Source organism: Streptomyces sp. NBC_00876 (assembly GCF_045207435.1).
GTDB lineage: Bacteria > Actinomycetota > Actinomycetes > Streptomycetales > Streptomycetaceae > Streptomyces.
Genome location: NZ_CP108800.1, coordinates 3850323 through 3907993, shown reverse-complemented (window position 1 = coordinate 3907993; position 57671 = coordinate 3850323). Strand labels below are relative to the sequence as shown.

52 protein-coding genes (1 of these 52 only partly in view) are annotated in these 57671 nt (G+C 70.8%); 40 read left to right on the top strand and 12 right to left on the bottom strand.

All coding sequences use genetic code 11. The annotated features are described in order from the left end of the window. Nucleotides 1-70: 70 nt before the first annotated feature. The 15 genes from OG782_RS17100 to OG782_RS17030 all read left to right on the top strand — a co-directional run bounded on the left by OG782_RS17100 (nucleotide 71) and on the right by OG782_RS17030 (nucleotide 16272). Nucleotides 71-1669 (top strand): polyamine aminopropyltransferase, encoded by a 1599-nt coding sequence (locus OG782_RS17100; RefSeq protein ID WP_406451853.1) that lies wholly within the window; start codon nucleotides 71-73, stop codon nucleotides 1667-1669. Nucleotides 1670-1759: 90 nt separating this feature from the next. Continuing rightward, nucleotides 1760-2824, top strand: a complete 1065-nt coding sequence (locus OG782_RS17095) for an SRPBCC domain-containing protein (RefSeq protein WP_406451851.1) — start codon at nucleotides 1760-1762, stop codon at nucleotides 2822-2824. A 21-nt stretch (nucleotides 2825-2845) separates the two neighbouring features. Further along, nucleotides 2846-3640, top strand: a complete 795-nt coding sequence (locus tag OG782_RS17090; protein WP_406451849.1) for an aldose 1-epimerase — start codon at nucleotides 2846-2848, stop codon at nucleotides 3638-3640. A gap of 95 nt (nucleotides 3641-3735) precedes the next feature. After that, a complete protein-coding gene (gene pyrE, locus OG782_RS17085; RefSeq protein WP_406451847.1) occupies nucleotides 3736-4275 on the top strand; it encodes an orotate phosphoribosyltransferase in 540 nt (179 codons plus the stop codon). A 201-nt stretch (nucleotides 4276-4476) separates the two neighbouring features. Further along, on the top strand, nucleotides 4477-5499 hold the full coding sequence (gene fbaA / locus OG782_RS17080; RefSeq protein WP_406451845.1) for a class II fructose-bisphosphate aldolase: 1023 nt from the start codon (nucleotides 4477-4479) through the stop codon (nucleotides 5497-5499). Nucleotides 5500-5574: 75 nt separating this feature from the next. Beyond that, the gene (locus OG782_RS17075; RefSeq protein ID WP_406451843.1) at nucleotides 5575-6762 is read left to right on the top strand and encodes a MalY/PatB family protein; all 1188 of its coding nucleotides are present in this window, start codon (nucleotides 5575-5577) and stop codon (nucleotides 6760-6762) included. A 116-nt stretch (nucleotides 6763-6878) separates the two neighbouring features. Then, nucleotides 6879-8402, top strand: a complete 1524-nt coding sequence (locus OG782_RS17070) for an MFS transporter (RefSeq protein WP_406451841.1) — start codon at nucleotides 6879-6881, stop codon at nucleotides 8400-8402. Between the two features lie 93 nt (nucleotides 8403-8495). After that, nucleotides 8496-8909 (top strand): DUF3151 domain-containing protein, encoded by a 414-nt coding sequence (locus tag OG782_RS17065; protein WP_406451839.1) that lies wholly within the window; start codon nucleotides 8496-8498, stop codon nucleotides 8907-8909. 156 nt (nucleotides 8910-9065) lie between these two features. After that, complete coding sequence (locus tag OG782_RS17060; protein ID WP_406451837.1) at nucleotides 9066-9914, top strand: tryptophan 2,3-dioxygenase family protein; 849 nt, start codon at nucleotides 9066-9068, stop codon at nucleotides 9912-9914. Next, nucleotides 9907-11103, top strand: coding sequence for a kynureninase (kynU, locus tag OG782_RS17055; protein ID WP_406451835.1), 1197 nt, complete (start codon nucleotides 9907-9909; stop codon nucleotides 11101-11103). The genes OG782_RS17060 and kynU overlap by 8 nt, the downstream gene beginning before the upstream one ends. 115 nt (nucleotides 11104-11218) lie before the next feature. Next, a complete protein-coding gene (locus tag OG782_RS17050; protein ID WP_406451833.1) occupies nucleotides 11219-11872 on the top strand; it encodes an SUKH-4 family immunity protein in 654 nt (217 codons plus the stop codon). Nucleotides 11873-11971: 99 nt separating this feature from the next. Continuing rightward, entirely contained in the window at nucleotides 11972-12847 is an 876-nt protein-coding gene (locus OG782_RS17045) for an alpha/beta hydrolase family protein (RefSeq protein WP_406451831.1), read from the top strand. A gap of 169 nt (nucleotides 12848-13016) precedes the next feature. Continuing rightward, nucleotides 13017-14267, top strand: coding sequence for a sensor histidine kinase (locus tag OG782_RS17040; protein WP_406459121.1), 1251 nt, complete (start codon nucleotides 13017-13019; stop codon nucleotides 14265-14267). Next, nucleotides 14264-14944 (top strand): response regulator, encoded by a 681-nt coding sequence (locus tag OG782_RS17035; RefSeq protein ID WP_406451829.1) that lies wholly within the window; start codon nucleotides 14264-14266, stop codon nucleotides 14942-14944. The genes OG782_RS17040 and OG782_RS17035 overlap by 4 nt, the downstream gene beginning before the upstream one ends. Before the next feature lie 92 nt (nucleotides 14945-15036). Continuing rightward, entirely contained in the window at nucleotides 15037-16272 is a 1236-nt protein-coding gene (locus OG782_RS17030; RefSeq protein ID WP_406451827.1) for a cytochrome P450, read from the top strand. A 47-nt stretch (nucleotides 16273-16319) separates the two neighbouring features. Here the strand turns inward: OG782_RS17030 and OG782_RS17025 are convergent, their stop codons facing one another. Continuing rightward, the gene (locus tag OG782_RS17025; RefSeq protein ID WP_406451825.1) at nucleotides 16320-17948 is read right to left on the bottom strand and encodes an ABC transporter permease; all 1629 of its coding nucleotides are present in this window, start codon (nucleotides 17946-17948) and stop codon (nucleotides 16320-16322) included. Further along, on the bottom strand, nucleotides 17945-18859 hold the full coding sequence (locus tag OG782_RS17020; protein ID WP_406451823.1) for an ATP-binding cassette domain-containing protein: 915 nt from the start codon (nucleotides 18857-18859) through the stop codon (nucleotides 17945-17947). The genes OG782_RS17025 and OG782_RS17020 overlap by 4 nt, the downstream gene beginning before the upstream one ends. 112 nt (nucleotides 18860-18971) lie before the next feature. On the opposite strand from OG782_RS17020, the gene OG782_RS17015 reads away from it, so the two are divergent. Beyond that, nucleotides 18972-19532, top strand: a complete 561-nt coding sequence (locus tag OG782_RS17015; protein ID WP_406451821.1) for a GbsR/MarR family transcriptional regulator — start codon at nucleotides 18972-18974, stop codon at nucleotides 19530-19532. Between the two features lie 63 nt (nucleotides 19533-19595). Here OG782_RS17015 and OG782_RS17010 read toward each other — a convergent pair whose 3' ends face one another. Next, complete coding sequence (locus OG782_RS17010; RefSeq protein ID WP_406451819.1) at nucleotides 19596-20453, bottom strand: diacylglycerol kinase; 858 nt, start codon at nucleotides 20451-20453, stop codon at nucleotides 19596-19598. 186 nt (nucleotides 20454-20639) lie between these two features. On the opposite strand from OG782_RS17010, the gene OG782_RS17005 reads away from it, so the two are divergent. From OG782_RS17005 to OG782_RS16955, 11 genes are all read left to right on the top strand, one after another. Then, complete coding sequence (locus tag OG782_RS17005; RefSeq protein ID WP_406451817.1) at nucleotides 20640-21923, top strand: adenylosuccinate synthase; 1284 nt, start codon at nucleotides 20640-20642, stop codon at nucleotides 21921-21923. A 107-nt stretch (nucleotides 21924-22030) separates the two neighbouring features. Beyond that, nucleotides 22031-23299 (top strand): ATP/GTP-binding protein, encoded by a 1269-nt coding sequence (locus tag OG782_RS17000; RefSeq protein WP_406451815.1) that lies wholly within the window; start codon nucleotides 22031-22033, stop codon nucleotides 23297-23299. A 77-nt stretch (nucleotides 23300-23376) separates the two neighbouring features. Continuing rightward, nucleotides 23377-24039, top strand: coding sequence for an RloB family protein (locus OG782_RS16995; RefSeq protein WP_406451813.1), 663 nt, complete (start codon nucleotides 23377-23379; stop codon nucleotides 24037-24039). A 107-nt stretch (nucleotides 24040-24146) separates the two neighbouring features. Next, nucleotides 24147-26885 (top strand): N-6 DNA methylase, encoded by a 2739-nt coding sequence (locus OG782_RS16990; RefSeq protein ID WP_406451811.1) that lies wholly within the window; start codon nucleotides 24147-24149, stop codon nucleotides 26883-26885. Continuing rightward, nucleotides 26875-28134, top strand: coding sequence for a restriction endonuclease subunit S (locus OG782_RS16985; protein WP_406451809.1), 1260 nt, complete (start codon nucleotides 26875-26877; stop codon nucleotides 28132-28134). The genes OG782_RS16990 and OG782_RS16985 overlap by 11 nt, the downstream gene beginning before the upstream one ends. Before the next feature lie 13 nt (nucleotides 28135-28147). Further along, nucleotides 28148-29002, top strand: a complete 855-nt coding sequence (locus OG782_RS16980; protein WP_406451807.1) for a Scr1 family TA system antitoxin-like transcriptional regulator — start codon at nucleotides 28148-28150, stop codon at nucleotides 29000-29002. A 4-nt stretch (nucleotides 29003-29006) separates the two neighbouring features. Continuing rightward, the gene (locus OG782_RS16975) at nucleotides 29007-29204 is read left to right on the top strand and encodes a DUF397 domain-containing protein (RefSeq protein WP_406459120.1); all 198 of its coding nucleotides are present in this window, start codon (nucleotides 29007-29009) and stop codon (nucleotides 29202-29204) included. Between the two features lie 206 nt (nucleotides 29205-29410). After that, nucleotides 29411-29743: a hypothetical protein gene (locus OG782_RS16970; RefSeq protein WP_406451805.1), complete on the top strand. Its 333-nt coding sequence runs from the start codon at nucleotides 29411-29413 to the stop codon at nucleotides 29741-29743. Continuing rightward, on the top strand, nucleotides 29743-30012 hold the full coding sequence (locus OG782_RS16965; RefSeq protein WP_406451803.1) for a hypothetical protein: 270 nt from the start codon (nucleotides 29743-29745) through the stop codon (nucleotides 30010-30012). The genes OG782_RS16970 and OG782_RS16965 overlap by 1 nt, the downstream gene beginning before the upstream one ends. Nucleotides 30013-30156: 144 nt before the next feature. Then, nucleotides 30157-33849 carry a type I restriction endonuclease subunit R gene (locus OG782_RS16960; protein WP_406451801.1) on the top strand — a complete coding sequence of 1231 codons (3693 nt, stop codon included), beginning with the start codon at nucleotides 30157-30159 and terminating at the stop codon, nucleotides 33847-33849. A 4-nt stretch (nucleotides 33850-33853) separates the two neighbouring features. Next, on the top strand, nucleotides 33854-34651 hold the full coding sequence (locus OG782_RS16955) for a M48 family metallopeptidase (RefSeq protein WP_406451799.1): 798 nt from the start codon (nucleotides 33854-33856) through the stop codon (nucleotides 34649-34651). 67 nt (nucleotides 34652-34718) lie between these two features. Here the strand turns inward: OG782_RS16955 and OG782_RS16950 are convergent, their stop codons facing one another. Continuing rightward, nucleotides 34719-36209 (bottom strand): substrate-binding domain-containing protein, encoded by a 1491-nt coding sequence (locus OG782_RS16950; protein ID WP_406451797.1) that lies wholly within the window; start codon nucleotides 36207-36209, stop codon nucleotides 34719-34721. Nucleotides 36210-36448: 239 nt separating this feature from the next. On the opposite strand from OG782_RS16950, the gene OG782_RS16945 reads away from it, so the two are divergent. Continuing rightward, nucleotides 36449-37282, top strand: a complete 834-nt coding sequence (locus OG782_RS16945; protein ID WP_406451795.1) for a glycoside hydrolase family 19 protein — start codon at nucleotides 36449-36451, stop codon at nucleotides 37280-37282. A gap of 356 nt (nucleotides 37283-37638) precedes the next feature. Beyond that, a complete protein-coding gene (locus tag OG782_RS16940) occupies nucleotides 37639-38529 on the top strand; it encodes a glycoside hydrolase family 19 protein (RefSeq protein WP_406451793.1) in 891 nt (296 codons plus the stop codon). Nucleotides 38530-38618: 89 nt separating this feature from the next. On the opposite strand, the gene OG782_RS16935 is transcribed toward OG782_RS16940, so the two are convergent. Next, nucleotides 38619-40151 (bottom strand): helix-turn-helix domain-containing protein, encoded by a 1533-nt coding sequence (locus OG782_RS16935; protein ID WP_406459119.1) that lies wholly within the window; start codon nucleotides 40149-40151, stop codon nucleotides 38619-38621. A 390-nt stretch (nucleotides 40152-40541) separates the two neighbouring features. On the opposite strand from OG782_RS16935, the gene dnaN reads away from it, so the two are divergent. Beyond that, the gene (dnaN, locus tag OG782_RS16930; RefSeq protein WP_406451791.1) at nucleotides 40542-41696 is read left to right on the top strand and encodes a DNA polymerase III subunit beta; all 1155 of its coding nucleotides are present in this window, start codon (nucleotides 40542-40544) and stop codon (nucleotides 41694-41696) included. A 60-nt stretch (nucleotides 41697-41756) separates the two neighbouring features. Here the strand turns inward: dnaN and OG782_RS16925 are convergent, their stop codons facing one another. The 5 genes from OG782_RS16925 to OG782_RS16905 form a co-directional block, all read right to left on the bottom strand. Continuing rightward, the gene (locus OG782_RS16925; RefSeq protein ID WP_406451789.1) at nucleotides 41757-42107 is read right to left on the bottom strand and encodes a hypothetical protein; all 351 of its coding nucleotides are present in this window, start codon (nucleotides 42105-42107) and stop codon (nucleotides 41757-41759) included. After that, the gene (locus tag OG782_RS16920) at nucleotides 42104-42442 is read right to left on the bottom strand and encodes a hypothetical protein (RefSeq protein WP_406451787.1); all 339 of its coding nucleotides are present in this window, start codon (nucleotides 42440-42442) and stop codon (nucleotides 42104-42106) included. Before OG782_RS16920 ends, OG782_RS16925 begins: the two co-directional genes overlap by 4 nt. Nucleotides 42443-42491: 49 nt before the next feature. Further along, nucleotides 42492-44714 carry a protein kinase domain-containing protein gene (locus OG782_RS16915; protein ID WP_406451785.1) on the bottom strand — a complete coding sequence of 741 codons (2223 nt, stop codon included), beginning with the start codon at nucleotides 44712-44714 and terminating at the stop codon, nucleotides 42492-42494. Between the two features lie 132 nt (nucleotides 44715-44846). Next, on the bottom strand, nucleotides 44847-45344 hold the full coding sequence (locus OG782_RS16910) for a MarR family winged helix-turn-helix transcriptional regulator (RefSeq protein WP_406451783.1): 498 nt from the start codon (nucleotides 45342-45344) through the stop codon (nucleotides 44847-44849). Next, nucleotides 45341-45934 carry a DJ-1/PfpI family protein gene (locus OG782_RS16905; protein ID WP_406451781.1) on the bottom strand — a complete coding sequence of 198 codons (594 nt, stop codon included), beginning with the start codon at nucleotides 45932-45934 and terminating at the stop codon, nucleotides 45341-45343. The genes OG782_RS16910 and OG782_RS16905 overlap by 4 nt, the downstream gene beginning before the upstream one ends. Before the next feature lie 169 nt (nucleotides 45935-46103). Here OG782_RS16905 and OG782_RS16900 point away from each other — a divergent pair, with 169 nt between their 5' ends. The 3 genes from OG782_RS16900 (at nucleotide 46104) to OG782_RS16890 (ending at nucleotide 49300) form a co-directional block, all read left to right on the top strand. Next, a complete protein-coding gene (locus OG782_RS16900; protein ID WP_406451779.1) occupies nucleotides 46104-47465 on the top strand; it encodes an aspartate aminotransferase family protein in 1362 nt (453 codons plus the stop codon). Nucleotides 47466-47674: 209 nt separating this feature from the next. Next, nucleotides 47675-48439 carry a GntR family transcriptional regulator gene (locus OG782_RS16895; protein WP_406451777.1) on the top strand — a complete coding sequence of 255 codons (765 nt, stop codon included), beginning with the start codon at nucleotides 47675-47677 and terminating at the stop codon, nucleotides 48437-48439. Nucleotides 48440-48649: 210 nt separating this feature from the next. Then, nucleotides 48650-49300 carry a hypothetical protein gene (locus OG782_RS16890; RefSeq protein ID WP_406451775.1) on the top strand — a complete coding sequence of 217 codons (651 nt, stop codon included), beginning with the start codon at nucleotides 48650-48652 and terminating at the stop codon, nucleotides 49298-49300. 53 nt (nucleotides 49301-49353) lie between these two features. Here the strand turns inward: OG782_RS16890 and OG782_RS16885 are convergent, their stop codons facing one another. Beyond that, nucleotides 49354-50148 carry an SLATT domain-containing protein gene (locus OG782_RS16885; RefSeq protein ID WP_406451773.1) on the bottom strand — a complete coding sequence of 265 codons (795 nt, stop codon included), beginning with the start codon at nucleotides 50146-50148 and terminating at the stop codon, nucleotides 49354-49356. Nucleotides 50149-50542: 394 nt separating this feature from the next. Between OG782_RS16885 and OG782_RS16880 the strand changes: the two genes are divergently transcribed. The 7 genes from OG782_RS16880 (at nucleotide 50543) to OG782_RS16850 (ending at nucleotide 57248) form a co-directional block, all read left to right on the top strand. Next, nucleotides 50543-50878: a YbaB/EbfC family nucleoid-associated protein gene (locus tag OG782_RS16880; protein ID WP_406459117.1), complete on the top strand. Its 336-nt coding sequence runs from the start codon at nucleotides 50543-50545 to the stop codon at nucleotides 50876-50878. Nucleotides 50879-50978: 100 nt separating this feature from the next. Further along, the gene (gene recR, locus OG782_RS16875; protein WP_266780167.1) at nucleotides 50979-51578 is read left to right on the top strand and encodes a recombination mediator RecR; all 600 of its coding nucleotides are present in this window, start codon (nucleotides 50979-50981) and stop codon (nucleotides 51576-51578) included. Between the two features lie 107 nt (nucleotides 51579-51685). Further along, nucleotides 51686-52345 (top strand): DUF5063 domain-containing protein, encoded by a 660-nt coding sequence (locus OG782_RS16870; protein WP_406451771.1) that lies wholly within the window; start codon nucleotides 51686-51688, stop codon nucleotides 52343-52345. Between the two features lie 271 nt (nucleotides 52346-52616). After that, the gene (locus OG782_RS16865) at nucleotides 52617-53888 is read left to right on the top strand and encodes an aspartate kinase (protein WP_406451769.1); all 1272 of its coding nucleotides are present in this window, start codon (nucleotides 52617-52619) and stop codon (nucleotides 53886-53888) included. After that, on the top strand, nucleotides 53885-54949 hold the full coding sequence (locus OG782_RS16860; RefSeq protein ID WP_406451767.1) for an aspartate-semialdehyde dehydrogenase: 1065 nt from the start codon (nucleotides 53885-53887) through the stop codon (nucleotides 54947-54949). The genes OG782_RS16865 and OG782_RS16860 overlap by 4 nt, the downstream gene beginning before the upstream one ends. Nucleotides 54950-55308: 359 nt before the next feature. Then, nucleotides 55309-55884 (top strand): SigE family RNA polymerase sigma factor, encoded by a 576-nt coding sequence (locus OG782_RS16855; RefSeq protein ID WP_406459115.1) that lies wholly within the window; start codon nucleotides 55309-55311, stop codon nucleotides 55882-55884. Between the two features lie 230 nt (nucleotides 55885-56114). Continuing rightward, nucleotides 56115-57248 carry a hypothetical protein gene (locus OG782_RS16850; protein ID WP_406451765.1) on the top strand — a complete coding sequence of 378 codons (1134 nt, stop codon included), beginning with the start codon at nucleotides 56115-56117 and terminating at the stop codon, nucleotides 57246-57248. A gap of 130 nt (nucleotides 57249-57378) precedes the next feature. Here the strand turns inward: OG782_RS16850 and OG782_RS16845 are convergent, their stop codons facing one another. After that, on the bottom strand, nucleotides 57379-57671 hold the 3' portion of the coding sequence (locus OG782_RS16845; protein ID WP_406451763.1) for a DUF1990 family protein. 412 nt of this gene lie beyond the right edge of the window; the window shows 293 of its 705 coding nt (coding positions 413-705); its start codon lies off the right edge, out of view; its stop codon occupies nucleotides 57379-57381.

Below are 57671 nucleotides of genomic sequence, written 5' to 3'. Positions count from 1 at the left end.
CTTGCGGGTGCTCCACTTACATCCTTGTGGGTGACAAGCGGCGACGTGTCAGTGACGTAGCGTTCGCGGCATGATCGACCAGCAGGTGTCGCTGCGAGGGGGCGCGGCGCGGCTTCCCGTGCGACCGAGGACCGGTCGGTATCTCGTGCTGGCCGCTGTCTTCGTCTGCGCCGCCTGCGGTCTGGTGTACGAGCTCGAACTGGTCGCGCTCGCCTCGTATCTGATCGGCGACTCCGTCACCCAGGCGTCCGTCGTGCTCTCCGTGATGGTGTTCGCCATGGGGATCGGCTCGCTGCTCGCGAAACGTTTACGCGGCCGCGCCGCAGTGGGCTTCGGCCTGATCGAGGCGGTGCTCGCGCTGGTCGGGGGCTTCTCCGCGCTGGTGCTCTACGCCTCGTTCGCCTGGATCGGGGAGTCGCGGTACGCGCTGGTCGGCTTCTCGCTGACGATCGGGGTCCTGATCGGTGCGGAGATCCCGCTGCTGATGACGCTGATCCAGCGGGTGGACCGGCAGGACGCGGGCGGGGCCGTCGCCGATCTCTTCGCCGCCGACTATGTGGGGGCGCTGGTCGGCGGGCTGGCGTTTCCGTTCCTGCTGCTGCCGATGTTCGGACAGCTCACCGGGGCGCTGTTCACCGGTGCGGTCAACGCGGCGGCGGGCGGGGCGCTGGTGCTGTGGGTGTTCCGGCGGGATCTGACGGCCCGTTCCCGGTGGCTGCTGATCGCCGTCAATGTGACGGTGATCGCCGTGCTGGCCACGGCCGCGGTGCTGGCCGACGACTTCGAGCGGGCGGCGAGGCGTGCGGTGTACGGGGACCAGGTGCGGGTCGCGGTGCAGACCGACGTCCAGGAGGTCGTGCTGACCGGGGCGGGGCAGAGCTCCCTGGACCTCTATCTGGACGGGCGGCTGCTGGTCAGCGCGCGCGACGAGTACCGCTACCACGAGGCGCTGGTCCATCCGGCGATGAACGGCCCGCACGCCCGGGTGCTGATCCTGGGCGGCGGCGACGGGCTGGCGGCCCGTGAGGTGCTGCGTTACCCGGATGTGCGGGGCGTGACGCTGGTGGAGCTGGACCCCGCCGTCACCCATTTGGCCCGCACCGACCACGCGCTCTCCGCGCTGAACGCGCACGCCTACCGCGATCCGCGGCTGACGGCGGTGACCGGGGACGCGTTCACCTGGCTGCGGACGGCCCATGGACGCTACGACGTGGTGATCTCCGATCTGCCGGATCCGGGGATCACGGCCGGCACGAAGCTCTATTCGGCGGAGTTCTACGGCTTGGTCGCCGAGGCTCTCGCACCGGGCGGCCGGCTGGTGGTGCACGGGGGGCCGGCGGTCAGCCGGCCCCGTACCTACTGGACGGTGGAGGCCTCGATGCGGGCGGCGGGCCTGCATACGTGCCCCTATCGGGTCAGTGGGCGCGACACGGGCTTCGCGCCGGGGCCGGACCGGGTCACCGGCCGGCCGGCGGGGAGCCACGGCTGGGGATTCGTGCTGGCCCGGGCCGGCGGGAGGCCCGCGCTGGGCCTGGACCCCGGGGCGCCGGAGCTGCGGTCCCTGACGGGGGCGGCGCTGCGGGAGGCCGGGCGGCGGGCCGAGGCGGGGCGGCTGCGGGGGCAGGAGCCGTCGACGCTGGTGCACCCGCGGTACTGGGAAGGGCAGTGAGCGGTGAGCTGCCCGGCGGGGCGGCTGCCGGTGGTGCCGGGGGGACCGAAGCGCTGACGTGATGGCCGGGGCTGAGTAGGCTCGGTTTCCATGGAGCATGAGGTGTTCGTTCCGGTTCCGGTCCCGGCCCTTCGGCGGACGTTGAGCGATCCCGTCCGGGTCGCGCGCTGTGTGCCGGGGCTTCAGCAGGACGCCGACGCGTCCGCGGGCCCGCTGTCCGGCCGGCTCAAGGTCCGGGCCGGCGGCCACACCATCACCTACCGGGGCGTGCTGCGTCTCACCCCGCTGCCGGGCGGTCCGGACGCGGACCACGCGTACGGCGTCTCGGTGACGGGCGAGGGGGTGGAGGCCCGTGGCGGCGGATCGGCGGAACTGGCTCTGACCCTCCGCCTGGCGGAGCGCGACGGGGGTACGGCGATCGCGTTCGAGGGCACGGTGAGCGGTGACGGCCGGCTCGTCGAACTGGAGCCCGCGGCCGCGCTGTCGGCGGCCCACCGCCTGCTGGACCGGTTCACTCAGCAACTGGTGACGGAGTCGCTCGCCGCGCCCGAGGGGGCGGACCGGGCCGGTCCCGTCGCCGGCGCCGATGCCGATGCCGAAGCTGACGCAGAAGCCGAAGCCGAAGCCGATGCCGATGCCGAAGCTGACGCAGAAGCCGCCGGCACCGCTGTCGCCGCGGAGGAGCTGGCTGTCGGTGAAGCGGTGGAGAAGGCCCTTGAGGAGGCCGCCGAGGAGTCGGACCAGACCGGCCCCGGGCCCTCGGCCGGCGCGGACGAGGCACCGCCCACGCACGAGGCCGCCGCGGACGAGGCGCCGGCCGGGGAGCCGCAGACCGGCTCGCCCGCCGGGGAGCCGCAGCCCGGCAAGGACTCGCTCTTCGACACCCCGGTGCCGCCACCGGCGCTGGACCCGGTGGCCGGGATCGAGTTCACCGTTCCCGATGTGCCGCCGGCCGAGGCCGCGCACGCACGGCGCACCATGATCGGGCGTAGCGCCGAGGAGGTCGACCACGCCCCGCCGCGCGGCCGGTACGCACCCGTGCCGTCGCCCGAGTCGACCGGGGCGGGGGCCACGCTCCGCTGGGTGGCTCCGGCGGCCGCTCTGGCTCTCGCCTCCGCCGTGGTGGTGGGCCGGGCGCTGCGGCGCCGGAGGTAGCCGCGCCAGTAGGGTCGTCGTGTGAGCAGCAGCGAGAAGGACGTCCGGCTGTCCGTCGGCGACACAGAGTTGACCGTGAACCCCGCCAACGGCTGCCGTATCAGCAGCCTGCGGATCGGCGGCACCGAACTGCTGCGGCAGGGGGAGCGGTACGGCTGTTTCCCGATGGTTCCGTGGTGCGGGCGCACCGAGAACGGGCAGTTCCACAACGGCGGTGTGCTGCACCGGCTGCCGCTGACCGCGCCGCCGCACGCGATCCACGGAACGGGCCGTGACACCGCCTGGCGTACCGCGCTGGAGAGCGGGACGCAGGCCTCGTTCTACTACGACCTGGCCGACCCCTGGCCGTATCCGGGCCGGGTGACGCAGACCTTCGAACTGGCCGATGACTCACTCACGTTGGCGTTCGGCGTCGAGACGTACGGGGACTCCTTCCCGGCGCAGGCGGGCTGGCACCCGTGGTTCCGGCGCAACCTCGGCGGTGAGGACGTGCGGATCGCCTTCGACGCGGACTGGCAGGAGGAGCGGGGCGAGAACCATCTGCCGACCGGCCGCCGGATCCCTCCCCTGGCCGGTCCGTGGGACGACTGCTTCGGGATGTCCGACGGGGTGGATGTCACCCTCACCTGGCCCGGAGAGCTGGAGCTGACCGTGAAGAGCCGGACCGAGTGGGTCGTGGTCTACGACGAGCAGGCCGAGGCGGTCTGTGTGGAGCCGCAGTCGGGCCCGCCGAACGGGCTGAACACCGCGCCCCGCTACGTCACCCCGATCGATCCGCTGGAGATCGCGACGACCTGGAGCTGGCGCAGGCTCTGAGCACGGCCTGAACGGCGCTCTGCGCCTGCCCTGGCGGGGCAGGCCCGTGTGCGAGCTGGCGCCGTGTGCGAGGAGGGCGCCTTATCCTCGTAGCCATGACTGACGTACGTGCTGAGCTGTTGCAGCAGATCAAGGACAAGGCCGTGGTTCACGGCAAGGTGACGCTCTCCTCCGGCATCGAGGCCGACTGGTACATCGATCTGCGCCGCATCACGCTGGACGGCAAGGCCGCTCCGATGGTCGGTCAGGTCATGCTCGACGCGACGGCGGAGCTGGACTACGACTGTGTGGGCGGTCTGACGCTGGGCGCCGACCCGGTCGCCACCTCGATGCTGCACGCCTCCGCCGCCCGGGGCCAGGAGCTGGACGCCTTCGTCGTCCGCAAGGCGCAGAAGGCCCACGGGATGCAGCGCCGGATCGAGGGCACGGACGTCAAGGGCCGCCGCTGCCTCGTCGTCGAGGACACCTCGACGACCGGTGGTTCCCCGCTGACCGCGGTCGAGGCCGTGCGTGAGGCGGGTGGCGAGGTCGTCGCCGTCGCCGTGATCGTGGAGCGGGGCGCGGCTCCGGCCATCGCCGAGGCGGGCCTCCCGTACGTCCATGTGTACTCGGTCCCGGACCTCGATCTGTCCTGACCTGCGGTTTTCTTCGAGGGCGGCCTGTTTCACGTGAAACAGGCCGCCTTTGTCGTACCCCCGCAGAGCCCGTCCGCGAATGCTGGGGGAGTACGCCGGGTGGAGCCGGGGCCAGAGTCTGGGAAGATGGGGGCGACGATGACGTCGCCCCCAGGTCAGGGACCCAGCAACGCACACCCGCACATCCCAAGGAGCGGACAGATGCCCATCGCAACCCCCGAGGTCTACGCCGAGATGCTCGACCGGGCGAAGGCAGGCAAGTTCGCCTACCCGGCCATCAACGTGACGTCGACGCAGACCCTGCACGCTGCGCTGCGCGGTTTCGCTGAGGCCGAGAGCGACGGCATCGTCCAGATCTCCACCGGTGGGGCGGAGTTCCTGGGCGGCCAGTACAACAAGGACATGGTCACGGGCGCTGTCGCCCTCGCCGAGTTCGCGCACATCGTCGCCGCTAAGTACGACATCACGGTCGCACTGCACACCGACCACTGCCCCAAGGACAAGCTGGACACGTATGTGCGTCCGCTGATCGAGGTCTCCGCGGAGCGCGTCGCCAGGGGTCTGAACCCGCTGTTCCAGTCCCACATGTGGGACGGTTCGGCCGAGACGCTGGCCGACAACCTGGCCATCGGCCAGGAGCTGCTGGCCAAGGCCGCCGCCGCCAAGATCATTCTTGAGGTCGAGATCACCCCGACCGGTGGCGAGGAGGACGGCGTCACGCACGAGATCAACGACGAGCTGTACACGACCGTCGACGACGCGCTGCGTACCGCCGAGGCGCTCGGTCTGGGCGAGAAGGGCCGCTACCTGCTGGCCGCGTCCTTCGGCAACGTGCACGGCGTCTACAAGCCGGGCAACGTCGTGCTCCGCCCCGAGCTCCTCAAGGACCTCCAGGAGGGCGTCGCCGCCAAGTACGGCCAGGTCTCCCCGTTCGACTTCGTCTTCCACGGCGGCTCCGGCTCCACTGCCGAGGAGATCGCCACCGCGCTGGAGAACGGCGTCGTGAAGATGAACCTCGACACCGACACCCAGTACGCCTTCACCCGCCCGATCGTGGACCACATGTTCCGCAACTACGACGGTGTGCTGAAGGTCGACGGCGAGGTCGGCAACAAGAAGGTCTACGACCCGCGCAGCTGGGGCAAGTCCGCCGAGGGCGGTATGGCCAAGCGCGTCACGGCGGCCTGCGCCGACCTGCGGTCCACCGGCACCAAGCTGAAGTAATTTCCGTACGGATGTCTGCGTGGGCCCGGTACCCCTTGGGGTGCCGGGCCCATGGCATACCCGTGCCCGGCACGCATGAGTGAAGGAGCAGCTGTGAGCAGCACGCCGTACGACTTCGATACCGTGATCGACCGCCGCGGTACCTGGTGCGTCCAGTGGGACGGGGTCGCGGACCGGTTCGGGGTGGACGGGCTGCTGCCGTTCACCATCTCGGACATGGACTTCGCGACGGCCCCCGAGGTGCTGGCCGCGCTGCGGGCCCGGCTCGACCACGGCGTATTCGGGTACACGGACTGGCGGCACGACGACTTCCGGTCGGCGATCGCCCACTGGTACGCGACCCGGTACGGCACCACGATCGACACCGGCCGGCTGGTGTACGGGCCTTCCGTGCTCAGCCAGTTCTCGCAGCTGCTCCAGATGTGGACGGCCGAGGGGGACGGCGTGGTCGTCCACACCCCGACGTACGACGGCTTCCGCAAGGCGATCACCGGGCTCGGACGGGAGCTGCGGGGGGTCGGGCTGGGGGACACGGCCGCGCTGGAGCGGGAGCTCGCACGGGAGGACAGCACGGTCCTGGTGGTCTGCTCACCGCACAACCCGTCGGGGCGGGTGTGGACGGAGGCGGAGCTCGCGGAGATGGCGTCGCTCGCCGCACGCCACGGGGTCGCCGTGATCAGCGACGAGATCCACGCGGACTTCGTGCACGACGGCCGCCCGCACGTGCCGTGGACACGGGTGGGCGGTGACGAGCGCTGGGCGCTCATCACCTCCGCCTCGAAGTCGTTCAACTTCCCGGCGCTGACCGGTTCGTACGGGCTCATCGGCCGCCCGGAGGACCGGACGGAGTACCTGCGCCGGATGGAGACCGCGGAGGGCCTGGCCTCGCCCGCGGTTCTCTCGCTGACCGCGCACATCGCCGCGTACCGGGACGGCGGGGCGTGGCTGGACGCGGTGCGTGAGTACGTCGCCGGGAACCTGGCACTCGTCGCGGAACGCCTGAACACGGCGTTCCCCGGCCTGGAGTGGGAGCCGCCGCAGGCCGGATACCTGGCCTGGATCGACCTGCGCCGCGCGGGCGTCGAGGATGACGAGGCACTTCAGCGCGTGCTGATCGAGCAGGAGCGCGTCGCGGTGATGCCGGGGGGCGTCTACGGGGCGGACGGGTTCGTGCGGCTGAACGTCGGGTGCGCGCGGAGCAAGGTGGAGGCGGGGCTGGCGGCGCTGATCCGGGGGGTCGAGGCGGTGCGGGGCGCCGCGTAGCGGCGGTGAGCGGTGTCGCGGTGCGGTGTCGCGGTGCGGTGGGGGGGGCGGTGCGGGCTTGAAGGGGCCGGGTGTGCCGGGTGGCCCTTCGGGGCGTTGGCGTTGATGCTGAGGCCATGGCGGAGAGATCAGCAGACCCCACCGGCCTTCGCGTCGCCTCCCCCGCCGGCCGCTGGGTCGTCCTCACGACCGTGCTCGGGTCGAGCATGGCCATGCTCGACTCCACCGTCATCAATGTCGCCCTGCCCCGCATCGGCGAGGACCTCGGCACCGACCTGGCCGCGCTCCAGTGGACCGTCAACGCCTACATGCTGACCCTCGCCGGGCTGATCCTGCTCGGGGGAGCGCTCGGTGACCGGTACGGGCGGCGCCGGGTCTTCGTCATCGGCGTCGTGTGGTTCGCCGTCGCCTCGCTGATCTGCGGCATCGCGCCCAACGCCGCCGTGCTCATCGCCGCCCGAGCCCTCCAGGGCGTCGGCGGTGCGCTGCTCACTCCCGGGTCGCTGGCCCTGATCCAGGCGAGCTTCCACCCGGACGACCGGGCGCGCGCGGTCGGGCTGTGGTCCGGGTTCGGCGGGGTCGGGGCCGCCGTCGGGCCGTTCGTGGGCGGATGGCTCGTCGACGGGCCCGGCTGGCGCTGGGTGTTCCTGCTCAACCTGCCCCTCGCCGCTGTCTGTGTGCCCATCGCCCTGCGTCACGTACCGGAGTCCCGCAACCCCTACGCGCACGGCCGCTTCGACGTGCTCGGGGCCGCCCTCGGGGCGCTCTCGCTCGCGCTGGTGACGTATGCGCTGATCGAGGCCCCGGGCCAGGGCGCCTCACCGGCCGTGATCGGGTCGGCGGTGGGCGGGGTGCTGCTCGGGGTCGCGTTCGTCGGGGTCGAGCGGCGGCGGCCGGACCCGATGCTGCCGCCGTCGGTGTTCGCGTCCCGGCAGTTCACCGCCGTCAACATCGTCACCCTCTGCGTGTACGCGGCGCTCGGCGGATACTTCTTCCTCTCCGCGATCCAGCTCCAGGTCGTGGCCGGGTACTCCGCTCTCGGCGCGGGCACCGCCCTGCTGCCCACGACCGTCCTGATGCTGCTGTTCTCGGCCTCGGCGGGCGAACTGGGACAGCGGATCGGGCCCCGCATCCCGCTCACCGCGGGCCCGCTGATCGCCGCTGCCGGAATGCTGCTGATGCTGCGCGTGGGACCGGGCTCGAACTCGCTCTCCGGGTATCTGACCGAGGTGCTGCCCGCCGTCGCCGTCCTCGGCGTCGGACTGGTCACCCTCGTGGCACCCCTCACCGCGACCGTCCTGGCCTCCGTGGACACCGGCCGGGCCGGTCTCGCCAGCGGGATCAACAACGCCGCGGCCCGCGCCGCCGGGCTGATCGCCGTGGCCGCGCTGCCGCTGCTCGCGGGGATGGGGCCGGAGGCCTACCGGGACGCCACGGAATTCGCCGCGACCTTCCGGCGGGCCATGCCCATGTGCGCCGGGCTGCTGGTGCTCGGCGCCCTGATCGCCTGGGCGACCGTACGCACCCCTGCGGCGGCCGTGCAGGACACCGCACGGCCCGAGTGCACGGTGAACTGCGGTGTCACCAGCCCCCCGCTGGAACCCGCATCCGAGGCGGCCAGGCCGGCGGACGGCACCTGAGCGCCCGCGCCGCTACAGCGTGCGCCGGGCCCGGCGCGGCCGGTGTGCGCACCGGGTGCCCCCGAGGCGCCGGTGCCAGGCACACTTGAACCCATGTCGATCCACGAGAACCTGCTCGGGGGACCCGCCCCGACCCACCTGCCCGACGACCCGGAGCCGCGCGAGCTGCTCGCCGCCGGAACCGCGCCCGCCGATGTCGCCGCGAAGTACCCGACCTCCTCGCTGGCCTGGGCGCAGCTCGCCGACGAGGCGTTCGAGGGCGGCCGGGTCGTCGAGTCCTACGCCTACGCCCGCACCGGCTACCACCGCGGCCTGGACGCGCTGCGCCGGGCCGGCTGGAAGGGCCACGGCCCCGTACCGTTCGAGCACGAGCCGAACCGCGGCTTCCTGCGCGCCCTGCACGCCCTCGCGCGCGCCGCGCAGTCGATCGGTGAGCAGGAGGAGTACGAGCGCTGCTCGTCGTTCCTCCGTGACTCCTCGCCGACCGCCGCCGAGACGCTCGGATAGCGCTCGCGCACCCCTGCGGCCCCGCGGACGATCACCGTCCGCGGGGCCTGCGCGTTCCCCGGGGCTGCCGTTTAGGATGCGAACAGGGGACCGGAGCTCCACCACCTCACGGAAGGGGCGGACCGCTACCCGGAAGCTCGTGTCGAGGAGACAGTGATGTCGACGATCCACCCCGACCCCGAAGCCACCGGTGCGCAGACCCCGCACCTCGACTTCGCGGGAACGACTCCGTACGAGGACTATGTCCAGGCGGATGTCCTGACCCATCTCCAGCACCTTCGCTCCGACGACCCGGGCGAGATGGTCTTCCTGGTCACCACCCAGGTCATGGAGCTGTGGTTCACCGTCATAGTCCATGAGTGGGAGACTGCCGCGCACGCCCTGCGCGAGGACCGGCTGACCGTGGCGCGTGACGCGCTGAAGCGGTCGGTGCGGGAGCTGGAGGCGCTGAACGCGTCCTGGACGCCGCTGGCCCAGCTCACCCCCGCCCAGTTCAACTCCTACCGGTCCGCGCTCGGCGAGGGCTCCGGATTCCAGTCGGCGATGTACCGGCGGATGGAGTTCCTGCTCGGCGACAAGTCCGCGTCGATGCTCGTGCCGCACCGGGGCGCGCCCCGTGTCCACGCCGAGCTGGAGAAGGCGCTCGCCGAGCCGGGCCTGTACGACGAGACGCTCGCCCTGCTCGCCCGGCGCGGCCACGCCGTGCCCCAGGCCGTGCTCGGCCGCGACCTCACCCGGAAGTACGAGCCGTCGCCCGAGGTCGAGGCCGTCTGGGCGGAGATCTACGCCAACCCCGACCAGCACGACGAGCTGGTCCGTCTCGGCGAGGCCCTCACCGATGTCGGCGAGCTGGTGTGGCGCTGGCGCAACGACCACCTCGTCGCCACCCGGCGGGCCATGGGCTCCAAGACCGGGACGGGCGGTTCGGCCGGGGTCGCCTGGCTGGAGAAGCGCGCCACGAAGAACGTGTTCCCCGAGCTCTGGACGGCCCGCAGCCATGTCTGATCTTCAGGAGCGCGCACAGGCGCTCGACACCGCCGACGAACTCGCGCCGCTGCGCGGTCTGTTCACCCTCGACGACACCGTCTACCTGGACGGCAACTCCCTGGGCGCGCTGCCCCGCCATGTGCCGGCCCGGATGCAGGAGGTCCTCACCCGGGAGTGGGGCGAGCTGCGCATCCGGTCCTGGGGGGAGAGCGGCTGGTGGACCGCGCCGGAGCGGATCGGTGACCGCATCGCCCCGGTCGTCGGGGCGGCCGCAGGACAGATCGTCGTCGGCGACTCCACCAGCGTCAACGTCTTCAAGGCCGTCGTCGCCGCGACCCGGCTGGCGCCGCAGGGGCGCGACGAGATCCTGGTCGACGCCTCCACGTTCCCCACCGACGGGTACATCGCCACGTCGGCGGCCCGGATGACCGGTCACCGGATCGTCCCGGTCGCCCCCGCCGACGTGCCGGGCGCGCTCGGTCCGCGTACCGCCGCCGTGCTGCTCAACCACGTCGACTACCGCTCCGGCCGGCTCCACGACCTGCCCGGCCTCACCGCCGCGGTGCACGCGGCGGGCGCGATCGCCGTCTGGGACCTGTGCCACAGCGCGGGCGCGCTGCCCGTCGGCCTGGACGGGCACGGGGTGGACCTGGCGGTGGGCTGCACGTACAAGTACCTCAACGGCGGCCCCGGTTCGCCCGCGTACCTGTACGTCGCCGAGCGCCATCAGGCGGCCTTCGACTCGCCCCTGCCGGGATGGACGTCGCACGCCGACCCGTTCGCGATGACTCCCGGATACGCCCCCGCCGAAGGCGCCGTACGGGGCCGGGTCGGGACCCCCGACATCCTGTCCATGCTGGCGCTGGAGGCCTCCCTCGACGTCTGGGACGGGGTCGCGATCGAGGCGGTGCGGGCCAAGTCCCTGGCCCTGACGGACTTCTTCCTGGAGTGCGTCGACGCGTACGCCCCCCGGGGCAGGGTCACCTCCGTCACCCCGGCCGCCCACGCGGAACGCGGCAGCCAGGTCGCGCTGCGCTGCGAGGACGCCGAACCCGTGATGGGCGCGCTCATCGCCCGCGGAGTCGTCGGGGATCTGCGCCGGCCCGATGTGCTGCGGTTCGGTTTCACACCGCTGTACGTGGGGTTCGCGGACGCGGAACGTGCGGCGCGGGTGCTTGCCGACGTGCTGAGCGCTCCGGCGGCGTAGGCTGCCGGGTCCCGTCCGGCGACCGGCTCGCCCCGGTCGCCGGACGGGTTCCGTGCCCGCCGGCGGGCGTGCAGGATGAGGTGCGACGGCCATCGACCGCGAGGGGTTGCACCACATGATCTTCGATACCGGCACCGGCGCCGACGGTGGGACCGACGGTGGCGGTGACGGCGGGAGCGGCCGCTCCGGCTATGTGCGGGCCTCGCGCGCGGTCCTCGCCGATGTGGTACGACGTTCGGAGGACCTTCGCGCACTGTGCGAAACCGGCTTTCCGCAGAGCCCCTTCCGGATGGCCCCGGCCCTCGCCGCGGACGACTGCGTGGTCGAGAGGACCAGCGTGGTGGACCTCGGCGACGAGGTGGAGATGATCGAGGAGGAGTCCGGCGTACTGCTGCTCTTCGGCGCGGTCCAGGGCTGGTACCTCTTTCTCCACCTCGGTGACGGCTCGGTGCACGCCGTCCCCGACGAGATGGCACTCTTCGACGGGGACCTCCGCCCGGTGCACACGGACCTCTCCTCACTCCGGCGCATGCTCGAACTGCTGCACCGGCGGGAGCTGGAGGTCGCCCGTGAGCCGGCCGGCGGCGACCGGCCCACGCCGTACGCCGAGCTCGATCGCTTCGCCGACGGGATCCAGCACGAGTTCGAACGTCTCGATCCGGTGGTCTTCTCCGAGGAGAGCGACAGGGAGAGTCCCTGGGTCTACTTCTTCGGTGACCTCAGGGGCGGGCTGTACGGCACGTACTACTACCGGCTCGACCGGGGATGAGGCCGCGCTGCCCGCCACCGCTGAGAGGAACGGCTCCGTACTGATACCGTCCCCGCAGGTCACGCCAGTTGACCATGGCACAGGGACGGTTGGAGCAGCATGTCGGATTCTGCCGCGCGTGATCGGGACGCCGCCGAGACCGAGTCGGCCTTCTCGCATCCGGCCGTCGCCCCCGATGTCTCGGCCGCCTACGGCAGCCACCCGGACCAGGTGATCGACTTCTACGCCCCGCGCGACGGGCGCGCCGGGGCGCCCGTCGTGGTCGTCCTGCACGGCGGTGCGTGGCGGGCTCCGTACGACCGGGTCCACCTGTCGCCGTTCGCGGACTTCCTGGCCCGGCGGGGTTTCGCCGTCGCCAATGTCGAGTACCGGCGCGGCAGCGAGATCCCGCAGCAGCGCGGCTCGGGACCGGTCGCGGGCCGCTGGCCGGAGACCTTCGACGACGTCGCGGCGGCGCTGGACGCGCTGCCTGAGCTGCTGGCCCGGGAGCTCCCCGGGGCGGACGCCCGCCGGATCGTCGTCACCGGGCACTCCGCGGGCGGGCAGCTGGCGCTGTGGGCCGCCGCCCGGCACGTACTGCCGGAGGGGTCGCCGTGGCGGCTGCCGCGCCCGCCCGCGCTGCGCGGTGTGGTGGCCCTCGCACCGATCGCGGACTTCGCCTGCGCGGTCGAACTGGACGTGTGCTCCGGTGCGATCGGGCAGCTCCTGGGGCGGGACGAGGACTTCGCCGACCGGCGCGCGCACACCGACCCGGCTCTGCTGCTGCCCACCGGCATCGCGACCGCCGTGGTGCAGGGCACCTGGGACCTCACGGTGCCCCAGGCCGTCTCCGAGGCGTTCGTCGACGCGGCGGCGAAGGAGGGCGAGACCGTGGGCCTGACACTGCTGCCGGACGTCGGGCACTTCCCGCTGATCGACCCGGCGGCCGACGCGTGCGCGGTGGTGGCGGAGGAGATCGCCCAGCTGGCCTGGTAGGGCCTGCGACGCGGCGGACCGGGGCCGTGCCCGCGGCCCGCGTAGTACTTACGGCGGACGGTCAGGGATCCGCATCACTGCGGACGACCCGGGCCGGCGCGCCGCCTACCGTGGAAGCGTGACCGAGACCAAGACCAGAAGCCCGGAAATCCAGCTCGCCGCAGGGGCGATGGGCGGCCTGCGCCAGGACCTCTTCCAGGACGCGTTCGCCTACCGCCCGCTGCCGCCGATGCGGACCGACGGGCCGCTGACCCGGCGGCTGCCGCAGTCGCTGCGGGCGCGTGCCGCGTGGGCTCCGCACGCCGTGGTGCTGGCGGCCGCGCTGCTCACCTTCATGGTGGGGTTCGCCGCCACCGGGAACGCCGGTGTCCTCGTGTCCGGGCTGCTGCCCGCCGCCTGCATCGGGATGACCCTGGTCAGGCCGGTCGGGGCGTTCTGGATGTCGATGGCCCTGACTCCGGTGACGGCGGTCGTGGGCGGTGGCGACGGGCCGTGGGGGCCGAGTGCCTTCTTCGCCCATCTGGTGGTGCTGTTCGTCGTCGCGGCCAGGACCCGTCCGCGCACCGCCGCCTGGATGTGGGGGCTCACCCTGCTGCTCGGCCTGGCCATCGAGAACATCACGGGCCTGGACTCCGGAGCGCCCACGGCGGCCATGGCCGTGGCCTCGGCGTTCGCCCTGCTCCTGGTGAGCGTGGTGCAGATCCGCCGCGAGGCGGAGCGCGAGGTCACTGTGCAGCGCAGCGTGACCGCCGTCGAGCGGGACCGGCGCACGCTGCTGGAGGAGCGCACCACCATCGCCCGCGAACTGCACGATGTGGTCGCCCACCACATGTCCGTCGTCGCGATCCAGGCCGAGGCCGCGCCGTACCGGGTGGAGAACCCGCCGCCGGAGCTGGAGCAGGCCTTCGTCACGATCCGGGAGAACGCGGTCGCCGCGCTCACCGAACTGCGCCGGGTGCTCGGCGTCGTACGGGCCGAGGACTACGAGGCGCCGGACGCCCCGCAGCCCACGCTGGCCGAGCTCGACCGGCTGCTCGCCAATGTCGGCGAGGCGGGCCTGGTGACGGAGAAGGCGGTGACCGGTGCGGTGCGGGAACTGCCGCAGGGCGTCGAGCTGTCGGCGTACCGGATCATCCAGGAAGCCCTCAGCAACAGTCTGCGGCACGCGCCGGGCGCCACCGCCAAGGTCGAGATCGGCTATGTGCTGGGCGGGCTCGGGCTGCGCGTCGTCAACGGCCCGCCGACCGGTCCGGTGAAGCCCTCGCCCGGGGCCGGGCACGGGATCACCGGGATGCGGGAGCGGGTCGCGATGCTGAACGGCGAGATGACGGCCCAGGCCGCCGCGGACGGCGGTTACGAGGTCGCCGCGTTCATCCCCGTGCAGTCGGCCCCGTCCGACGCCACCCTGGAGCAGGCATGACGACCCCCGCCGCCGCCGCGCCGATCCGGGTACTGATCGTCGACGACCAGATGATGGTCCGCGAGGGCTTCTCGGTGCTGCTCAACGCGATGCCGGGCATCGAGGTCGCCGGCGAGGCCGTGAACGGCCGCGAGGCCGTCGCCCAGGTCGCGGCCCTGCGCCCCGACGTGGTGCTGATGGACATCCGGATGCCGGAACTCAACGGCATCGAGGCGACCCGCGAGATCGTCGCCGCCGACGCGGACGCGAAGGTGCTGGTACTCACCACCTTCGACCTCGACGAGTACGTCTACCAGGCCTTGCGCGCCGGCGCGTCCGGCTTCCTCCTCAAGGACGCCTCGGCCCGGCAACTCGCGGACGGTGTACGGGTGGTGGCCTCCGGCGAGGCGCTGCTCGCCCCCACGGTCACCAGGCGGCTGATCACCGAGTTCTCCAAGCTCGCCGCAGCGCCCCGCCCGCCTGCCCTCGCCCGGATCGGCGACCTCACGGAGCGCGAGACGGAGGTGCTGGTCCTGATCGCCCAGGGTCTGTCGAACCTTGAGATCGCCTCGCACCTGGTGGTCGCCGAGTCGACCATCAAGACCCATGTGAGCCGGATCCTGGTGAAGCTGGGCCTGCGTGACCGCACGCAGGCGGCGGTATTCGCCTACGAGGCCCGGCTGGTCACACCTTCCTGAGGGGGACCGCCCGGGGCGCCGGCCCCCGGGCAGGGTCCGGGGGCAGGGGGGCAGGGCTGGCCTGCGCGCGGGTGGCCGGTTAGCGTCGCTTCATGGATCAGCCCTCGCCCTTTGCCCCCGGCCCCGCCGCCCCGTTCGATCCCTGGTCGGCGGCGTTCGTCGCCGACCCGTATCCCGCCTACGCCGAGCTGCGTGCCACCGGCCGGGTGCACTATTTCGAGCCGACCCGCCAGTGGCTCGTCCCGCACTACGCCGACGTATCGGCACTGCTGCGCGACCGGCGCCTGGGCCGGACGTATCTGCACCGGTTCACGCACGAGGAGTTCGGCCGGACGCCCCCGCCCGCCTCGCACGAGCCGTTCGAGACGCTCAACGGGCAGGGGCTGCTGGACCTGGAGGCGCCGGACCACACGCGGATCCGGCGGCTCGTCTCCAAGGCGTTCACCCCGCGCACCGTCGAACAGCTCGTCCCGACCGTCCAGCGGCTGGCCGCCGGACTCGTCGACGACTTCGTCGCGCAGGGCGGGGGCGATCTGCTCACGGCGGTCGCGGAGCCGCTGCCCGTCGCCGTGATCGCCGAGATGCTCGGCATCCCGGAGTCCGACCGCGCGCCGCTGCGGCCCTGGTCGGCGGCGATCTGCGGGATGTTCGAGCTCAACCCGTCCGAGGAGACCGCCCGCGCCGCCGTCCGGGCCTCCCTCGACTTCTCCGCGTATCTGCGGGGGCTGATCGCCGAGCGGCGCGCGAACCCGGGTACGGATCTGATCTCCGCCCTCGTCGCCGCCCATGACGAGGGCGAGCGGCTGACCGAGCAGGAGATGGTCTCCACCTGCGTCCTGCTGCTGAACGCGGGACACGAGGCGACCGTCAACACCACCGTGAACGGATGGTGGACGCTGCTGCGCCACCCCGGGCAGCTGGCCGCGCTGCGGGCCGACCACGGGCTGCTGCCGTCCGCGCTGGAGGAGCTGATGCGGTACGACACCCCGCTCCAGATGTTCGAGCGCTGGGTCCTGGACGACATCGAGATCGACGGCACGGTCATTCCGCGCGGCTCGGAGGTGGCCCTGCTCTTCGGCTCGGCGAACCGGGACCCGGCCCGCTTCACGGACCCGGACACACTGGATCTGTCCCGGCGGGACAACCCGCACATCACCTTCGGGGCGGGCATCCACTTCTGTCTCGGGGCGCCGCTGGCCCGGGTGGAACTCGCGGCCTCCTTCGGTGAGTTGCTGCGGCGGGCGCCCGGCATGCGGCTGGTCGCGGAACCGGAGTGGAACCCGGGCTATGTGATCAGGGGCGTGAAGGAACTGCGCGTCGAGCTCTGAGACGAGGGCGGGCGGCCCCGGCCGCCCGCCGCCGGCTGTCCGGCCCCTCAGTTCAGCATGTCGCGCCGCCGCAGTGCCCCCAGGCCGCCGGCCACCAGCGCCACCGCGACCGCGGTGAGAAGGGCCGCCGGACCCCACTCCATGCCCGCCGCCCCCGGCAGCTTCGGCAGATGCGTGAACGGCGAGATGTCCATCACCGGCTGCGGCAGATCCAGGGCGGGACCTATCCAGCCCAGGGCCAGACAGAGGCCGACCGGACCCCAGGCCGCCGCGGCGGCCTTCGGCAGCGCCCCGTACAGCAGGACCGTCACCCCGCCCAGCAGCCAGACCGCCGGCAGCTGCACCAGCGAGGCGCCGAGTACGGCGGGGAGTCCGTGCCCGTAGCCCAGCGCCAGGCCGAGGCCGCCGACCGTCATGATCAGGGCCGCGCCGCCGAAGGCGATGACCAGATGGCCGGCGGCCCAGCCGGTCCGGCCGACCCCGCCCGCGAGGACCGGTTCCGCGCGCCCGGCGCTCTCCTCGCCGTGCAGCCGCAGGACCGAGGAGACGATGTACAGCGCGGCCACCGTGCCGAGCACGGAGACCATCGAGGCGAGGAACGCATCGGTCAGACCGGCCTGGCCGCCCATCCGCTCGAAGATCTCCCTGGTCTTCTCGTTGTCCCCGACGAGATCGGCCGCGCCGCCCGTCAGCCCGCCGAAGACGAAGCCGACCGCGGCGAACGACACCGTCCACCCCACGAGCGCCCCGCGCTGGAGACGCACCGCGAGACCGAAAGCGGTGGAGATCCGGCCCCGGGCGGGACCGGGCCGCGTCGCCAGAAAGCTCATGCCGACATCGCGCCGTCCGGTCAGCGTGTACGCGACGACGCACTGCACGGCCGCGGCGCCGGCGATCACCAGGAGCACCCACCACCGCTCGTCGGCGTACGCCCTGACGTTCTCCGCCCAGCCGAGCGGGGAGAGCCAGGTGAGGACGGACGAACCGTCGTCGGCCGCGGAGTCGCCCGCCGCCTTCAGGACGAACGCGGCGCCGATCACCGCCGCCGTCAGCCCCTTCGCGAGCCGGGCGCTCTCGGTGAACTGCGCGGCGATCGCGGCGGTGCAGGCGAACAGCACACCGACCCCGGAGACGGCCAGCGCGAGCGCCACCGCCCCGGCCCCGCCCGCCTGTGACCCGGCCATCCCGGCCACGATCATCAGGGCCAGCGCGGCATTGGCGGTCAACGCGGCGAGCAGGGCCGCGGTGAGCGGGGCCCTGCGCCCCACCATGGCGGAGGAGAGCATCTCCTGACGGCCCGTCTCCTCTTCCTCCCTGGTGTGGCGCACGACGACGACCAGGCTCATCACCGCGGCCAGCGCGGCGCCGAAGGCGACCATGCGCCAGCTGACGAGTCCGCCCACGGAGTCGTCGAACACCGGCCCGTACATCGCCCGCACGGAACTGTTGCCGTTCATCGAGGCGGCGAGTTCGGCACGCTGGCCGGCGGCCCCGTAGAGCGAGGAGATGGACTTCCCGACGGAGGAGAACGAGCCGCCTAGCACGATCACCCAGACCGGCATGATGATCCGGTCCCGCCGCAGGGCGAGCCGCAGCAGGGGCCAGGTCCCCGCGAACTGTGCCGTTCCGGCCCGGCGCCCGGCACCGGCCGTCGCGGTCATGGTCACGGCAGTCATCGCGCCGCCACCCCCGCTTCCCGCTCCGTGTCCGCCGCGTAGTGCCGCAGGAAGAGCTCCTCCAGCGTGGGCGGCGCACTGGTCAGCGACCGGACCCCGGACGCGGAGAGCGACTTGAGGACGCCGTCCAGCTTGTCCGTGTCGACCTGGAGCGACACCTGCCGTCCCCGGATGTCGAGGTCGTGCACCCCGGGCAGCCGCGCCAGCCCGTCGGGCGCGGACACCAGCTCGGCGCTGATGTTCGTACGCGTCAGATGGCGCAGGCCGGCCAGCGAGCCGGTCTCCACCGTCCGCCCCTGCCGGATGATGCTGACCCGGTCGCAGAGCGACTCGACCTCGCTGAGGATGTGGCTGGAGAGCAGGACCGTCCGCCCGCGGTCGCGCTCCTCGGTGACGCAGCTCTGGAAGACCTCCTCCATCAGCGGGTCGAGCCCGCTGGTCGGCTCGTCGAGGATCAGCAGGTCCACATCGGAGGCGAACGCGGCGACCAGGGCCACCTTCTGCCGGTTGCCCTTCGAGTACGTCCGCCCCTTCTTGGTCGGGTCGAGCTCGAACCGGTCGACGAGGCCGGCGCGCCGGGCTTCGTCGAGGCCGCCGCGCAGCCGCCCGTACAGATCGATCACCTCACCGCCCGAGAGGTTGCGCCACAACGTGACGTCCCCGGGGACGTACGCCACCCTGCGGTGCAGTTCCACCGCGTCGCGCCACGGGTCCCGGCCGAGGAGCTGGGCGGCGCCGGAGTCGGCCCGCAGCAGGCCCAGCAGAACCCTGATGGTGGTGGACTTCCCCGACCCGTTGGGCCCGAGGAAGCCATGGACCTCACCGGACTCGACGCTCAGGTCGAGACCGTCCAACGCATGCGTCCGTCCGAACGACTTGTGCAGTCCGGCCACGGTGATTGCCTTCGTCATGATTCTGAAGGTACGCTACTTTCACAAACTTGTGAAGTTAAAGAAGTGTATAAACTCGAAGGTGTGACGGGGGCCGGTGATGGGCCGGGGAATCAGGGGAGACGATGGGCCGATGAGCAGCGAATCCGCAGAGGCAGAGAGCGCACGCGAGGTACATGCACGCGAGGCGGGGGACGGGCGCGACGCGGAGGCGGTCTCGCGGTTCGTCGAGCGGTTCGCGTCCGAGATGACCGAGGCGGGGATGCAGCGGATGGCGTCCCGTGTCTTCGCCGCCCTCCTCGCCGACGACGACGCCTCCATGACCTCGGCGGAGCTGGCCCTGGCCCTTCAGATCAGCCCGGCAGCCGTCTCCGGCGCGGTGAATTACCTCACTCAGGTCAGCATGGTCGGCCGCGAACGCGAGCCGGGTTCCCGCCGCGACCGCTACCGCCTGCACAACGAGATCTGGTACACCACGTTCGCCAGCCGCGACCAGGTGCTCACCCGCTGGGAGCGCACCCTCAAGGAGGGGGCGCGGACGCTCGGCGAGCACACGCCAGCCGGTGCCCGGATCGCCGAGACGGCCGCGTTCTTCGAGTTCCTGCAGTCGGAGCTGGAGGGTCTGATGAGCCGCTGGGAGGACCACCGCAAGACCCTCGACCTTCCGGTGGCCGAAGGGCGCCCGGAGGCCTGAGAGGGCCCGTCACGCCCCGCCGCGAAGGAACCTGTTCACGCCCCGCCGCGGAGGCGGCGGAGGCTAGCCCTCCGCCGCGGGGAGTATCAGCCCCCAGGCCCCCGCCCGCACCGTCCAGGTCCGCGTCCGGACCGGGCCGCCGACCTGTATGTCCGCGCGGTAGCGGAAGTCCGCGCCGGAGACGGTGACGGCCTTGGCCTCCGCGGTGACCCGGGCACCGTCCGGCGTCCGGACCGTCACCTCCGCGAGGCCTTCGTCGCCGCATCCCGAGGTCACCGTCACGCACTCGACCGGCCGGTCCAGATCGTTCAGCACGACACCGTCCGCCTCGACGCGCAGGCGGTGCGTACGCGCCGGGGCGGACGGTGTCGAGGGGGCGGGGCGCACCAGGGTGCGGACCAGGGAGCGGCAGGTGTCCCAGACCGCGGTGACACCCGCACGGTCCGGCTGGGTGCCCGGTGCGCTGCTCAGGGCCGGGATGCGCAGCGCGCCCAGGACGACGCCGTCGCTGTCGTCGACCAGCAGGTCCAGCCGGCGCACCACCCCGTCCAGCGCCGTGCGCGCGGCGGCGACGGCACCCGTCGGCACGCCGAGTGAATGGGCGAGTTCCAGCGCCGCCGCCGCGCCGACCGGGATCAGCGAAAGGGTGCTCGTGGCCGGTTCTCGCTCCCGGTGCAGCAGGGACACCGCGCGGCGCAGCGCCCGGTCGTCGCCGATCACCACCGGTCGCCGGCCGCCCCGGCGGGACAGGGCCCGGGCGAACTCCTCGGGACCGTCCGGGAGGCAGATCTTGGCGTGCGCACCTGCGCTGAGCACGTCCTTTGCGATGCGCACGGACTCGCCGTCCGTACGGCGGGCGACCGGATCGATCACCACCAGCAAATGGGGCGCACCGTTACCGGGGGGCTGGGCAGCCGACACCTCGGTCCTTCCTCGGGTAGCATCTTGGTGCAAGAGCCCCTTGCGCTATTGCGCCAGGGGCTTCGTCTATTCCGGGGCACCCGGTTCGACGGTTCAGGCCTTGTCGTACAACGTCGTACGGCATGTACGACGTTTACGTACGCCCCCTGACCTTGGACATGCCCCGCCCGGAAGGGGTGTACGCCTGTGCCCGCACTTGTGCTGCTCGGTGCTCAGTGGGGTGACGAGGGCAAGGGAAAGGCCACCGACCTCCTCGGTGGATCCGTGGACTATGTGGTGCGCTACCAAGGCGGCAACAATGCCGGCCACACGGTGGTCGTCGGTGACCAGAAGTACGCACTTCATCTCCTCCCCTCCGGAATCCTGTCACCGGGGTGTACCCCGGTCATCGGTAACGGTGTCGTCGTCGACCCTGCGGTCCTGCTCTCCGAGCTGAGTGGGCTGAATGACCGCGGCGTGGACACGTCCAAGCTGCTGATCAGCGGTAACGCTCATTTGATCACCCCGTACAACGTCACGGTCGACAAGGTGACGGAACGCTTCCTCGGCAAGCGCAAGATCGGCACGACCGGGCGCGGTATCGGCCCGACGTACGCCGACAAGATCAACCGGGTCGGCATCCGCGTCCAGGACCTCTACGACGAGTCGATCCTGGAGCAGAAGGTCGAGGCGGCCCTGGAGCAGAAGAACCAGCTTCTGGCCAAGGTCTTCAACCGGCGCGCCATCGAGGCCGGCAAGGTCGTCGAGGACATGCTCCAGTACGCGGAGCAGATCAAGCCCTTCGTCGCCGACACGACGCTGATCCTGAACAACGCCATCGACGAGGGCAAGGTCGTCCTCTTCGAGGGCGGTCAGGGCACGCTGCTCGACGTCGACCACGGCACGTATCCCTTCGTCACCTCGTCGAACCCGACCGCGGGCGGCGCCTGCACCGGTTCCGGTGTGGGTCCGACGAAGATCACCCGGGTCATCGGCATCCTCAAGGCCTATACGACGCGTGTCGGTGCCGGTCCGTTCCCGACGGAGCTACTCGACGAGGACGGCGAGGCGCTGCGCAGGATCGGTGGCGAGCGCGGTGTCACCACCGGCCGTGACCGCCGCTGCGGCTGGTTCGACGCCCCGATCGCGCGGTACGCGACCCGGGTCAACGGCCTGACCGACTTCTTCCTCACCAAGCTGGACGTCCTCACCGGCTGGGAGCAGATCCCGGTGTGTGTGGCGTACGAGATCGACGGCAAGCGCGTCGAGGAGCTCCCGTACAACCAGACCGACTTCCACCACGCGAAGCCGATCTACGAGATGCTGCCCGGCTGGTCCGAGGACATCACCAAGGCCAAGACCTTCGGCGACCTGCCGAAGAACGCGCAGGCGTACGTGAAGGCGCTGGAGGAGATGTCCGGCGCACCGATCTCCGCGATCGGTGTCGGCCCCGGCCGCACCGAGACCATCGAGATCAACTCGTTCCTGTAGGGAGCACCGCGGCGGCGGCCGGCAGACACCATCTGTCGGCTGCCGCCGCACACCCGCACACGCGGGCGGGATGGTGTGACTAATGTGTCCGCCATGAAGGAGCCAGGATGCTGCTGAGATTCCGGGTGGCGAACGTCCGGTCGCTGCGCGACGAGCAGGAACTGTCGTTTGTCGCGTCCGAGGGGACCGAGAGGGAGCTGGCCGCAGCTCGCGAGACGGTGCTCTCCGACGGGCAGCGCCTTCCTGTTCACACCGTGCTCGGAATCTTCGGGGCCAACGCCTCCGGCAAGTCCAACGTGATCGCCGCACTGAAGAGCATGAAGCACGCCGTCATGCGCTCCTACGCCGACTGGACCTCCTACGACGGAATCCCCCGCGACGAGTTCGCCCTCGATCCCAAGGCAGCGGCGCAGACATCCCTGTACGAGGCGGACATCGTCCTGGATGACGGTGTCCGCTGGACGTACGGATTCGAGCTGGGCGCGCGCCGGGTTGAAGCGGAATGGCTCTATGCCTACCCCAAGGGCCGTCGCCAGGTCTGGTTCGAGCGGGACGCCGACCGTGACAAGGACTTCGACTTCCCCGGCGAGCGTCTCCACGACCGCGCCCGGCTGGCGCGCACGACGCGACCGGACGCCCTCCTCCTGACGCGGGCGGCCAACGACGGTCACGAGCAGCTGACCCCGGTCTTCGACTGGTTCAAGAACAACCTCTGGGACGTCACGCCAGAGACGGAGCGCACCCAGCGCGAGGCCTACACGGCCATGAAGCTGCTACGGAGCGAAGACTTCCGGCGCCGGGCCGAGGAACTGCTGCGGGTCGCCGATCTTGGTATCGCGGGCGTGGAGGTCGAGCGTTCGTCGTCGGGCCGCCCGGTCGTCCAGTTGATCCATACGAGCGGCGGCGAACGCACGGCGCTGGACTGGGACTCGGAGTCGTGGGGAACCCGCTCCTGGTTCGCGTTGATCGGCCCGCTCCTGCTTGCTCTCGACACCGGCGCGGTCCTGCTCATCGACGAGCTGGACGCGAGCCTGCACTCGCGCTTCGCAGCAGAGGTCGTACGCCTCTTCCAGGCGCCGTGGGTGAATCCCAAGGGCGCCCAGCTGATCTTCACCGGCCACGACCCCTCCCTGCTGCGGACGCCCGGCGGCGGTCGGCTCCTGGAGCCGGGGCAGCTGTGGCTCACGGAGAAGGACGGGAACGGGGCCACGGAGCTGTCGTCGGTCGCCGACTGGGAGCCGACGGACGAGGAGGACCTCATGGCGTCGTATCTCGCCGGGTCCTTCGGCGCGGTGCCGAAGGTTTCCGAGGGGCAGATCGGGCGACGGCTGGTGCGGACGGACGACTTGGCACGGATGGAGGCGGAAGAGGGCTGATGGCGAGGCCAAGGGGAGGGGACAGCGTTTCCCGCAAGAAGGGAGGCGGGAAGGGGCGTACGAACCGCGCTCGCCAGGTGTACATCTTCACCGAGGGCGAGGTCACCGAGCCCGAGTACATCGACATCATCCTGAAGCACGGCACACCGGCCACTCCTGGCCGCAGTGTGGATCACCACTTCGAGAACGAGAACGCCGTCGGCAAACACCGCAAGCCGTACGCGATGGTCAAGGACGCCGTCATCACGCTGCGCAAGGTCCAGCGCGAGGCCAAGGACGCCGGGCTGACGACCGACGACTGGAACTACCCCCAGGTGTGGGTCCTCTTCGACCGCGACGACCACCTGAACATCCTTGAGGCCAGGCAGCTCGCGGACAAGCACGGCATCAAGATCGCCTACTCGCACCCCTGTTTCGAGCTTTGGCGGCTCCTGCACTACACGAACTACACCAGCAGCTTCGGCGGTGTCTGCGGCGACGCGAACAGCCGGCTCCGCTCCCGTCCCGGCTTCGCGGCGACGTACGGCCGCAACATCCGTACCGTCTCCGAGCAGCAGTCCAAGCACATGCGCGAGGACCAGGTGCTGAGCACGGACAAGGATCAGCGGCGGTACAAGGACGCCAGGAAATACGCAAAGGCGATCAACGCGCGCGTCGAAACGGCCAATCCCGAGAAGTGGGATCCGTTCACCGACGTCTGGAGTTTCGTTGAGGAAGGTCTGCTCCTCAGCGGCTACTAGGCTGCTGGGAGCAGGCCCGCGAAAGCCTCTGCCGGGCGGCTCGCCGCCCGGCGTCCCCCTTTTTTCGTCTGCACAGCGCCGGCATCACACCACCTTGGAGTCCGTCCGTGGCCAAGCTCACGCTCGATCAACTGGAGCGTCATCTCTTCGCTGCCGCAGACATCCTGCGCGGCACCATGGACGCCGCCGAGTACCGCGACTTCCTCTTGGTCCTGTTGTTCCTGAAGCGGGTGAACGACGAGTTCGAGGCCGCCTACGACCGGATCGTCGCCGAGGAGAAGGCCGGGGGCGCGAGCGAGGAAGAGGCCAGGGAGGACGCGGAGGATCACCGCCGCTACACGGCCGACCGGATCATGTACGTCCCGGAGGAGGCCCGCTGGTCCCGGCTGGCCGGAGCGGTGGACGACGTGGCCACGAGCTACCTCCAGCCCGCGCTGGACGCCCTGGAGGGCCAGAAGGGCAACGAAGGACTCCGCGGTCTGTTCGGACAGGTCAACTTCAACCGGATCGGTGGCGGCGGAGGCACCGGAACCTCGGCGGCCAAGCTCGCGGACAAGCGACTCTCCGCACTCATCGGTCATTTCGGGAGCCTGCGGCTGAGGGGCGAGGACCTTGAGTTCCCGGACGTCATCGGTGCTGCGTACGAGTACCTGCTGAAGGACTTCGCGGACTCGGCCGGTTCCAAGGGCGGCGAGTTCTACACCCCGCGTGCGGTGGTCCGCATGATGGTCGAGCTGGCGCGCCCGCAGGCCAACCAGCATGTGTACGACCCGTGCGTCGGCTCCGGTGGAATGCTCATCCACACCAAGGAGTACATCGAGGAGCACGGCGGCGACACCGAGGACCTGGCCCTGGCCGGGCAGGACGCCAACAACGGCTCCTGGGTCATGGCCACGATGAACATGCTGTTCCACGGCGCCAGCGACTTCGACCTGCGGACCGGGGACACGCTCACCAACCCGATGCACCTCGACAAGTCGTACGACGTGGTGCTCAGCAACCCGCCCTTCTCCATGGACTACAAGGTGGCCGACCTGCCGCCCGGTCTCGAAGACCGCATGAAGTACGGCCACACCTCGGAAAAGGGCAAGGCCGACCTGATGTTCCTGCAGCACATGCTGTACATGGTGGAGGGGCGCGGTGGCTCCGTCTTCACCGTGATGCCGCACGGCGTGCTGTTCCGCAGCGGCGCTGAGGGCGACATCCGGGCCAAGCTCATCGAGGCCGACCTGCTGGAGGCCGTGATCGGCCTGCCGTCCAACATCTTCTACGGCACCGGCATCCCCGCCTGCGTGCTGGTGCTGCGCGCCAAGGGCCGGAAGCACGTGGACCGGCAGGGCAAGGTGCTCTTCATCAACGCCGACCGCGAGTACCACTCCGAGCGCGCGCAGAACGTGCTGCTGCCTGAGCATGTGGAGAAGATCGTCTCCACGTTCCACGACGCGGTGGGGGACGGCTCGGGGGTACCCCGGTTCGCCCGCTGGGTGAAGCGGGAGGAGCTGGCGGAGAACGCGTACAACCTCAACATCCGCCGCTACGTCGACAACACCCCGCCGCCCGAGCCGCAGGACGTCCGCGCGCATCTGACGGGCGGGGTGCCGACATCGGAGATCGAGGCCGAGGACAAGGCGAAGGTGCTGGAGGCGTACGGGGTCGGGGTGACCGATCTGTTCGCGGAGCGGGAGAACGACTCCGCGTACGTCGACTTCCTGCCGGAGGACGAACGGCCGGACGCCGACCGGCTGACCGCGCTGGCCGAGGGCCGGGAGCGGGAGTTGTGGGACGCGTTCGACAAGTGGTGGGCGGTGGAGACCGGACAGATCGCGTCCCTGGCCCCGCATGAGGGCGACGACCGCACGGAGTTCGAGAAGCGGTCGCAGCTCGCCCGGCTGCGTGCCGACCTGATCGCCTCGTTCCGTCAGCGGCTGCTGAACGTTGACCTGCTGGACCGCTATGCCCTCTCGGGGGCGGTCGCCGGGTGGTGGCAGGACGCCAGGAACGAGCTCAAGGCCTTGGCCAGCAATGGCTTCAAGGGTGTCGTCGAGGGCTGGGTCGACACGGTCGAGACGCTGCTCGAACCGGAGCCGAACCCGTGGACGGGCGGCGCACGCAAACGCTCGGGCGCGGAGCGCCGCCAGGCGTACGGCCACAAGGTGGTGGCCCGGATCGCCCCGGACTTCCTGCGCGAGCTGGCCGAGGCGGACAAGGTCAAGGCGAAGCTGGACGTGAAGGTGAAGGCGGCCGAGGAGGCGGAGGCGGCGCGGGCGGCGGCTGCGGCGGGCATTGCGGGGGAGGACGGCGAGGAGCCGGGGGCCCTTGATCCTGCGGTGGCGGAGGCGCTGCTCAGTGAGCCTGAGCTGAAGAAGCTCAAGAAGGAGCGGACGGCGGCGGGCAAGGCGGTGAAGGCGCTGGAGGAGGCGTTTTATCCGGTGGACGGGATGGGGGCCGCCGCGAAGGCCGCCACTGCTGCCGCGAAGAAGAAGGCCGCAGCGGCGGAGTCTGCGGCCACCGCTTCAGCCGGTCAGACGGCGCTGGAAGTGACGGTTGCCGAAGCGGGCGTCGGTGGCGGTGCTGATGCCGACGAGGAGCGGCGCACGCCCCGGCTGCATGAGGTGCGGGATGCGCTGAGCGAGGCGGGCGCGCGCGAGATCGTGCTCGGCATCCTCCGGGATGACCTGTCCTCGAAGCTGGAGGGCCATGTGGTGCGGAGGCGTCGGGAGTTGGTCGACGTGTACGGGGGCTGGGAGCGGAAGTACCTGGTGTCGTTGCAGGATATTGAGGCGCGGCGTGAGGCTGCGGCGAAGCGGCTGGAAGGGTTTCTGGAGGAGCTGGGCTATGTCGGCTGAGCCGGACGAGACTCGCTGGGTTCCGGTTGGGGAGGTCGGTGAGGTGCGGGTGGGTAAGCAGCTTTCGCCTGCCAGCAGCCAGGCGGATGGTAGGCATGCCCCGTATCTCCGTGTCGCTAACGTTCTTGACGGGCGGATCGACTACTCAGACGTGAAAACGATGAGTTTCAGTTCCCTGGAGCGCAAAAGATATGAGCTGTTGCCAGGAGACATCCTGCTCAACGAGGGGCAGAGCCTGGAGTTGGTAGGGCGCAGCTCTATCTACGATGGGCCGCCGGGGGGGTATTTCTTTCAGAATACTCTCGTGCGGTTTCGGAGCGGCCCAAACGTGCTTCCGGCGTATGCGCGTGAGATTTTTAGGGCTTGGCTGAACGATGGTACGTTTGCGTCGATCGCAAAGAAGACCACGAGCATTGCGCATCTCGGCGGTGATAGATTCGCGAGGCTTCCTTTTCCGCTGGTGCCGATGTCGCGGCAGCGTAGAATCGTCGAGATTCTGGATTCGGTCAGTGAATCAGAGCGGGCAGCTCAGGCGGCGATCGCTAAGATTCGGGCCGTTCGGAGTGGAATCACGCTGAGTAGAATGGCGTCAGTCGTGTGCGGTGAGGTGCCAACCGGCTGGGAACGAATGGCCCTTCGCGAGGTTGTGCCTTCTGCGGACTACGGTATCTCCGTTGCGCTGGACGAAGATAGTCGGGGAATCCCCACGCTCCGGATGAATAACCTATTGAATGGGCGTATTGAGCTCGGAGAGGTTCGGTATTGCCCGCGGGGTGTGCAACCTGAGAATCTCCTTAGGGTGGGAGATGTGCTCTTTAATAGAACGAACAGCATTGAGCACGTCGGAAAGTCTGCGATGTGGGGTGGTGAGCTTGAGGAGGCAACATTCGCCTCCTATCTGGTGCGGTTGAACCCGGATATTGCAAGGATCAACCCAGGCTATCTTGTCGAATGGCTCCAGCATCCCGAAATCAGGCGACGCGTGCGCTCGATTGCGACAGTCGCAGTTCAGCAAGTAAATGTCAATCCTACGAAGCTTCGAGACTTGCTTATTGATTTCCCAACCGACTTGCGGGAACAGGCGGGGATCATTGCGAGCCTTGAAGCATGTGATCGTCGAATTGCCGTAGAACGTGAAAGCCTGGCCAAGGTTCGAGCCGTGAAGCAAGGTATCTCCGATGTGTTGCTCAACAGCGGCCCCGGTAAACTCGACCGATTGATGAAGGCCACGGAGACGGGCGTGCTGTAGCGGGAAGGGACTCGTGCCAGTCAGGAAGCCACCCACCGCCCGAAAGCGCCGCCTCGGCTCCGAGCTCCGGCGGATGCGCGAGCATGTCGGGCTCTCCCTCACCGAGGCCGCCGCGCTGCATCGCGTGGACAAGACGGCGATCAGTAACACCGAGTCCGCGCGGTTCGGCGTCAGTGCCGACCGCGTGCGCGTATGGGCGTCGAACTACTCCTGTCCCGACCAGGCCTACGTGGACGCGCTCGCCGACATGGCCCGTGAGCGGGCCGGGTCGAACTGGTGGGACGAGTTCCGGGACTCGGTCGCCTCGTTCATGCTGGACCTGGTGGAGTTGGAGCACCACGCCGTCTCGCTGCGGCACGTACAGATCACGCACCTGCCCGGCCTGTTGCAGCACGAGGACTACGCGCGCGCCGTCTTCGGTGAGGCTGTGCCTCCGCTGAGCCCGGTAGCGATGGATCTCCAGGTGGACTTCAGGATGCGGCGTCGGTCGCTGCTCGACGGGGAGAATCCGGCTGCCTGTTCGTTCCTGCTCCACGAGGCCGCACTGCGGATGCTCTTCGGTGACCGGGCTGTTGTGCGACGGCAGTTGGAGGAGCTCCTGAAGTGCTCCGAGCGGGATGCGGTGACGCTGCGCGTTATCCCGTTTGCCGCTGGAGGGTTCCCCAGCGCGGGCAGCTCGACGATGTACGCGAGCGGGCCGGTGCGGCAGTTGGACACCGTGCAGATCGACGTACCGAACGGCATCACGTTCCTCGATGCCGAGACTCATCTGACCAACTACCGTGCGGTGTTGGACCGAATGGAGACGCGCTCACTCGAACCGAAGCAGTCGCGCGACTTCATCCGCAGGGTGTTGCACGAGCTATGAAAGCCTGAGGATCGTGGAAATTCAGTGGCGCAAGTCCTCCCACTCGGAGCAGGCGGGGAACTGTCTCGAACTTGCTGTGGTCGATGGCGACGTTCTCGTCAGGGAGAGTGACGATCCTGGCGTGATCGTCAGGACGACCCCGTCCAAGCTGGCGGCGTTCCTGGCCGGGGCCAAGGCCGGCGAGTTCGACGACCTCGTGTAGCGGAGCGCCGCGACAGGGAGGTATCGCCGAGCGCTCTCGGACGCATATGCCAATGCGATCCACTTCGTATCAACATTGATGCGTCAGCACTTTTGTCGCTAACCTTGGTTGCGGGCGGTATCCAGTTGGTTACCGCTTGGACTGGAGTGCCCCGGCGGTGTCATCAGCACCCCGGGGCATGGCCAACGCCTCGAAGGAGCGTCAGCATGTTCCACCGTATCCGCACCCACCTCGCACGAACACTCGTGCACGTGGTTCTGCCCGTCCTGGCGCGCGTCCTGCGCGCCTTCCGCTTCCCCGGACCTGTACTGCCACCCGCACCGGCGCCCGTCCCCATCACCGCATCCCAACCCCCGTCCCCCCACCGCCCCCTGCGCCTCGTCCCCCGCTCCCGCCCCCACCACCCCCTCGACCCCGAACGCCGTGCCCGCCGCACCGCCCTACGGCTCGCGCTCGACGGGTTCGTGGTCACCGCCGGGGCCGCCCAGGCGTACAGCACGGGCACCCTCGTGCTCGCGACCGCGAGGAGGGCGGCCTGATGGGCAGTTCAGACCAGGTACGCGTCAGCCGGGTGCCCAGTAAGCCCGTGCGGCGGGAGGCGGACGGGTCGCTCGCCATCGACCTCTGGTTCCGCCGGGAAGGGGCCTTCGAGGCGGACGCCGCGCTGCGGCTGACGCCCGCCGAGGCCGAGACGCTGCACGCCCAGCTCTGCTACGCCCTCGACGACGACACCGCCGCCCTCATCAGCCCGGCCGCCAGTCTCCCGGACTGCCGGAAGAGCATCCTCACCACCCGCCGCCAGGTCTGACGGCAGAAGCCAGGTTCCCGTCCCGCCAGGCCCCGCATCTCCGCTGCGGGGCCTGGCCCGCGTGCCCGATTCACCCCTGGCGCACAATGGTCCCTCGCACGGTTTCACCAGTACGTCGGGTCGGTACGCGGGGGAGGCACGGGGATGGTTGGCGAAGTGGTCGGGGGAACGACCGAGCAGGTCGAGGCGGAGTGGCCGTTGCTGGCGCACCTCAAGGCGATGGGGTGGCAGCACATCGAGGGCGCCCGGCTGGCAGCCGCGGGTGAGCGCGACGACTTCGGGGACGTACTGCTGGAGCGGCGGCTGCGGGCCGCCGTGCGCCGGTGCTCCCCATGGATGACCAACGATGCGCACACCAACCCCGCCGTCTTCGCCCTGCGCGCCGCCGCGCGCCACGTATCGGCGCAGTCGCTGCCGCAGGCCAACCGTGACGCGACCGATCTGATCCTGGGCGGCATCCTGCAGTCCGGGCCGGACGACAAGGACGTCAAGACGCGGTTTGTCGACTGGTCGCAGGAGGCACTGGAGGGCAGCCGGGAGGAGATTTTGGCCCGCAACGACTACCTCGTCGTCGACCAGCTGAGGGTCTGCGACGCGGACGGCAAGCCGGCTGTCCTGGACCTCGTGCTCTTCGTCAACGGCATCCCGCTCGTCGTCATCGAGTGCAAGTCACCGGACGTACGGGACCCACTGGGCAAGGCCATCCGCGATCTGCGCGCCTATACCGGGCGGCCCGTGGACGACGACACCCGCAGCGGGCCCGGTGCCCTGCGAGGCGTACCTCACCTCTTCGCGCCCGCCCAACTGCTGGTCGCCGCCGACGGGACGGATGCCGTGCTCGGGACGTACTCCTCCTCCGAGGAGCACTACGCCCTGTGGCGCAGCATCAGCCCGGACTACGCGAAGGCGGAACACCTCCGGCAGGAGCTGCGCGGCTGGGGGCTGCTGGATGCCAAGGCGCTGCCCACGCTCCAGCAGCAGCTCACCGCGATCGTCCTCAAGCCCGGCAACCTGCTCAACATCGTCCGGCACTACGTCTTCGAGAAGCCGCTCGACGACGACAAGTCCACCAGCGGCAGCAAGCCCCGGGGGCGTACCGCACAGGCGCGAACGGCGAAGGTGGTCTGCCGGCACCAGCAGTACCGCGCCACCGAGAAGATCGTCGAGCGGCTCCGTAACCGGCGCAGCCGCCTCCTCACCGGCGGGGACATCGACGAGCGCGGCGGGGTCGTCTGGCACACCCAGGGCGCGGGCAAGAGCTTCACCATGCAGTTCCTCGCCCGGCGGCTGCACGCCAGCCCGGACCCCGCTTTGAACGGCATCACGATCATCGCCGTCACGGACCGCATCGACCTCCAGCGGCAGTTGCGCGAGGCCGTCGCGCTGAGCGAGTCCGAGGTGCGCGAGGCGAAGTCCCGTACCGACCTGGAGAGCCTGCTGGAACGGGCCGGACGGCACGGTGGGCGTGCGGTCGTCTTCGCGACCATCCAGAAGTTCCTCGGCGACCTGGTGGCGAAGAACGGGAACGGTGACACCGCGGGCGGCGAGGAGCGGTCGCTCGACGGGGAGTTCGAAGCCGACCGGGCGAAGGCCGGGGCAGGCGTGAGCGCCGCCGAGGTCGCCGATCCCATGCCGGACGAGGAGACCCTGCGCAAGGCCGCACGGATCTTCCCCGAGTGCAGCGACTCCGACCAGGTCCTCATCCTGGTCGACGAGGCCCACCGCTCCCACACCTCCGTACTCCACGCCTGCCTGCGCAAGGCGCTGCCCAACGCGGCGAGGGTCGGCTTCACCGGCACTCCGCTCATGGAGGGCAGGCGCACCGACACGGGGCGCATCTTCGGGCTTGAACCGAGCACCACGCCCGGCGGAGATCCGGAGTTCCTCGACACGTACCGGATGACGGAGGCGGAACGCGACAAGGTCGTCGTGCCCGTGCGTTACTCGGGCCGTGCCACCACCGCCGAGGTGCGTGACAGGGAGCAGCTGGACGACTGCTTCGAGGACCTGATCGAGCCGCTGGACGACAGGGAGAGAGCTCGTGTACGGGCGAAGTACGGCACCCCGTCCAAGCGGGCCGTGGCGGAGTCACCGCCGCTGATCTGGCGCAAAGCCGCCGACATGCTGGAGCACTACGTCACCGGCCCGCTGACCGGTGGTTTCAAGGCCCAGGTCGCGGTGGTCAGCCGGAAGGCGGCGGTCCTCTACCGCAACGCGTTCCAGGAGGCGCGCACCGAACTGCTGCTGCGCGTTGCGGAGTTCGACAGGAGCGGGCGGCGGGAAGCCCTCAGGGGGCGGGCGCCGGAGACCTACACCCGCGAGGAATCGCTTCTCCTGCGCGCCTGGCAGTTCCAGGAGCTGCTGCGGCGGATCGACTTCGTACCCGTGATCTCGGCAGGCGCGGAGCAGAAGAGCGGGAGGTGGCGCGAGTGGACCGACGAGGACAACAGGCGCGACCACGTCGCCCGGTTCCTTCAGCCGTTCCCCCAGCTGCCCCCCGACAACCCTTGGGCCTACACGCCGCCCGCCGAGCCCGACCCGGTTCCGGCGGGGGCCGTCGGCGGGATGAACCCGTGGAGCGACCTGGTGTGGGGCGAGGAGGCGGCCGACCCGCCGCCGATCGCGTTCCTCATCGTGAAGTCCATGCTGCTCACCGGCTTCGACGCACCCATCGAGCAGGCGCTCTACCTGGACCGCCCGATCCGCGACGCCGAACTGCTCCAGGCGATCGCCCGCGTCAACCGGCCCGCCCGGCGCAAGACCGAGGGGCTGGTGGTCGACTACTACGGCGTGCTGAACAACCTCGCCGTGACCCTGGCGGCCTACCAGGGCAATCCACTCGCTCTCGACTCGCTGCGCGACATGTCCGAGGAGCTTCCGGAGCTGGGCAGGACGGCCGGGGAGTTCCGGGCGTTCCTGGCGGACGAGGGAATCGACGCGGACGGCCTCACGACCCGAGCGGGACTCGCGGCCGCGGTGCTCGCGCTCTCCGACCCCGCGCGGCGGGCCGACTTCGACGAGAAGCTCGGCGAGTTCCTGGGCGCGGTCGACCGCGTCCTGCCGCACGAGGATGCGCTGGAATTCATGCCGGACGCACGGGCGTGGAGCGTGCTCCAGATGCGCGTGCGCCGCCATTACCGCGACGACACCGGCGGCGGCTTCGCGATGCGCGGCTACGGCCGCAAGGTACGGGCGCTGATCGCCGACCACCTGGAGGCGTACGAGGTGAACGAGGCCGTACCGCCCGTGTCGATCCTCGCGCCCGACTTCGACGAGGTGGTCAGCAGGCTTCCGGTGCGCGAGGCGGCGGCCGAGCAGATCCAGGGGTTGCGCTACCACCTGGAGGAGCGGCAGGCGGTGGAGGACCGTGCGGTGTACCGGCAGCTGTCCGTGGAGCTGGAACGGGTCCTGGAGGAGTTCGCCGGACGATGGGAAGACATCGTCCGGGAGCTTGGACCGCTGGTCGAGCGGGCCGTCCGAGCGGAAGAGGCCGACCCCGCCGTCGCCGACCTCACCCCCATGGAGCAGCGGCTCTACGTCCTCATCGGCGAGAAGCTGGCGGAGAGCGAGCTGCTGGAGACCGCTGGTCCTCAGGAGCTGCGTCGGGTCGTGGCCGAGGTGTACGACGAGATCACCAGCCGGGTGGGCCTGGCTTCCTTCGGAGGTGAGGCCAGGCATGTGGCGAGGCTGGAGGCACGCCTCTCCATCCGCCTCCGTCAGGCTGGCTACCGCCTGCGGGGCGAGGGACGTGAGGAAGTGAACCGGCTCGCCTCGACACTCGCGGGGTACGCCGCGCAGCACCTGGAAGCCTTCCGGTCCGAAGCGCGGAGAGAATAGGCGTATGCCCGCGCTACCCGACGCCGCGTCCGTCTCCGATGAGCCCTTGCTCACCGAGGACGGGGTGCTGTTCGTCGACGGGCGGGAACTGGGTGTCCGCATCAGCCTCCGGCGCCGGCGCCTGGGCCTGACGGTCGAGCGGGACAGATCGCTCACGCTGCACGTACCCAAGGGGTGCGGGGTTCGGAGGGCCGAGGACTTCGTTCGTTCCAGTACGGGCTGGATCGAGGCCAAGGCGCGGCTCAGCGAGGAGCGCCGGCAGCTGCACCCCACACGGTCCCTCAGGGACGGCGAGATCCATCGGTACCTGGGACGGGACTACCGGCTCCTGGTCGTCGACGCCCCGCCGGACGAAGGGCGCCCGGTCGCCGCCGTCCGTCTGGTCGCGGGCAGGCTGAGACTGGACAGCGGGGTCGCGGCAGACCCGGTGCTCGCGCGCAGGGCGCTGGCCGACTGGTACAGCAGGGCGGGGCAGCGATGGATGCAGGGACGTCTGCAGCCCTGGGCCGCACGGATGGACCTTCCCGAGCCCACGGTGCGGGTGCGGGACCTGGGGCATCGCTGGGGAAGCTACCGGGCGGGTTCGACCGGTGACGGGACGATCTCGCTGCACTGGGCGGTCTTCCAGCTTCCGATGCACCTCGTGGACTACGTGGTGGCCCATGAACTGGCCCATGTCCGGGTGCCGGGACATGGCCCCGAATACTGGCGTCTTCTGGGCCGAGCCCTTCCGGAATGTCGTCGGCTGAAGGCCGAGCTGGATGAGCTGGGCCGGCGCGTCTGGATGGGGGATCTGGGCTGACGCGTCCGCCACATGCGGCGGACTCGGTCCTCACCGCAGATCCGCAGCCCCTCAGGCATGTCCGGGCTCAGTCCTCCCCGCAGATCCGCAGCCCTTCCGGAGTCGCGCACGGCAGATGGCCGTGGGTGCGGATGACGTCCTGCCCGCTGCCCCGGCTGAGGTAGGAGAGGAAGCCGGAGGCCAGCGAGTCGGCGGGCGGGCTGCCGTAGGTGTACGCGTACTCGATCTCCCAGTACGGGTAGGTGCTCGTGCCGATCGTGTCGACGGACGGGGCGGCGCCGTCGATGGCGATCTGGTGCGCACCGGCCGGTTTGGTGCCCGTACGCAGTTCGCTGTAGCCGATCGCGCCGTCGAGCCGGCCGACCTCGGCCAGGACCTGGTCGGTGGAGTCGAGTTCGCAGCGGATGACCGGGGCCTCGGGGTCGTCCTTCGTGGTGCAGTCGCGGGAGGACTGGGCGGGTTCGTTGCGGCCCAGGACGCGGCGCTGGAACACCTCGCGGGTACCGGAGTTGGCGTCCCTGCTGACCAGGAGGACGGGGAGGTCCGGGCCGCCGAGTTCCTTCCAGTTGCGGATGTCGCCGCGGTAGAGGGCGCGGATCGTGTCACGGGTGAGGTTCTTCAGCGGGACCTTGTCGTTGACGACCAGGCGGAAGAGGGAGACGGCGACGCGGTTCTCGCGCAGTTGCGGGAAGCCGCTCGGCTTGGGGCCGTCGGAGAGGGCCACGAGGGCGGGCGAGCCGGACTTCCCGGCCTTCGCGCCCCGGTCGGCCAGCTCCCTTATCCCGGCGGTGCTGCCGTGCGGGTCCACGGTGATGGTGGCGCCCTCGCACGCCTTGCCGTACTTCTCCGCCAGTTCGTCCAGGACGGGCTCGAAGGCGGTGGAGCCGGTCACGGTCAGCTCGCCGCGGGCGCAGCCTATCGGGGGCGGGGTGTCGTCCCGGACCAGGATGATGGAGGCCAGGGTGATGACGCAGACCGTCAGTGCCACGGTGATGAACCGGGCGGCCCGGCCGAACAGCGGGGGCTTCTCGTCCGGGCGGGCGGCGGTGTTCGTCCGCACCTCGCCGTCCCGGATGCCGCCGGTGATCCGGACGGGGCTGCCGACGCGTGAACCGGTGAGCAGGACCAGGAGTTTGAAGTGCTCGCCCCGGTTGAGCGGGACGCGCGGCAGGCGGATCAGGGAGCCGCTGCCGCGGAGGCCCTCGGACGGGGTGAAGTGGTCCATGAGGTGGTCGGCGCCGGGGGAGTGGGTGACGCCGATGCCCCGGACCCGGCGTTCGGTGAACTCGACGACCAGTCCGTGGAGTTGTCCGTCCGGTCCGGTGTAGTCGCCGCGGTCGATGGACTGCGAGCCGTCGTTCTCGATGCGGAGCAGGACGAGGGTGGCGTCCGCCATGTCCGGGGTCTCGTCGAAGGGGCCGAGTCGCACGTTGGCCCGCGCCCGGCTGACCTCGCTGCCGATCGGGGTGTCCATCTGCACGCGGTAGCCGATGCGTTTGCGGCGCGGGACGCGGCGTTCGTACCCGAGCACGCCCACGGAGGCGAGGACGCCCAGCACTGCGGTGAGTACCGGGTCCCGTCGCCAGGTGTACGCCCGCCGTTCGCGCGAGGGCGATGGCCGCGGGCGACGGGGCGGGACGGCTGGTCCAGACCTTGACAGGTCCAGACCAATCGGGGTTGGGTGTCGGGATGCCCGACGGCATGCCGGAGCCTGTTCGGGGTGCCCTGCCGAAGGAGTGAGCAGCGCTGAACCGCATCAAGAGCGTTCTGACCGTACTGAGTGCCGTCATCGCGACGGTGGCCTTCCTCCCCGGCCCCGCGAGTGCCGCGCCTGCCGCCGCCGGGGAGCCGGCGCGGTGCGCGCCCGTCTGGAGCTCCTCGACCGCCTACCCGTCCGGTGGTGCCGTCTCGCACCACGGCCGCAACTGGACGGCGAAGTGGTGGACGCGGAACGAGAATCCGGGCGCCACCACCGTCTGGTCCGACAGCGGCGCCTGTGCGGGCGGGGTCTCCGACTTCGTCATCAGTGAGGCGGAGTTCGACGAGATCTTCCCGGACCGCGACGCCTTCTACACGTACCAGGGTCTGATCGACGCGCTGCACGCCTATCCCCGCTTCGCGAACACCGGGACCGAGGCGACGAGGAGCCGGGAGGCGGCGGCGTTCCTGACGCACGCCGACTTCGAATCGGTCGGCCTGCAGTACGTGAAGGAGATCAACGAGGCCAACTACTGGATCAAGTGCGACTACAGCCAGCCGTTCGGCTGCCCGGCCGGCCAGTCCGCGTACTACGGCCGCGGCCCGATCATGTTCAGCTGGAACTTCAACTACAAGGCGGCCGGTGACGCGCTCGGCCTCGACCTGCTGAACGACCCGTGGCAGGTCGAGCGGGATCCGTCGGTCGCCTGGCAGACCGCGCTCTGGTACTGGAACACTCAGAACGGCCCCGGCACCATGACCTCGCACGATGCCATGGTCGGCGGTGCGGGCTTCGGTGAGACGATCCGCTCGCTCAATGGCTCGCTGGAATGCAACGGCGGCAACCCCGCTTCGGTGAAGGCGCGGATCGCCAAGTACGAGCGGATCACCGGCATCATCGGTACGGATCCGGGTTCGGGCCTCACCTGTTGACGTAGTGGGCGGAGCGCGAGCGGGTGCGAGAACTTCTCGCGCGCCCGTACGGCCGGACAGAGGGCGGCTGCCGTCCCGCATGCTGGACGGGCCCGAAGGTTTTTGCCTTCGGGCCCGTCCTTCTTTTCCGGCGGTGACGGTGATGATCCGGACTGACGTCCTCCGCAATACCCGCTGTTGGGCACGGTTCCGGAACGGGGGGCCCTGGTGTGCGGGGGCTCACGGGCACGCATCGGGAAGGTTTCCTTGCGGTGGTCTAGACCTTGACAGGTCCAGACCAACGCCGCTTGAGTGACTGTCACCCCCCATGGCGGCGCACCGACGAGATCGGTGCGCCGCGCCGAAGGAGTGTTCACATGATCAGACGCATCATGGGCCTGCTCGCCGCGCTGGTCGCGGTCGTCGCGACGGTCGTCGTCCTCCCCGCCACCACCGCTTCGGCGGCCGACTGCGCGGCTGCTTGGAACTCCTCGTCCGTCTACACGGGCGGCGGAGCCGCCTCGTACAACGGGCACAACTGGACCGCCAAGTGGTGGACCCAGAACGAGACCCCCGGCAGCTCCGACGTATGGGCCGATCAAGGCAGTTGCGGCGGCGGCACCGATCCGGGCGGACCCGGTTCCTCCGACGGCTTCGTCGTCAGTGAGGCGCAGTTCAACCAGATCTTCCCGGGCCGCAATTCCTTCTACACCTACAGCGGCCTGACCGCCGCACTGAGCGCCTACCCGGGCTTCGCCAACACCGGCAGCGACACGGTGAAGAAGCAGGAGGCCGCCGCGTTCCTCGCCAACGTCAGCCATGAGACCGGTGGCCTGGTGTACGTGGTCGAGCAGAACACGGCCAACTACCCGCACTACTGCGACAGCAGCCAGCCCTACGGCTGTCCTGCGGGCCAGTCCGCGTACTACGGGCGCGGTCCGATCCAGCTCAGCTGGAACTTCAACTACAAGGCCGCCGGTGACGCGCTCGGCATCGACCTGCTGGGCAACCCCTACCTGGTCGAGCAGAACGCCTCCGTCGCCTGGAAGACCGGCCTCTGGTACTGGAACACCCAGAACGGTCCCGGCACCATGACGCCCCACAACGCCATGGTGAACGGCGCCGGATTCGGCGAGACGATCCGCTCCATCAACGGCTCCCTCGAGTGCAACGGCGGCAATCCCGCCCAGGTCCAGAGCCGTATCGACAAGTACCAGGCCATCGTGGCGATCCTCGGCACCACGCCCGGCTCGAACCTCAGCTGCTGACCGGCTGAACTCCCGGTCCACGGGGGGTGTGTCCGGCCGGAAGGCCGGGCACACCCCCTCCGCCGTCCCCCGCCGCTACGGGACAGCCCTTAGCCGCCGTCCGTGATGTCCAGTGCGCGGAACGCCAGCCACAGGTCGTAGCGGGCGCTCGGCGTCCGCAGCAGCGAGCGCTGGAGCACGTTCTCCAGCCGGGTCAGCCGCTTGCGCACCCCGGGTACGGAGATGTCCAGCGCCTCGGCGGCCGGACCGAGCTGGGCCTGGCACTCGAGCCATGTGCGCAGGGTGGTGCGCGGGTCGGTGGTGCCGCCCGCCGCCCCTGGACCGTCGAGCGGGCGCAGCTGCTGCACGGCCCAGGAGCGGACCGCGGGCAGCCGCAGGATCTCGTCCAGCGACCGGGCGGATGCCGCTACGCCTCCGGCCACTACGCCTCCGGCCACTACGCCTCCGGCCGCTACGCCCCCGGCCTGCCCCTGACCGGCGGGCCGGGGCAGGCTGGGGGTGGCGCGGATGCGCAGGGCGAGGTCGAGCGCGGCCTGGTCGGCGACCCGGTGCAGGTCCAGGTCCAGCAGCTCACCGATCAGCCGCAGCCGTGCGGCCAGTGTGTTGCGGTGGATCTTCAGGTGGTCGGTGGCGTGCGAGGAGAACGAGAGCCAGGAGGCGAGGGTCGCCGCGAGCTCCTGGCTGCCGGGGTCCTGGCTGCGCCGCGGGAGATGGGCGAGCAGCGGGGCCAGCAGCGCATCGGCCCACCGGGCCCCCTCGGCGCCGACCACCAGCGCGGGCTCCGGCGCCGCGCCGAAGCGGGCGTGCCGTTCCGGCAGCCCCCGGGCCACGGCCAGCGCGTCGAACGCCTGGCGGTACGCGGTCGCCGTGTCGGACAGCGCCACGTCCTCGCTGACGCCCACGAAGCAGTCGTCGACCACCGAGGCGACCACGGAGTCCAGCCGCGCGTGCGCCGGGTCGGGGCCCGCCGGCACGACGAGGATCAGATGGCGGGCGTAGACCGGGCACCGCACGATCCAGGACCGGCCGCCTGACAGGTCCGCGCAGATCCGCGCCACCTCGTCCCGGCCGCGCCCCGAGCACTCGACGACGCAGACCCGTACGGGATCGGGCAGATTGGGTTTCAGCGCCCCCGCCACCTGGTGCGCGATCGACAACTGGCCGGTCATGAGCAGATGCAGGACCGCCTCCCGGCCGCGGGACTCCGCGAGATCGACGCGGCGGCGCTTGCGCTCCACGCTCTCGGCCGCCCAGCACATGGCCAGCGGCAGGGCGGCATCGGCGAGGAGCGTGGACAGCCCGTCCGGCAGCGGACGCCGCCCGACCACGGCGAGGAGCGGTGCGGGAGCGTCATCAGGGCCGTGCGCGGGGCCGTCCAGCGAGAACAGCAGCGCGGTGAGCGGTCCCTGGTCGACGAAGAGGGAGCGGGCGCCGAGCGCCGTCAACTCCTTGACGCCCTCGGCCGCGAGCGCGGCCGATGCGGCGCTCGTGGGCTCGGGGATCCGGGCGACGCCGTGCAGGACGGTGCCATCGCGTCCGAGCAGCCCTGCCCAGCCGCTCGCGCGCCCGGAGACCCACCGCAGCAGCTCCCGCGAGCCGCCCGTCCGGGCGAGACCGTTCATCCGTATGACGTCGTCGGCCCGTCCGCGCGTGTGCACACGTCCTCCGCTCCTGGCCAAAACCGGAGTGCAGCGTACCGGTTCGGTTGTGCGGACTGATACCTCCGGCCGTCCACACGGTGCGAACCGAATCTTTCCCGGCGCCTACCCCGCAATCTAGAGTCCGAACGCGGATGCGGGCCTTTCGGGGGAGAGGCACGGGGGGGACGACGGCAGCGGCTCACGGGGGTGGCCGCTGTCGTCGGCCGCATCCGCTCCTCGCTGTCGTCAGCCGCATCCGCTCCTCGCTGTCGTCAGCCGCATCCGCTCCTCGCCGGCGTTGTCAGTGGTGACCCTTAACGTCGAGTACGTCGGGACCCGTGACGGTCGGCGTACGAGGAGAGGTCATCCACGATGGAGTTCCGGATCGAGCGCGGCGCACTGACGGACGCGGTGGCGTGGGCGGCCCGGGTGCTGCCCACGAGATCGCCCGTTCCTGTGCTGGGCGGTCTGCTGCTGGAGGCGGCGGACGGCCGGCTCCGTATCTCCGGACACGACTACGAGGCGTCCGCCCGCATCGAGTTGGCAGCGGGGACCTCGCGGCCCGGCAAGGTGCTCGTGATGGGCCGCCGGCTGCTGGACGTGTGCCGGGTGCTGCCCGAGGGGGCGGTGGAATGCGCGGTGGAGGGCTCACGGTTCACCGTGACCGGGAGCGGCGCGGGATTCGGTCTTTCGGTGCTGCCGCTCGACGACTATCCGGCTCTGCCGCCACTGCCGGAGGTGCTCGGGGCGGTGGACGCCGAGGAGTTCGCGGCGGCGGTCGCGCAGGTGACGGTGGCGGCCGGCCGGGACGACACCCTGCCGACGCTCACCGGGATCCGGCTGGGCCTCGACGGCGACCGGATGACCCTGGCGGCCACGGACCGCTACCGCTTCGCCGTCCGTACGCTCACCTGGAAGCCCGAGGGCGCGGACGTCTCGGCGGACGTCGTCGTCTCGGCCCGCAGGCTCTCCGAGATCGCCCGCTCCTTCGGCCGGGCCGGCCTGGTCCGGCTGGCGCTCGACCGGGGTTCGGCCGGCTTCGAGCTGGACGGCATGCGCACCACGGTCCGGCTCCTGGACGGCAGACTGCCGCGCCACGACAAACTGTTCGCGCTGGCGGACCCCGTCACCGCGGTGACCGACCGCGAGCCCCTGGCCGAGGCCGTGAAACGGGTCTCGGTGGTTGCGGACGGCGGCAGCCCGCTCCAGCTCGCCTTCCGCGACGGCTCGGTGCTGCTGCAAGCGGGGTACGAGGACGATGTGGCCTCCCAGCGCCTGCCCGCCGAACTGGCCGGCACCGAGGAGATGACGGTCGCCTTCAACCCCGCCTACCTGACCGACGCGTTGGCCTCGTTCGACACCCCGGTGGTCCGCTTCCATCTGATGGGCCCCGGCCAGCGCGCCATGGTCACCGGTCATGCCGACCGCGAGGAGGCGACGGACCCGGCGCGGGGTGCGGGACAGGATGCCGGGCAGCCGGCCCATCAGCACCTGCTCATGTCGGTCAAGCCGCTGATGTGGAGCTGATGCGGAGGCGGGGACGGGCCGCCCGCCCGTCCCCGCATTCGTACTGCGTCGTGCCCGCGGTTACTTGGTGAAGTAGAAGTACTTCCAGGCGCCGTGGGTCGTCGAGTTCACGATGTCGCCCGACATGTCGTTCACGTACGAGGCACGGACGCGCATCCGGTAGCCCGTCTCATGCGTGCCGGTCAGCGTCACGACCGACTTGCCCTTGGTGCCGAGCCCGAAGTACTGCGAGCCCGCGTCGTACCACTTGCCCCCGTAGTAGAGCTCCATGGAGAGCAGGTACTGCCGGCCCTTGCAGTAGCTCATCGTCGTGGTGAAGACCGGGTTGGTCTTTTTGTGGAAGTACGCGTACGACCTGGAGCCGATCCTGGCCGTCCGGTACGGCTTGGAGAGGGAGGTCGAGACCTTCACCTTGGCGTACGACCGGCTCGGCGCCGTTCAGGTCGAGCGAGCCGATGTGACCCGAGCCGCCCCCGTCGTACCCGAACCAGAGCTTGCCGCCCGGGCAGCGACGGGATCGTGGCCATGACCGTGCCGTTGTAGGTGGCGACGACGACCTTGCCGCCGTTCGGGTCGCTGATGAAGACGCGGTGGTGCACGCCGTCCGTGCCGATGGCGCCGACCGACGCAGCAGGAATGATCTTGCTGGTGTCGGCGGCGGCCGGGTTCGCCGCACCGCCGACCAGTGCCGCTGAGCTGAACAGGACCGCGATCCAAGTCGCTGTGGAGATGCTGCGCGTACGCAAGTGTTGTCTACCCCCACGGTGAATGAGGACCGCCTGGCACCCGCCGAGGTCAGCCGGACTTCGTGTACGTGAGCTTCTCGCCGGTGGACGTGTTCTCGCGGCTCAGGGTGCCGTCCGGGAGCAGGGTGAGGGTGGTGGCGCTGCCCGGGGTGCAGGACGTCATGGGTTCGCCCAGCGTCACGGTGGACGGCCCGAGTTCGAGCGGTTCGCCGTCGGACGCCTCGGTGGTCAGGTCCGCCTGGAAGACGCAGCGGTAGGTGCCGCCGGTGTCGAGGGGGCCCTTGGCCGTCAGCGTGAGGACGGTCTCGCCGGCCTGGCCCTGCTGGATGACGAGTTCGCGGGTGGAGTGGCCGTTGGCGGTGTCGATGCTGCCGGACCAGGTCCCCAGATAGCCCTCGGGGACACCGCCCTCTTCGTCGCCGTTCTCCGGGTCGTCGCTGGGCGAGGGGTCCGCCGACTCCTCGGGGGAGGGGGAGGCGGAGGAACCGTCCGAGGTGGAGGGGCCGGCCGAGTGACTGGGGGAGGACGTGGTGTCCTTGCCGTTGTCGCTCATGAGCGCGTAGACGGACCCGCCGGCCCCGATGGCGACCAGCACGGCGATCGCGACGAGCGCGATGGTCGAACCGGTGCTCCGGCGGGCGGGCGCGGCGGCGGGCTGCTGGAAGCCGGGCTGCTGGAGACCGGGCGGCTGGACCGGGCCGTACGGGGGAGTGGGACCGAACCCGGGCTGCTGCGGATAGCCGTATCCCTGGCCCTGGTTGATGTTCGGCTGCTGCGGATATCCGTATGCCTGGGCCGGGTTGGGCTGTTGTGGGTACCCGTATGCCTGGGCCGGGTCGGGTTGCTGCGGATACCCGTAAGACTGGCCGGAATTGGGTTGCTGGGGGTAGCCATGCCCGTAGCCCTGACCGGAGTTGGGCTGTTGTGGATAGCCGTACCCGGGGACGGACGGCGTTCCGGGCGGTGGCGGTTCGCTCGCCGGCGCGGCCGGGGCGGCCGGGGCGGGCATCCCGACCACGGTGGGCATCGCGTGGTCCGTGCCCGGCGCGGGCTGCTGAGGCGGTGCGGGCGGCCCGGCGGCTTCGGCCGGCCCCGGGACCGATTCCTGAGGCACCGAGTCCTGCGGCACCGCACCGCCCGGGACAGCACCGCCCGGGACAGCACCGCCTGGGACAGCGCCGCCCGGGACCGCACCGCCCGGCACCACGCCGCCCGGGACAACATCACCCGGCACCGAGCCCTGAGGCACCGAGCCCTGCGGCACAGAGTCCTGCGGCACAGAGTCCTGCGGCACCGCGCCGTTCGGGATCGTCGTAGTGTTGCCCGGCGTTGCGTCCTGAGGGTCCTCCGCGTCCAGCAGTTCCACGGCGTGGCGGCCGAGTTGGGCGATAAGGGCGCCCGGCAGCCAGGGTTCGGGGGTGTCGTCCCCGGCCAGCCGCTCCAGGATCTCGTCCGTCGTCGGCCGGACCTCCGGCTCCTTGCGCAGGCAGTCCCGGATCAGCTCGACGAGATCCACCGGCACCCCGGTCAGGTCCGGGTCCTCCTGCGCGATCCGGAACAGCAGGGCGTGCACCCCGCTGGCGGCCGCGCCGAACGGAAGCCGTCCGGTCGCGGCGTACGCCAGCACCGAGCCCAGACAGAACACATCGCACGCCGTGGTCACGCGCTCGCCCCGGACCTGCTCGGGCGACATGAAGCCGGGCGAGCCGACCAGGGCGCCGGTGCGGGTGAGGCCGCCGTCGGTGACGGTGTCGAGCGCCCTGGCTATCCCGAAGTCGATGACGCGCGGACCGTCGATCGTGAGCAGGATGTTGGACGGTTTGAGGTCGCGGTGGATGACTCCGGCGGCGTGGATGGCCTTCAGGGCGTGGGCGAGACCGGTCCCCAGGATGTGGACCGACCGCTCGGGCAAGGGTCCGTACGCCCCCGGGACGGGTCCGGCCGTGGTGCCCGAGCGTCCCGAGACGGTGGCCTGGAGGGAGGGGCCGGCGACGTAACCGGTGGCGACCCACGGCACGTTGGCGTCGGTCTCGGCGTCCAGGACGGGGGCGGTCCAGGTGGAGCCGACCTGCCGGGCGGCCTGCACCTCCTGCCGGAACCGGTCGCGGAACTCCTGCTGTGCGGCGAGTTCCTCGCGTACCACCTTGATCGCGACCGTGCGTCCGCGGTCGGAGCGCGCCAGATACACCTGGCCCATGCCGCCGGCGCCCAGGCGGCCCAGCAGGCGGTACGCGCCGATGCGTTGCGGATCGACGGACCCGAGCTTCTCCATGGTGTGCAGTCCTCCCCCGTACGGCGACACGCCGGACGGGGTCGAGAATAGCGGCGCGGATTGCCCCGGCGGGGGCCGATGGCCGGGGGTGGTCCCTGAGGTGGTGCCGGGGGGCGGGTAGGGGCCCCGGCCTCAGTCGCCGGACGGGTTCGGGACACCGGACGGACCCGCGGCGCCGGGCAGATCCGGGAGGCCGAGGGTTTCCAGGGCCAGGGACAGCCGCTCCAGCACCCGTACCGTCTCCGCGAACTCCCGCGCACCCAGCTCCCGGGCCAGCCGCGCGGCGAACTCCGCGTGCCCCGGGCCGATATGGGACACCGCCGCCCGGCCCTCGACCGTGGGGCGCAGCAGCTTCGCGCGACGGTGGGCGGGGTTGGGGGCGTACTCCGCGAGCCCCTTGTCCACCAGCAGATCGGCAATGCGCTGTACGGCCTGCCGGGTGATGCCCATGGACCGGGCGATCCCGGAGACGGGCAGCGGCTCGGCGAGCACCGCACCGAGCACCTGCCACCAGGCGGCGGTCAGCCCGGCCGGGCGGGCCAGCTCATCGGCCACGGAGAGGAACTGGCCGTTGAGCCGGAAGACGCCGAGAGCGGTCCGGCTCAGCCGGTCCTGGTCGGCGCGGCTCATCCCTGCAGCACCTCGTACGCGCTCGCGTCCGAATCGTGGAAGAGCCGGAACCAGGCGTCGAGCTTCTCGCCCTCGTACACCCCGAGCCGGGCGAACACCTCGCGGGCGAAGGCGACCGGCTCGGTCGGTCCCGCGGTGATCAGGTCGCCGTCGGTCACGGCGTCGGTGTCGGCGTAATGCCTGCCGCCCGCGTAGCCGGTGGCCGCCAGGTAGAAGGAGACCGCGCTCGTGTGCGCCCGCTCGTCGAGCAGTCCCTCGCGGGCCAGTCCCGCCGTCGCCCCGCAGATCGCCGCGACCGGCACGCCCGCCTCCAGGAAGGTGCGGGCGGTGCGGGCGAAGGGGGCCAGTGCGTCGCCGCTGTCCCACAGGGAGGCGCCCGGCAGGATCAGCAGCGCGCTGTCCTCGGGGCGCAGCTCCGCGAGGGCCAGGCCGGGGTGGACGGTCAGCCCGCCCATGCTGGTGACGGGCGCGGTGGTGGGGCCCACCGTCCGGACGGTGAAGCCGTTCTGGGCCAGGTGGGCGGTGGTGTGCCCGGTCTCCCAGTCGGCGTAGGTGTCGTACACGGCCAGATGTACGGTCCTGCGGGTCATGACGGCCTCCTCGGCAGGAAGAACGTGATGACAACATGCTGTCATGTCGACAATATGTTGTCAATGGGCCGGTCCCCTCGCGCCGACCCGACACCCTGCCGAACCAGGCGGCCCACGCCATACAAGGTGGCCATACCGGGCGCCGTCCGCCTCCGCCTAGGCTCGCGGCATGACCCCTCATCCTCCTGTCGACTCCGCAGCCGGGGCGGCCGTGAAGGCCGCCGACCGTGCGCACGTGTTCCACTCCTGGTCCGCCCAGGGCCTGATCGACCCGCTCGCCGTCGCCGGCGCCGAGGGGGCGTACTTCTGGGACTACGACGGCAACCGCTACCTGGACTTCACCAGCGGCCTCGTCTACACGAACATCGGCTACCAGCACCCCACCGTCGTCGCCGCGATCCAGGAGCAGGCGGCGAAGATGACGACCTTCGCGCCCGCCTTCGCGATCGAGTCGCGCTCCGAGGCCGCACGCCTCATCGCCGAGCGCACCCCGGGTGACCTGGACAAGATCTTCTTCACCAACGGCGGCGCCGAGGCCGTCGAGAACGCCGTCCGCATGGCCCGGCTGCACACCGGCCGTACGAAGGTGCTCTCCGCCTACCGCTCGTACCACGGCGCCACCTCCACCGCGATCAACCTGACCGGTGACCCGCGCCGCTGGCCGTCCGACAACGGCTCGGCCGGCGTCGTGCGCTTCTGGGCACCGTTCCTCTACCGCTCGCCGTTCCACGCCACGACCGAGGCCGAGGAGTGCGCCCGCGCGCTCCAGCACCTGGAGGACACCCTCGCCTACGAGGGCCCCTCCACCATCGCCGCGATCATCCTGGAGACCATCCCGGGCACCGCCGGCATCATGACGCCGCCGCCCGGCTACCTCGCCGGTGTCCGCGAGATCTGCGACCGGTACGGCATCGTCTTCGTCCTCGACGAGGTCATGGCCGGCTTCGGGCGCACCGGCAAGTGGTTCGCCGCCGACCACTTCGACGTCACCCCCGACCTGATGACCTTCGCCAAGGGCGTCAACTCGGGTTACGTGCCGCTCGGCGGCGTCGCCATCTCCGCCGAGATCGCCGCGACCTTCGAGACCCGCCCCTACCCGGGCGGACTCACCTACTCCGGCCACCCGCTCGCCTGCGCGGCCGCCGTCGCCACCATCCACGTGATGGAGGACGAGAAGGTCATCGAGAACGCCGCCCGCATCGGCGAGACGGTCCTGGGCCCCGGTCTGCGCGAGCTCGCCGAGAACCACCCCTCGGTCGGCGAGGTCCGCGGCCTCGGCGCGTTCTGGGCGCTGGACCTGGTCCGCAACAAGGAGACCCGCGAGCCGCTGGTCCCGTACAACGCGACGGGCCAGGCCAACGCCCCGATGGCGGCCTTCGGCGCGGCGGCCAAGAAGAACGGCCTGTGGCCCTTCATCAACATGAACCGCACCCACGCCGTTCCGGCCTGCAACGTCACCGAGGCCGAGGCAAAGGAAGGCCTGGCCGCACTCGACGCCGCGCTGTCGGTGGCCGACGAGTACACGGCGTAACGCGAGTACACGGCGTAACGCGAGTACACGGCCTTACGCGAGTACACGGCCTTACGCGAGTACACGGCCTTACGCGAGTACACGGCGTAACGCCAGGACATCGCGTAGCGCCAGGACACCGCGTAACCACGGCGGCGCACGACGGAGCCGCGCGCCCCTCCCCTCACCCTCGTCTAAGGTGACCCGAGGCCGAACAGGGGAGGGGCGCCATGCGCGCGAGCGGAGCTGTCACCCGCAGTACGCTGCGGCAGCAGATCGCGGACGCGCTGCGTGACGAGGTGCTCGCCGGGCGTTTGCAGCCGGGGCGGGAGTTCACCGTCAAGCAGATCGCCGAGCAGTACGGCGTCTCCGCGACGCCCGTCCGCGAGGCGCTCTTCGACCTCTCCGCGCAGGGCCTGCTCGAATCCGACCAGCACCGCGGATTCAGGGTGCACGAGTTCACCGTCGCGGACTACCGGGCGATGGTGGAGGCCCGCACCCTGGTCATGGACGGGGTCATCCGGGGCGTCTTCCAGGGGCCGCCCCCGTCCCCGGCCCAGCAGGCGAGATACCGGGACGCGCTCGTCTCCGTACGCCGCCGGGCCGAGGAGGCCGCCCGCGCCGCGCGCGGCGGCGACCTGGACATACTCATCGGCTACGACCTGCGCTTCTGGCGCGAACTGGGCGCGCTCGCCGGCAACATCTACATCAGCGACTTCCTCCACCGGCTGCGCGTCCAGGCCTGGGTGTTCGCCGTGCCGTACCTGCGCGGCGACGCCGACGTACGGGACTGGCTCTGGAACGGGCATGCCGACATCGTTGCCGCGATCACGCTCCGGGACCGCGACGCCCTGCGCACGGCCGTCGCGGACTACAACAATCACGCGCTGAGCTGGGCGGACCGCCTGGCGGCGGGGAACCCGGCCCATCCCGGGCACACCGCCCCGCCGGCCGCACCGGACGAACCCGGGGCCGACGAGCGCCGGAGAAGCTGACCGGAACGGGCGGGGCGCCGGAGAGCCTGACGGGAACGGACGGGGCGGCGGAGAGTCTGACCGGAACGGACGGAGCGCCTGACCGGAACGGACGGGGCGTCCGGGCCGCGGGAAGCCGGTCATCCGGTCATGAGGGACCACTGTCCGCGACGTGCCGACCGCATTACGCTGTCCCGACCATCGCACACACCCGTTGGAGAGCGAGACTTCGTGGCCTGTGACCTGTGGCTGGTCCCCCTCGTCGATGTGCTGTGCCACAGCCCCGACAACCCCTTCGCCGAAGAGATAGCCGTCTACGACAAAGCGCTGGGCGAGGCAGGGCTGCCGCCCGTACCCGTCTACGCCTACATGCCGGGCCTGACCGGCGACGTCGCCCCGGTCGCGGGCTTCGACTACGACGCGCTGCACTTCCTGCGCCGCGCCCATCTGCTGCGGCTGAGCGGCCTCGCCGTCACCCCCGTCGATGAACTGGGCGGGGACTACGAGCAGTTGCTGGAGATGTTCGAGACCACGGCCCAGCAGTCGCACCTCGTGTGGCACTTCGACCACGCAGGCGCCTACGTCCCCGTGGACTTCGCGTACCCGCTCTCCAACGACGACCTCCTGGAGGGCGGCGGCCCGCTCGGCTCGGCGTACGGACTGCTGCGGGAGCTGCAGTTCGTCGCCCCGTCCATCGGCATCGACCCGGCCAACCCGCCGGCCGCCCCGCTGCCGCCCGCCGCGCCCACCTCGCTGGAGGAACCGGCGAGCCCGATCCCCTACGACGACAACCCGTTCGCCCGGGAACGGCATGTCTGGCTCGGCCTGCACGCCGCGGTCACCCGCAGCCTCGCCCAGGGCTCGATGATCATCTTCAGCTGAGAGGCTGCCGGACGCGGACCACGCCGTCCCCCGCGGTGCTCACCGGTGACAGGTCACCGCGGGGACTCCGGCGGCCGCTGCCGCGGCATGTTCGGCCGGCCCATCGACTGCAGCGGGAACCGCCCGGGCGCCGCCCCCTGCTCCGTGCGCCCGCCGCCCGCACCGCCGGAGACCAGCGCCTGCATCCCCATCGGCGCGGGACCGGCCCGGAACTCCACCATCCAGTCCGCGGTCTCCGACCGGACGAGCTCCGTGATGTCCTCCGAGAAGCGCCGCAGCACCCCCAGGCACCGCTCGGCCGCCTCGCTCGCCGTTCCCTCGGCCGGGCCGAGCACCTCCCGTACGCACTCCGATGCCCAGTCGAACTGGAGCACCCGGAGCCGTCGCTGCACGGCCTGTGCCGTGGCGAGATTCCTTATCCAGCCCGAGGTGAGGCCGAAGTACCGGTCGCACGCCATGCACGCGGCGCCCAGCAGCAGCGACAGATAACCCCAGCCGGCCGCGCCGTGCAGCGCGCCCGTCAGGTCGAGCAGTGGCAGCGCGGCGCCCGCGACCGCTCCGGCCGCGGTGCCCATCCGCAGCACCCTGGCCCCGCGCCGCTTCCACACCCGGTCGCCCAGGTACCAGTCGGCGGTGCGCAGCGCATCCGCCTCGACCCACCGGTACAGCTCGTCCAGCCGTTGGGCGGGTTCGCCCCAGTCGCCGAGCGGGAAGGGCATCCCGGTCAGATCCCGGCCCCGCGCGTCGCGGCCGCCGGCGGCGGAGCCCGTACCGGAAGGAGCGGCCGGACCGGGCACGCCGGATTCGTTGCGGGGCGGCACTTCGGGCTGCATCTCCGGCTGACTCACCGGGGTACTCCTCTGCATGCTGCATAGCGACGCGTGTTCTCGACCGCGTACTCGACGATGGGCGGTTCTCTGCTCTCTGCGCACTGTTCTCTGCGCACCGGCTGCCACGAGGCCCTGAATGCGACCGGCAGTCCCCCGTACGTAACCTTGCGTGACGGGAGATGTGCGTGCGCGTACCGGGACGCATGCCCTTCCTACCGCCGAATGGTGGGCCGTGGGGTCGAAATCGCGGTATTCCCGGGTGCGTACGGCCTCTGGTCAGGTATAGGAGTCCCGCCACCGCTGACCCGGTCTCACTCGAAAGAGTTGCTCGCCAGTGGGTGGGGCGCACCGCCCGGGGACCACGTAGGCTCGGCTTACCGAAACATTTGTCGTCGAAATGCCTGGAGTGACCGTGATTCCCGGTGGTGGTCAGCCCAACATGCAGCAGCTGCTTCAGCAGGCCCAGAAGATGCAGCAGGACCTCGCGGAGGCCCAGGAGGAGCTGGCCAGGACCGAGGTCGAGGGCCAGGCGGGCGGAGGCCTGGTGAAGGCGACGGTCAACGGCTCAGGTGAGCTGCGCGGCCTGGTGATCGACCCGAAGGCGGTGGACCCCGAGGACACCGAGACGCTCGCGGACCTCGTCGTCGCGGCGGTCCAGGCGGCGAACGAGAACGCCCAGCAGCTCCAGCAGCAGAAGCTGGGCCCGCTGGCCCAGGGCCTGGGCGGCATGCCCGGCCTCCCCTTCTGACCGCGGAGGCAGCGCTCACCGCCGCGGAGATATCCAGGACCGGACGTACCCCCTACGGTACGTACCACGACTCAGCCGACTCAGTCAGGAAGGCATTCCGTTGTACGAAGGCGTTGTTCAGGACCTCATCGACGAGTTGGGCAGGCTGCCCGGCGTCGGTCCCAAGAGCGCGCAGCGGATCGCCTTCCACATCCTCCAGGCCGAGCCCACGGACGTGCGCCGTCTCGCCCATGCCCTCCTGGAGGTCAAGGACAAGGTCCGCTTCTGCGCCGTCTGCGGGAACGTGGCGCAGCAGGAGGAGTGCGGGATCTGCCGCGACCCGCGCCGCGACCGGACGGTCATCTGCGTGGTCGAGGAGCCGAAGGACGTCGTCGCGATCGAGCGGACCCGGGAGTTCCGGGGCCGCTACCACGTCCTGGGCGGGGCGATCAGCCCCATCGAGGGCGTCGGCCCGGACGATCTGCGGATCCGCGAGCTGCTGGCCCGCCTCGCCGACGGCTCCATCACCGAACTGATCCTGGCGACCGACCCCAACCTGGAGGGCGAGGCCACCGCGACGTACCTGGCGCGGATGGTCAAGCCGATGGGCCTGCGCGTCACCCGGCTGGCCAGCGGCCTGCCGGTGGGCGGCGACCTGGAATACGCGGACGAGGTCACGCTCGGCCGCGCCTTCGAGGGGAGGCGCCTGCTCGATGTCTGATCCCGGCTGCCGTCCGGCTCTGCTTCCGACATCTCACGACGGCTTTACGTTCAGCGCCGTTATGTTCTACTCACCGTCCTGGACCGTGCCCACGGGAGGTCTCCTCGATGTCTGACGCCACGCTGAACACTGTCACCCAGGACCCGGACGACTTCGCGGTCCAGATCGCCGACCAGATCAAGACGTTCATCGTCGCGGTCACCGAGGTGTCCAAGGTTCAGGAGCCGGAGGAGGCCGTCCCGGTCCTGCTGCTCCAGGTCTCCCAGCTCCTGCTGGCCGGCGGCCGTCTCGGCGCGTACGAGGACATCCTCCCCGACGAGCGCTACGAGCCGGACCTGGGCGCCGAACCGGACGCCGACGGCCTGCGTGAACGCTACGCGGCCCTGCTGGAGCCGATCGACGTCTACTCCGAGGTCTTCGACCCGTACGAGCCCCGCAAGGCCCCGGTCCCGGCCCGTATCTCCGACGACCTGGCCGACCTGGTCACGGACCTGCGCCACGGCCTGGCCCACTACGAGGAGGGCCGCACCACCGAGGCCCTGTGGTGGTGGCAGTTCTCCTACTTCTCCAACTGGGGCTCGACCGCTTCCGCCGCCCTGCGCGCACTGCAGTCCCTGATCGCCCACATCCGCCTGAACCAGCCCCTTCAGGAGCTCGACGGCCTGGACACCGACCAGGACGCCGACGACGACGACCTGGCCGAGGAGGCGGGCCGCGTGATGGTCGAGGAGATCGCGGGTCCACTGGGGCTGCGCCCGGTGCAGTAGCGGGCGCTCACCCCGTCCGTACGGAATGCGGGGCACGGCCGTGGCGGCCGTGCCCCGCATTCGTGCCAGCCCACACGCCGGCGTGTGGGCTGGGCCACACCGGGGAGTGCCCGGGCGATCGGCGGGCAGCAGCCCTCTACGAGCAGTCCGGGGCGACGCGCCGGTGATCACTTGGTGAGCGGGACATCTCAGCATGTGATATCGACAGGGCGTTTCCGGACTGCTCGTTAAACTGAGCCGACCGCAGTAATGGATTGAGCGAGGAGCGCACGTGGGCCTTGTCGTGCAGAAGTACGGAGGCTCCTCCGTAGCCGATGCCGAAGGCATCAAGCGCGTCGCCAAGCGAATCGTCGATGCCAAGAAGAACGGCAACCAGGTGGTTGTCGTGGTGTCAGCGATGGGCGACACGACGGACGAGCTGATCGATCTCGCCGAGCAGGTATCCCCGATACCGGCCGGGCGTGAGTTCGACATGCTACTGACCGCGGGAGAGCGGATCTCCATGGCGCTGCTGGCCATGGCGATCAAAAACCTGGGCCACGAGGCCCAGTCGTTCACCGGCAGCCAGGCCGGCGTCATCACCGACTCGGTCCACAACAAAGCGCGCATCATCGATGTGACGCCGGGCCGTATCCGTACGGCGCTGGACGAGGGGAACATCGCGATTGTCGCGGGGTTCCAGGGTGTGTCCCAGGACAAGAAGGACATCACCACCCTCGGCCGCGGCGGGTCCGACACCACCGCCGTCGCGCTCGCGGCCGCGCTGGATGCCGAGGTCTGTGAGATCTACACCGATGTGGACGGTGTCTTCACCGCCGACCCGCGGGTCGTGAAGAAGGCCCGGAAGATCGACTGGATCTCGTTCGAGGACATGCTGGAGCTGGCCGCGTCCGGCTCCAAGGTGCTGCTGCACCGGTGCGTCGAGTACGCACGCCGCTACAACATTCCGATCCATGTCCGTTCGTCCTTCTCGGGACTGCGCGGAACCTGGGTCAGCAACGAGCCGCAAGGGGACCAGCAGGTGGAGCACGCGATCATCTCCGGAGTCGCCCATGACGTCTCCGAGGCCAAGATCACCGTCGTCGGCGTACCCGACAAGCCGGGCGAGGCCGCCGCGATCTTCCGCACGATCGCGAACGCCGAGGTCAACATCGACATGGTGGTGCAGAACGTCTCCGCCGCGTCGACCGGCCTGACGGACATCTCGTTCACGCTCCCGAAGTCCGAGGGCCGCAAGGCCATCGACGCACTGGAGCGCAACCGGGCCACGATCGGCTTCGAGTCGCTGCGTTACGACGACCAGATCGCCAAGATCTCCCTGGTCGGCGCGGGTATGAAGACCAACCCGGGCGTCACGGCGGGCTTCTTCGAGGCGCTCTCCGACGCGGGCGTGAACATCGAGCTGATCTCGACCTCCGAGATCCGCATCTCGGTGGTCACCCGCGCCGACGACGTCATCGAGGCCGTGCGCGCCGTGCACACCGCCTTCGGTCTCGACAGCGACTCCGACGAGGCAGTCGTGTACGGGGGCACCGGCCGATGACCGCACGCCGCCCTTCGCTCGCGGTCGTCGGCGCGACCGGGGCGATCGGTGGCGTCATGCTCCAGATCCTTTCGCAGCACGCGGATGTCTGGGGCGAGGTGAAACTGATCGCCTCGCCGCGGTCGGCCGGCCGCAAGCTGGTCGTCCGCGGTGAGGAGGCCGAGGTCCTCGAACTCACCGAGGACGTCTTCGACGACACCGACGTGGCGCTCTTCCTGGTGCCCGACGAGGTGTCCGCGCGCTGGGCGCCGCTCGCCGCGTCCAAGGGCGCCGTCGTCATCGACGACTCCGCGGCCTTCCGCATGGACGGCGACGTCCCGCTGGTCGTCCCCGAGATCAATCCCCATGCCGTACGGATCAGGCCGCGCGGCATCGTCGCGAGCCCGAACTGCACCACGCTGTCGCTGATCGTCGCGGTCGGTGCCCTGCACGCCGAATTCGGGCTGCGGGAACTGGTCGTCTCGTCCTACCAGGCCGTGAGCGGCGCCGGGCGCGACGGCGTGGCCGTACTGCGCGAGCAGCTGTCGATGGTCTCCGGCACCGAACTCGGTACGAAGCCGGGCGACGTGCGCCGGGTCGTGGGGGACGCGGACGGCGGCCCGTTCGCCGCCCCGGTCGCGCTGAACGTGGTGCCGTGGGCCGGCACGGACGCCGGGGACGGCTGGTCGTCCGAGGAACTGGCGATCCGCGACGAGTGCCGCAAGATCCTCGGCCTGCCGAACCTGCGGGTCTCGGCGACCTGCGTCTACGTACCCGTGATCGCGACGCACTCGATGTCCGTCCACGCCCGTTTCGAGAACGAGGTCGAGGTCGGCCGTGCCCACGAGATCCTGGCCACCGCGCCCGGCGTGGTGCTGTACGACAACCCGGGAGCCGGGGACTTTCCGACCCCTTCCGATGTAGTGGGCACCGATCCGACCTGGGTCGGCCGGGTCCGGCGCTCGATGGACGACCCCAGGGCGCTGGAGTTCTTCGTCTGCGGCGACAATCTCCGCAAGGGAGCCGCGCTGAACGTGGCGCAGATCGCCGAATCGGTGGCTGCCGAGTTTCCCCGGTCCTGATCGAACCTGATTTGTACGCTCTGTGAACGCCCTGTGAGCAACTTGCCGGTCTGAACCCCTTGAGCTGGGGCGTTGCGGTGTCCGACGATGACCTTTCGGTCTGTTGCAACCGCCGGTCGGGCGGCAGGCGTCTAAGCGGTCACTTCTTGCGCGGTGGGGCGCATGTTCGGGGCATTTGGGGAAGAGCGGGTACGTATGAAGGCATATCGCCGAGTGTCAAACGCGGTGCCGTATGCGTACAACCCTGACGGGGGGAAGCGTGTCCAACTGGCGTGGCAGAGGTTCTCGATATCACAGTGGTGGGCCCCTTGCGCGGCGCTTCGGTGCGACCGCTCAGACGGCCCCGCGCGCCCGGCGGTATGCCGGTGATCGCGCCCATGCCCGCTGCGCGACCGACGGGGCTGCCGTCACAGCGCGAGGGCGCTGAGGAGAGCGTGGCAGCCGGAACCACCGTCGACCATCTCACCGAGACCTATCGCGCCCACTACCGTTCGCTGCTCGGCCTCGCGGCCCTGCTGCTGGACGACACGGCGTCCTGTGAGGACGTCGTGCAGGAGGCGTTCATCCGCGTGCACTCCGCGCGCAACCGGGTACGGGAGCCCGAGAAGACACTCGCGTACCTGCGCCAGACCGTCGTCAACCTCTCCCGCTCCGCGCTGCGCCGCCGCATCCTCGGGCTGAAGCTGCTCTCCAAGCCCATGCCGGACATGGCGAGCGCGGAGGAGGGCGCGTACGACCAGCTGGAGCGGGACGCGCTGATCAAGGCGATGCGGGGGCTGCAACGGCGCCAGCGGGAGGTGCTGGTGCTGCGCTACTTCGCGGACATGACCGAGGCACAGGTCGCCGAGACGCTGGGGATATCCCTGGGCTCGGTGAAGGCGTACGGTTCCCGCGGCATCGCGGCGCTGCGCGTGGTGATGGAGGCTCAGGCATGAGCCGGCGCGGCGACCACGATCGTGACCACGGGCACGAGGGCGAGATCGGACACCGGCACAGGCCCTCGCGCGGACATCGGACAGACCGGACTGGAAACGGAACTGTGAACCACGGGCCGGAGAACACCCCGCACACGAACCGCGACGCGGAGCCGGGTGCGCAACCCGGCGCGAGCGGGGCTTCCGGAACCGGCGTGGCTTCCGGGGCAGTTGGAACCGGCGGGGCTGCCATGACTGCCGGGGCCTCCGGGGAGGCGGACACCCTGGGGTTCACGGGTCCGGCCGACCTCTTCGGCCCGGGGGCCGGCTCCTTGGACGGCGGGTCCTCGGGCGGCGGGTCCTTCGACGAGGCCGCGCTGCGCCGGATGATGCGTGGTGCGGTGCAGGACCTCGAACCCGGTGAGGGCACGCTCGACCATCTGTATCGCGCGGTGCCCGCTCGGCGTGCCCGGCGGCGGCAGGCCATCGTCGGCGTGGCCGCGGCGGCTCTCCTCATCGGCACCGCGGTCCCCGCCTTCGTCCACGTCGCCAACTCGGAGGGCTCGAGCACCGCCAGCCCCGCCATCGCCGGTCACGGAGAACAGGCGCAGGGCGGCAACGGCGACGCCCCCGGGGAGGAATCCGGCAGCGGCGGCGGCAACGGTGGCGGCGACGCGCAGCAGAACGGCGGCCAGGGACTTCCGTCGAGCTCCGCCAGCCCGTCCGACAGCAGCGGCCAGGGCACGGAGGGCGACACGGCCGGCGATTCCGCCGACCCGGACGCCAGCGTGGCGGTCGCCATGCCGGCATGCGATCCCGGCCAGCTCGGTGTCGAGTCGGCGAGGACCGGCGCGGCCGGTGCCGACGGCAAGGTGTACGGAAGCTTCCGCATCGCCAACGTGTCCAGCACGGACTGCTCGGTGAGCAGCAGCGGCACGGTCGGCTTCGAGGCGAGCGGCGCGGCCGACCCGGACAAGATCGTGGTCGTCCGGCACACCCAGGGGGACGCGGCGTCCGGACTGCCGGATCCCGCCACCGAGGAGGCGACGGTCCTGCTCAAGCCGGACATGGTCTACGAGGTGCAGTTCGCCTGGGTGCCCGAGGACACCTGCCCGGCCACCGCCGGTTCGCCTTCCCCGACACCGACGGACGGCGCGGCCGGCAGCACCGGCGCCGCCGCCGGGTCCGGAACGGGCACCGGAACCGGGGAGAGCGAAGCGGGTACGGAGACACAGTTCGCCGGCGCGGACGGCGACGGGGAGGCGAGGGGCAGCGTCTCCGTCCAGCACACCCCGGAGCCGGGAGCGCCGGTCGCCGAGACGAAGATCGCCAACGCCTGCGCGGGCACGATCTACCGGACGGGCGTCCTCGAACCCTCGTCGTAGAAGCGGGGCGGGGCGGGGCGGGGCGGCGGGTGGCGCCGGGCCGGGTCGGCCTGGGCGCGGCGCGCGGGGGCGCCGTGGGTGGGCCGCTCCGCGCGTGGGCAGCCGCCGTGCCGTCAGCGGTGCCGTGCCGTCAGCGTTGCCGTGCAGCGGGGCGTCGGAGCGCACGCCGGTACCGGCGGCGGTAGACGCGCTGTGCGAGCAGCAGCACGGGGAACAGGGGCCGCCACAGGCCCTCGGGGGCGCGGGCGGTCAGGGAACGCAGGGTCAGGGTGACGGTTCCGTCGGCGGCCCTGCACACGATGAAGGCCTCCTCGCCGGAGACCGGATGCCCGGGCAGTGTGCCGTAGGCGAAGCCGCACCGGTCGGGGGTGTCGACCACGGCGACGACCAGGGCCGGTTCGTGAACGGCCAGCGGTCCCCATG

Coding starts and splice junctions, on each gene's coding strand:
- OG782_RS17100 (WP_406451853.1), top strand. CDS start 71: ATGATCGACCAGCAGGTGTCGCTGCGAGGGGGCGCGGCGCGGCTTCCC.
- OG782_RS17095 (WP_406451851.1), top strand. CDS start 1,760: ATGGAGCATGAGGTGTTCGTTCCGGTTCCGGTCCCGGCCCTTCGGCGG.
- pyrE (WP_406451847.1), top strand. CDS start 3,736: ATGACTGACGTACGTGCTGAGCTGTTGCAGCAGATCAAGGACAAGGCC.
- fbaA (WP_406451845.1), top strand. CDS start 4,477: ATGCCCATCGCAACCCCCGAGGTCTACGCCGAGATGCTCGACCGGGCG.
- OG782_RS17075 (WP_406451843.1), top strand. CDS start 5,575: ATGAGTGAAGGAGCAGCTGTGAGCAGCACGCCGTACGACTTCGATACC.
- OG782_RS17070 (WP_406451841.1), top strand. CDS start 6,879: ATGGCGGAGAGATCAGCAGACCCCACCGGCCTTCGCGTCGCCTCCCCC.
- OG782_RS17065 (WP_406451839.1), top strand. CDS start 8,496: ATGTCGATCCACGAGAACCTGCTCGGGGGACCCGCCCCGACCCACCTG.
- OG782_RS17060 (WP_406451837.1), top strand. CDS start 9,066: ATGTCGACGATCCACCCCGACCCCGAAGCCACCGGTGCGCAGACCCCG.
- kynU (WP_406451835.1), top strand. CDS start 9,907: ATGTCTGATCTTCAGGAGCGCGCACAGGCGCTCGACACCGCCGACGAA.
- OG782_RS17050 (WP_406451833.1), top strand. CDS start 11,219: ATGATCTTCGATACCGGCACCGGCGCCGACGGTGGGACCGACGGTGGC.
- OG782_RS17045 (WP_406451831.1), top strand. CDS start 11,972: ATGTCGGATTCTGCCGCGCGTGATCGGGACGCCGCCGAGACCGAGTCG.
- OG782_RS17040 (WP_406459121.1), top strand. CDS start 13,017: ATGGGCGGCCTGCGCCAGGACCTCTTCCAGGACGCGTTCGCCTACCGC.
- OG782_RS17035 (WP_406451829.1), top strand. CDS start 14,264: ATGACGACCCCCGCCGCCGCCGCGCCGATCCGGGTACTGATCGTCGAC.
- OG782_RS17030 (WP_406451827.1), top strand. CDS start 15,037: ATGGATCAGCCCTCGCCCTTTGCCCCCGGCCCCGCCGCCCCGTTCGAT.
- OG782_RS17025 (WP_406451825.1), bottom strand. CDS start 17,948: ATGACTGCCGTGACCATGACCGCGACGGCCGGTGCCGGGCGCCGGGCC.
- OG782_RS17020 (WP_406451823.1), bottom strand. CDS start 18,859: ATGACGAAGGCAATCACCGTGGCCGGACTGCACAAGTCGTTCGGACGG.
- OG782_RS17015 (WP_406451821.1), top strand. CDS start 18,972: ATGAGCAGCGAATCCGCAGAGGCAGAGAGCGCACGCGAGGTACATGCA.
- OG782_RS17000 (WP_406451815.1), top strand. CDS start 22,031: ATGCTGCTGAGATTCCGGGTGGCGAACGTCCGGTCGCTGCGCGACGAG.
- OG782_RS16985 (WP_406451809.1), top strand. CDS start 26,875: ATGTCGGCTGAGCCGGACGAGACTCGCTGGGTTCCGGTTGGGGAGGTC.
- OG782_RS16970 (WP_406451805.1), top strand. CDS start 29,411: ATGTTCCACCGTATCCGCACCCACCTCGCACGAACACTCGTGCACGTG.
- OG782_RS16965 (WP_406451803.1), top strand. CDS start 29,743: ATGGGCAGTTCAGACCAGGTACGCGTCAGCCGGGTGCCCAGTAAGCCC.
- OG782_RS16960 (WP_406451801.1), top strand. CDS start 30,157: ATGGTTGGCGAAGTGGTCGGGGGAACGACCGAGCAGGTCGAGGCGGAG.
- OG782_RS16955 (WP_406451799.1), top strand. CDS start 33,854: ATGCCCGCGCTACCCGACGCCGCGTCCGTCTCCGATGAGCCCTTGCTC.
- OG782_RS16940 (WP_406451793.1), top strand. CDS start 37,639: ATGATCAGACGCATCATGGGCCTGCTCGCCGCGCTGGTCGCGGTCGTC.
- OG782_RS16935 (WP_406459119.1), bottom strand. CDS start 40,151: ATGAACGGTCTCGCCCGGACGGGCGGCTCGCGGGAGCTGCTGCGGTGG.
- dnaN (WP_406451791.1), top strand. CDS start 40,542: ATGGAGTTCCGGATCGAGCGCGGCGCACTGACGGACGCGGTGGCGTGG.
- OG782_RS16915 (WP_406451785.1), bottom strand. CDS start 44,714: ATGGAGAAGCTCGGGTCCGTCGATCCGCAACGCATCGGCGCGTACCGC.
- OG782_RS16910 (WP_406451783.1), bottom strand. CDS start 45,344: ATGAGCCGCGCCGACCAGGACCGGCTGAGCCGGACCGCTCTCGGCGTC.
- OG782_RS16905 (WP_406451781.1), bottom strand. CDS start 45,934: ATGACCCGCAGGACCGTACATCTGGCCGTGTACGACACCTACGCCGAC.
- OG782_RS16900 (WP_406451779.1), top strand. CDS start 46,104: ATGACCCCTCATCCTCCTGTCGACTCCGCAGCCGGGGCGGCCGTGAAG.
- OG782_RS16895 (WP_406451777.1), top strand. CDS start 47,675: ATGCGCGCGAGCGGAGCTGTCACCCGCAGTACGCTGCGGCAGCAGATC.
- OG782_RS16870 (WP_406451771.1), top strand. CDS start 51,686: ATGTCTGACGCCACGCTGAACACTGTCACCCAGGACCCGGACGACTTC.
- OG782_RS16860 (WP_406451767.1), top strand. CDS start 53,885: ATGACCGCACGCCGCCCTTCGCTCGCGGTCGTCGGCGCGACCGGGGCG.
- OG782_RS16855 (WP_406459115.1), top strand. CDS start 55,309: ATGCCGGTGATCGCGCCCATGCCCGCTGCGCGACCGACGGGGCTGCCG.
- OG782_RS16850 (WP_406451765.1), top strand. CDS start 56,115: ATGACTGCCGGGGCCTCCGGGGAGGCGGACACCCTGGGGTTCACGGGT.